This is a genomic window from Agrobacterium sp. CFBP 3001 (genome assembly GCF_027871605.1).
Lineage (GTDB): Bacteria > Pseudomonadota > Alphaproteobacteria > Rhizobiales > Rhizobiaceae > Agrobacterium > Agrobacterium leguminum.
In genome coordinates, this window is the sequence record NZ_JAQAHD010000008.1 from 1 (window position 1) to 57,671 (window position 57,671).

At 60.5% G+C, this 57,671-nt stretch carries 54 protein-coding genes and 1 tRNA gene (1 of these 55 running past the window's edge); 23 read left to right on the forward strand and 32 right to left on the reverse strand.

From position 1 onward, the window contains the following. Positions 1–271: 271 nt before the first annotated feature. The 3 genes from PH605_RS12060 to PH605_RS12070 form a co-directional block, all read right to left on the reverse strand. A complete protein-coding gene (locus tag PH605_RS12060; protein ID WP_142845161.1) occupies positions 272–922 on the reverse strand; it encodes a hypothetical protein in 651 nt (216 codons plus the stop codon). Positions 923–1,258: 336 nt separating this feature from the next. After that, positions 1,259–2,737 (reverse strand): trigger factor, encoded by a 1,479-nt coding sequence (tig, locus tag PH605_RS12065; protein WP_142845160.1) that lies wholly within the window; start codon positions 2,735–2,737, stop codon positions 1,259–1,261. Positions 2,738–2,975: 238 nt separating this feature from the next. Continuing rightward, positions 2,976–3,058, reverse strand: a tRNA-Leu gene (locus tag PH605_RS12070). Positions 3,059–3,720: 662 nt separating this feature from the next. Here PH605_RS12070 and PH605_RS12075 point away from each other — a divergent pair. From PH605_RS12075 to trmFO, 3 genes are all read left to right on the forward strand, one after another. Further along, positions 3,721–3,867, forward strand: coding sequence for a DUF1127 domain-containing protein (locus PH605_RS12075; protein ID WP_004433052.1), 147 nt, complete (start codon positions 3,721–3,723; stop codon positions 3,865–3,867). A 481-nt stretch (positions 3,868–4,348) separates the two neighbouring features. Further along, positions 4,349–4,492, forward strand: coding sequence for a DUF1127 domain-containing protein (locus tag PH605_RS12080; RefSeq protein WP_003495735.1), 144 nt, complete (start codon positions 4,349–4,351; stop codon positions 4,490–4,492). Between the two features lie 589 nt (positions 4,493–5,081). Then, a complete protein-coding gene (trmFO, locus tag PH605_RS12085; RefSeq protein ID WP_161987884.1) occupies positions 5,082–6,524 on the forward strand; it encodes a methylenetetrahydrofolate--tRNA-(uracil(54)-C(5))-methyltransferase (FADH(2)-oxidizing) TrmFO in 1,443 nt (480 codons plus the stop codon). 6 nt (positions 6,525–6,530) lie between these two features. Here trmFO and PH605_RS12090 read toward each other — a convergent pair whose 3' ends face one another. From PH605_RS12090 to PH605_RS12100, 3 genes are read right to left on the reverse strand one after another with little or no spacing between them, the layout of a single operon-like run. Further along, positions 6,531–7,133 (reverse strand): TadE/TadG family type IV pilus assembly protein, encoded by a 603-nt coding sequence (locus tag PH605_RS12090; protein ID WP_125146650.1) that lies wholly within the window; start codon positions 7,131–7,133, stop codon positions 6,531–6,533. Next, complete coding sequence (locus PH605_RS12095) at positions 7,130–7,696, reverse strand: TadE/TadG family type IV pilus assembly protein (RefSeq protein WP_078053059.1); 567 nt, start codon at positions 7,694–7,696, stop codon at positions 7,130–7,132. Before PH605_RS12095 ends, PH605_RS12090 begins: the two co-directional genes overlap by 4 nt. Position 7,697: 1 nt before the next feature. Beyond that, a complete protein-coding gene (locus PH605_RS12100; RefSeq protein ID WP_142845159.1) occupies positions 7,698–8,912 on the reverse strand; it encodes a TadE/TadG family type IV pilus assembly protein in 1,215 nt (404 codons plus the stop codon). Positions 8,913–9,340: 428 nt separating this feature from the next. Between PH605_RS12100 and PH605_RS12105 the strand changes: the two genes are divergently transcribed. The 5 genes from PH605_RS12105 (at position 9,341) to PH605_RS12125 (ending at position 14,654) form a co-directional block, all read left to right on the forward strand. Then, positions 9,341–10,468: an S-(hydroxymethyl)glutathione dehydrogenase/class III alcohol dehydrogenase gene (locus tag PH605_RS12105; RefSeq protein WP_003525152.1), complete on the forward strand. Its 1,128-nt coding sequence runs from the start codon at positions 9,341–9,343 to the stop codon at positions 10,466–10,468. A gap of 286 nt (positions 10,469–10,754) precedes the next feature. After that, complete coding sequence (locus PH605_RS12110; protein ID WP_161987883.1) at positions 10,755–11,495, forward strand: hypothetical protein; 741 nt, start codon at positions 10,755–10,757, stop codon at positions 11,493–11,495. Positions 11,496–11,600: 105 nt separating this feature from the next. Next, entirely contained in the window at positions 11,601–11,864 is a 264-nt protein-coding gene (locus PH605_RS12115) for an acyl carrier protein (protein ID WP_080856422.1), read from the forward strand. After that, on the forward strand, positions 11,861–13,393 hold the full coding sequence (locus PH605_RS12120) for an AMP-binding protein (protein WP_142845157.1): 1,533 nt from the start codon (positions 11,861–11,863) through the stop codon (positions 13,391–13,393). The genes PH605_RS12115 and PH605_RS12120 overlap by 4 nt, the downstream gene beginning before the upstream one ends. Continuing rightward, the gene (locus PH605_RS12125) at positions 13,377–14,654 is read left to right on the forward strand and encodes a type III PLP-dependent enzyme (RefSeq protein ID WP_161987882.1); all 1,278 of its coding nucleotides are present in this window, start codon (positions 13,377–13,379) and stop codon (positions 14,652–14,654) included. The genes PH605_RS12120 and PH605_RS12125 overlap by 17 nt, the downstream gene beginning before the upstream one ends. Positions 14,655–14,859: 205 nt before the next feature. On the opposite strand, the gene PH605_RS12130 is transcribed toward PH605_RS12125, so the two are convergent. The 6 genes from PH605_RS12130 to coaD all read right to left on the reverse strand — a co-directional run bounded on the left by PH605_RS12130 (position 14,860) and on the right by coaD (position 20,233). Continuing rightward, a complete protein-coding gene (locus tag PH605_RS12130; protein WP_142845156.1) occupies positions 14,860–16,017 on the reverse strand; it encodes an aminodeoxychorismate synthase component I in 1,158 nt (385 codons plus the stop codon). A 37-nt stretch (positions 16,018–16,054) separates the two neighbouring features. Beyond that, the gene (gene tgt, locus PH605_RS12135; RefSeq protein WP_142845155.1) at positions 16,055–17,185 is read right to left on the reverse strand and encodes a tRNA guanosine(34) transglycosylase Tgt; all 1,131 of its coding nucleotides are present in this window, start codon (positions 17,183–17,185) and stop codon (positions 16,055–16,057) included. Then, positions 17,185–18,267, reverse strand: coding sequence for a tRNA preQ1(34) S-adenosylmethionine ribosyltransferase-isomerase QueA (queA, locus tag PH605_RS12140; RefSeq protein ID WP_142845154.1), 1,083 nt, complete (start codon positions 18,265–18,267; stop codon positions 17,185–17,187). The genes tgt and queA overlap by 1 nt, the downstream gene beginning before the upstream one ends. Positions 18,268–18,592: 325 nt before the next feature. Next, complete coding sequence (locus PH605_RS12145; protein ID WP_020810245.1) at positions 18,593–19,102, reverse strand: peptidylprolyl isomerase; 510 nt, start codon at positions 19,100–19,102, stop codon at positions 18,593–18,595. 37 nt (positions 19,103–19,139) lie between these two features. After that, positions 19,140–19,709 carry a peptidylprolyl isomerase gene (locus PH605_RS12150; protein WP_142845153.1) on the reverse strand — a complete coding sequence of 190 codons (570 nt, stop codon included), beginning with the start codon at positions 19,707–19,709 and terminating at the stop codon, positions 19,140–19,142. A gap of 29 nt (positions 19,710–19,738) precedes the next feature. Then, entirely contained in the window at positions 19,739–20,233 is a 495-nt protein-coding gene (coaD, locus tag PH605_RS12155; protein WP_059760169.1) for a pantetheine-phosphate adenylyltransferase, read from the reverse strand. A 436-nt stretch (positions 20,234–20,669) separates the two neighbouring features. Between coaD and PH605_RS12160 the strand changes: the two genes are divergently transcribed. From PH605_RS12160 to PH605_RS12195, 8 genes are all read left to right on the forward strand, one after another. After that, a complete protein-coding gene (locus tag PH605_RS12160; RefSeq protein WP_004442101.1) occupies positions 20,670–20,849 on the forward strand; it encodes a hypothetical protein in 180 nt (59 codons plus the stop codon). A 40-nt stretch (positions 20,850–20,889) separates the two neighbouring features. After that, positions 20,890–21,024 (forward strand): hypothetical protein, encoded by a 135-nt coding sequence (locus PH605_RS12165; RefSeq protein WP_256387174.1) that lies wholly within the window; start codon positions 20,890–20,892, stop codon positions 21,022–21,024. Between the two features lie 269 nt (positions 21,025–21,293). After that, positions 21,294–23,186 (forward strand): peptidylprolyl isomerase, encoded by a 1,893-nt coding sequence (locus PH605_RS12170; protein WP_142845152.1) that lies wholly within the window; start codon positions 21,294–21,296, stop codon positions 23,184–23,186. Between the two features lie 16 nt (positions 23,187–23,202). Next, entirely contained in the window at positions 23,203–24,222 is a 1,020-nt protein-coding gene (gene trpD / locus PH605_RS12175; protein WP_142845151.1) for an anthranilate phosphoribosyltransferase, read from the forward strand. Positions 24,223–24,232: 10 nt separating this feature from the next. After that, positions 24,233–25,048: an indole-3-glycerol phosphate synthase TrpC gene (trpC, locus tag PH605_RS12180; RefSeq protein ID WP_142845150.1), complete on the forward strand. Its 816-nt coding sequence runs from the start codon at positions 24,233–24,235 to the stop codon at positions 25,046–25,048. A 7-nt stretch (positions 25,049–25,055) separates the two neighbouring features. Further along, positions 25,056–25,547: a cyclic pyranopterin monophosphate synthase MoaC gene (moaC, locus tag PH605_RS12185; RefSeq protein WP_142845149.1), complete on the forward strand. Its 492-nt coding sequence runs from the start codon at positions 25,056–25,058 to the stop codon at positions 25,545–25,547. Beyond that, entirely contained in the window at positions 25,548–26,765 is a 1,218-nt protein-coding gene (locus tag PH605_RS12190; protein ID WP_142845148.1) for a molybdopterin molybdotransferase MoeA, read from the forward strand. 507 nt (positions 26,766–27,272) lie between these two features. Then, complete coding sequence (locus tag PH605_RS12195) at positions 27,273–28,343, forward strand: GGDEF domain-containing protein (protein ID WP_078053072.1); 1,071 nt, start codon at positions 27,273–27,275, stop codon at positions 28,341–28,343. Between the two features lie 224 nt (positions 28,344–28,567). Here the strand turns inward: PH605_RS12195 and PH605_RS12200 are convergent, their stop codons facing one another. From PH605_RS12200 to PH605_RS12210, 3 genes are all read right to left on the reverse strand, one after another. Then, the gene (locus PH605_RS12200) at positions 28,568–29,176 is read right to left on the reverse strand and encodes a pyridoxamine 5'-phosphate oxidase family protein (protein ID WP_080816895.1); all 609 of its coding nucleotides are present in this window, start codon (positions 29,174–29,176) and stop codon (positions 28,568–28,570) included. Between the two features lie 54 nt (positions 29,177–29,230). Then, positions 29,231–31,042: a monovalent cation:proton antiporter-2 (CPA2) family protein gene (locus PH605_RS12205; RefSeq protein WP_078053073.1), complete on the reverse strand. Its 1,812-nt coding sequence runs from the start codon at positions 31,040–31,042 to the stop codon at positions 29,231–29,233. 277 nt (positions 31,043–31,319) lie between these two features. Continuing rightward, entirely contained in the window at positions 31,320–31,688 is a 369-nt protein-coding gene (locus PH605_RS12210; RefSeq protein WP_142845147.1) for a gamma-butyrobetaine hydroxylase-like domain-containing protein, read from the reverse strand. 132 nt (positions 31,689–31,820) lie between these two features. Here PH605_RS12210 and moaA point away from each other — a divergent pair, with 132 nt between their 5' ends. The 5 genes from moaA (at position 31,821) to mobB (ending at position 36,346) form a co-directional block, all read left to right on the forward strand. After that, complete coding sequence (gene moaA / locus PH605_RS12215; RefSeq protein WP_142845146.1) at positions 31,821–32,870, forward strand: GTP 3',8-cyclase MoaA; 1,050 nt, start codon at positions 31,821–31,823, stop codon at positions 32,868–32,870. Between the two features lie 171 nt (positions 32,871–33,041). Further along, positions 33,042–34,010 carry a DMT family transporter gene (locus PH605_RS12220; protein ID WP_142845145.1) on the forward strand — a complete coding sequence of 323 codons (969 nt, stop codon included), beginning with the start codon at positions 33,042–33,044 and terminating at the stop codon, positions 34,008–34,010. 1 nt (position 34,011) lies between these two features. After that, positions 34,012–35,211 (forward strand): multidrug effflux MFS transporter, encoded by a 1,200-nt coding sequence (locus PH605_RS12225; RefSeq protein WP_142845144.1) that lies wholly within the window; start codon positions 34,012–34,014, stop codon positions 35,209–35,211. Beyond that, entirely contained in the window at positions 35,208–35,834 is a 627-nt protein-coding gene (gene mobA / locus PH605_RS12230) for a molybdenum cofactor guanylyltransferase MobA (RefSeq protein ID WP_142845143.1), read from the forward strand. Before PH605_RS12225 ends, mobA begins: the two co-directional genes overlap by 4 nt. Continuing rightward, positions 35,831–36,346: a molybdopterin-guanine dinucleotide biosynthesis protein B gene (mobB, locus tag PH605_RS12235; RefSeq protein WP_003522733.1), complete on the forward strand. Its 516-nt coding sequence runs from the start codon at positions 35,831–35,833 to the stop codon at positions 36,344–36,346. The genes mobA and mobB overlap by 4 nt, the downstream gene beginning before the upstream one ends. A gap of 292 nt (positions 36,347–36,638) precedes the next feature. Here mobB and PH605_RS12240 read toward each other — a convergent pair whose 3' ends face one another. The 13 genes from PH605_RS12240 to PH605_RS12300 all read right to left on the reverse strand — a co-directional run bounded on the left by PH605_RS12240 (position 36,639) and on the right by PH605_RS12300 (position 52,659). Continuing rightward, positions 36,639–38,204 carry a LysM peptidoglycan-binding domain-containing M23 family metallopeptidase gene (locus PH605_RS12240; RefSeq protein WP_161987881.1) on the reverse strand — a complete coding sequence of 522 codons (1,566 nt, stop codon included), beginning with the start codon at positions 38,202–38,204 and terminating at the stop codon, positions 36,639–36,641. 345 nt (positions 38,205–38,549) lie between these two features. Beyond that, on the reverse strand, positions 38,550–39,203 hold the full coding sequence (locus tag PH605_RS12245) for a protein-L-isoaspartate(D-aspartate) O-methyltransferase (protein WP_003522731.1): 654 nt from the start codon (positions 39,201–39,203) through the stop codon (positions 38,550–38,552). Beyond that, a complete protein-coding gene (gene surE / locus PH605_RS12250; RefSeq protein WP_142845141.1) occupies positions 39,200–39,970 on the reverse strand; it encodes a 5'/3'-nucleotidase SurE in 771 nt (256 codons plus the stop codon). The genes PH605_RS12245 and surE overlap by 4 nt, the downstream gene beginning before the upstream one ends. A 206-nt stretch (positions 39,971–40,176) precedes the next feature. Next, a complete protein-coding gene (gene serS, locus PH605_RS12255) occupies positions 40,177–41,460 on the reverse strand; it encodes a serine--tRNA ligase (RefSeq protein WP_078053082.1) in 1,284 nt (427 codons plus the stop codon). Positions 41,461–41,561: 101 nt separating this feature from the next. Continuing rightward, positions 41,562–42,365 carry a twin-arginine translocase subunit TatC gene (gene tatC, locus PH605_RS12260; RefSeq protein ID WP_065655994.1) on the reverse strand — a complete coding sequence of 268 codons (804 nt, stop codon included), beginning with the start codon at positions 42,363–42,365 and terminating at the stop codon, positions 41,562–41,564. After that, a complete protein-coding gene (tatB, locus tag PH605_RS12265; protein ID WP_125146668.1) occupies positions 42,362–43,129 on the reverse strand; it encodes a Sec-independent protein translocase protein TatB in 768 nt (255 codons plus the stop codon). The genes tatC and tatB overlap by 4 nt, the downstream gene beginning before the upstream one ends. Before the next feature lie 157 nt (positions 43,130–43,286). After that, positions 43,287–43,493, reverse strand: a complete 207-nt coding sequence (locus PH605_RS12270) for a twin-arginine translocase TatA/TatE family subunit (RefSeq protein WP_003509722.1) — start codon at positions 43,491–43,493, stop codon at positions 43,287–43,289. 128 nt (positions 43,494–43,621) lie between these two features. Continuing rightward, positions 43,622–44,356: an SMC-Scp complex subunit ScpB gene (scpB, locus tag PH605_RS12275; protein WP_121490410.1), complete on the reverse strand. Its 735-nt coding sequence runs from the start codon at positions 44,354–44,356 to the stop codon at positions 43,622–43,624. Beyond that, complete coding sequence (locus tag PH605_RS12280; RefSeq protein WP_003522723.1) at positions 44,346–45,194, reverse strand: segregation and condensation protein A; 849 nt, start codon at positions 45,192–45,194, stop codon at positions 44,346–44,348. The genes scpB and PH605_RS12280 overlap by 11 nt, the downstream gene beginning before the upstream one ends. Before the next feature lie 58 nt (positions 45,195–45,252). Further along, positions 45,253–46,269 (reverse strand): beta-N-acetylhexosaminidase, encoded by a 1,017-nt coding sequence (gene nagZ / locus PH605_RS12285; protein ID WP_065655997.1) that lies wholly within the window; start codon positions 46,267–46,269, stop codon positions 45,253–45,255. A gap of 246 nt (positions 46,270–46,515) precedes the next feature. After that, positions 46,516–49,542 (reverse strand): SPOR domain-containing protein, encoded by a 3,027-nt coding sequence (locus PH605_RS12290; RefSeq protein WP_142845140.1) that lies wholly within the window; start codon positions 49,540–49,542, stop codon positions 46,516–46,518. A 66-nt stretch (positions 49,543–49,608) separates the two neighbouring features. Continuing rightward, positions 49,609–51,366: an arginine--tRNA ligase gene (gene argS / locus PH605_RS12295; RefSeq protein ID WP_065655999.1), complete on the reverse strand. Its 1,758-nt coding sequence runs from the start codon at positions 51,364–51,366 to the stop codon at positions 49,609–49,611. A 75-nt stretch (positions 51,367–51,441) separates the two neighbouring features. After that, positions 51,442–52,659, reverse strand: coding sequence for a deoxyguanosinetriphosphate triphosphohydrolase (locus tag PH605_RS12300; protein ID WP_078053126.1), 1,218 nt, complete (start codon positions 52,657–52,659; stop codon positions 51,442–51,444). A 215-nt stretch (positions 52,660–52,874) separates the two neighbouring features. Here PH605_RS12300 and erpA point away from each other — a divergent pair, with 215 nt between their 5' ends. Continuing rightward, the gene (erpA, locus tag PH605_RS12305; protein ID WP_065656001.1) at positions 52,875–53,207 is read left to right on the forward strand and encodes an iron-sulfur cluster insertion protein ErpA; all 333 of its coding nucleotides are present in this window, start codon (positions 52,875–52,877) and stop codon (positions 53,205–53,207) included. A gap of 219 nt (positions 53,208–53,426) precedes the next feature. After that, positions 53,427–54,224, forward strand: a complete 798-nt coding sequence (gene xth, locus PH605_RS12310; protein ID WP_104679411.1) for an exodeoxyribonuclease III — start codon at positions 53,427–53,429, stop codon at positions 54,222–54,224. A gap of 42 nt (positions 54,225–54,266) precedes the next feature. Here xth and exoR read toward each other — a convergent pair whose 3' ends face one another. The 4 genes from exoR to PH605_RS12330 all read right to left on the reverse strand — a co-directional run. Then, a complete protein-coding gene (gene exoR / locus PH605_RS12315; protein ID WP_142845139.1) occupies positions 54,267–55,061 on the reverse strand; it encodes an exopolysaccharide production regulator ExoR in 795 nt (264 codons plus the stop codon). After that, positions 55,055–55,357 (reverse strand): hypothetical protein, encoded by a 303-nt coding sequence (locus tag PH605_RS12320; protein ID WP_223215637.1) that lies wholly within the window; start codon positions 55,355–55,357, stop codon positions 55,055–55,057. Before PH605_RS12320 ends, exoR begins: the two co-directional genes overlap by 7 nt. Before the next feature lie 268 nt (positions 55,358–55,625). Further along, positions 55,626–56,915 carry an outer membrane protein transport protein gene (locus PH605_RS12325; protein ID WP_142845138.1) on the reverse strand — a complete coding sequence of 430 codons (1,290 nt, stop codon included), beginning with the start codon at positions 56,913–56,915 and terminating at the stop codon, positions 55,626–55,628. Between the two features lie 460 nt (positions 56,916–57,375). Beyond that, positions 57,376–57,671, reverse strand: partial view of a valine--tRNA ligase gene (locus PH605_RS12330; RefSeq protein WP_142845137.1) — the 3' portion only. The gene runs 2,548 nt beyond the window's last position; 296 of the gene's 2,844 nt are visible here — the last part of the coding sequence; its start codon lies off the right edge, out of view; the stop codon is at positions 57,376–57,378.

The following is a 57,671-nucleotide window of genomic DNA, read 5'->3' on the forward strand; positions in this document are numbered from 1 at the left end:
ACCCTTCAAACTAGCCATCGTCGCAACAATCCGGAAGCTCGTCACTATCCTCAACGCCATCGCAAGGACAGATCCAGCATTTGCTTGATCATCCACGGTTGCTTGATCCGGGGTCCAGCCAGCCCAAGTCCTTGGGCTGAAAAGACTCCCCTCACGGCGCAGACGCGCCGTGGCTGGATGCCGGATCAGGTCCGGCATGACGGAAGAGAGACATTCATCTGCAGCTTCCCATTTATCTAGAGACGACCCCGGCGCAGACAGCCCACCCCCCTCACCACCGAATACTGTACCGCGCACTCACCCCCGGCCGGAAATGATCCGCATAACCCTGATCGAGCGTCCCCCGCACAGTCAGGTGATCGCCCAGTTTCTGCTCCACCGCCACGCCGCTGCTGAACTCGTTGAAACTGTTACGGCTCGCCCCCGTCAGCACAAAGGCCGTGCCGGTCTCGGAGCGGGAAAGGCGCAGCGACTGCGACACATCCACCCCGTTCCATTGCTGCGCCGTGCCGTCATAACGCACGGTGAAATTGCGGTTCGCCTCGATATCCAGCTCCGGCGTAACGATGCGCTTCTGCTGCGAGGTCACGGAAACGCTGCTCGACCCCGTCAGCGCATTGAAGATGACGCCGACATCGCGAGCGAGCGAGACGCCTGGCAACTGTTCGGCCAGCAGCGTGACATTACCCCACACCCGCACCGGCGCATCCACCACCTGCCCCGTTTTGGAAGCGCTCATGCCCATCTCCAGCCCTGCTCGAATGGGCGTATCGACCGGCAGTTTCGCGCCGATACGCGCCGTATAGGAACGGTCGGAATTCTTCACCGGCTTCCAGATCAGCCCGGCCTCATCGGCATGGGCCGCGGTACCAGCGGCGGTGAAAAGAGACAATAGAAGGGTAAAACCCGTTCGTGGCGACATATCTTGTCCCCTTGCAAATTAAGGGCGCACCGGGAGAACCCGGCAGGCACGGTAAAAGCTTAAGGCCAATGGTTTGGCAGCGATAAGGCCGCGCAAGAGCGGCACACAATGCCCGAACGACCGCATGCAGCGGCCGGGGCAAATCATGCTGCGCAGGGTGCCAGATGAACGGGAGATGAACAAGAGCAGATGCAGCAAAAAATCATGCTGCACTGCATTGTGATCGAAACGAAGGTAGTGAAGCCCGCGCGACCGCCCAGAACCCGGACGCCCCAAAACAAAAAGGCCGCAGCTTTCGCTACGGCCCCTTGTTCAATCAGCTTGCACTGAAGAAGATTATTCGGCGTCGCCTTCAGCGGCCTTCTTCTTGGCCGGAGCCTTCTTCTTCGGAGCGGCTTCTTCGCCTTCAGCGGCGTCGTCAGCCTTGGCAGCGGCCTTTTTCTTGGCCGGGGCCTTCTTCTTGGTTTCCGTTGCTTCTTCGGCGTCGTCAGCCAGAAGCTCTTCCTTGGAAACGGTCTTGTCCGTTACCGAGATTTCGGAGAGCAGCTTGTCGATGACCTTTTCTTCGAAGATCGGAGCGCGCAGCGAAGCGGAAGCGCCGGGGGTGTTGCGGAAGAAATCGAGGATTTCCTTCTGCTGGCCCGGGAACTGCTGCAGCTGCTGGAACAGCGCACGCTGCATTTCTTCTTCGGTCACTTCAACGCCGGCCTTTTCGCCGATTTCGGAGAGAACGAGGCCGAGACGGACGCGGCGTTCAGCCAGCTTGCGATATTCTTCGCGGGCTTCTTCTTCGGTCGTGTCTTCGTCAGCGAAGGTCTTGCCTGACTGAGCGAGATCGGTGTTGATCTGGCGCCAGATGTTGTCGAACTCGGCGTCGACGAGGCCAGCCGGCGTGTCGAATTTGTACATTTCGTCCAGCTGGTCGAGGATCTGACGCTTGACCTTCTGGCGGGTAATGTTGCCGTACTGGCTTTCGATCTGGCCCTTGACGATTTCCTTCAGCTTTTCAGCCGATTCGAGACCGAGCTTGGTGGCCAGTTCGTCGTTGATTTCAACAGCAGCGGCAGCAGCAACTTCCTTGACGGTGATGTCGAAGTTGGCTTCCTTGCCGGCAAGGTTCGCAGCCGGGTAGTCGGCCGGGAAGGTCACGGTGATGGTCTTTTCATCGCCAGCCTTGACGCCGACCAGCTGGTCTTCGAAGCCGGGGATGAAGCGGCCGGAACCGAGAACCAGTTCGGCATCTTCAGCAGCGCCGCCGTCGAAGGCAACGCCGTCAACCTTGCCGAGATAGTTCATGGTGACGCGGTCGCCATCGGCGGCCTTGCCCTTCTTGGTCTCGTAGGTGCGGGCGCTTTCTGCGATCTTCAGAATCTGCTCGTTGATTTCGTCTTCGGAGACTTCAACGACTTCGCGGGTAACCTTGATGCCGTCATTGGCCTTCAGTTCGATGGCCGGAATGATTTCGTAGGCAACGGTGAATTCGAAATCGGATTCGGCCGACAGGATCTTTTCGGCTTCCTGCTCGTCTTCGGTCATGGAGATCGACGGCTGAGTCGCAGACTTCTCTCCACGGCTGGACAGGATTTCGGTCGGCTTTTCACGAACCAGCTCGTTGACGAGGTCGGCCATGATGGACTTGCCGTACATCTTCTTCAGGTGGCCGACCGGCACCTTGCCGGGACGGAAACCGTTGATGCGAACCTTGTCCTTGGCGTCAACCAGGCGCTCGTCCAGACGGGCCTTCATGTCGGCAGCCGGAATAACGACCTTGAGTTCACGCTTCAGCCCTTCAGCGAGCGTTTCGATAACCTGCATTTTCTCAAACCTTCACATCATGGCGGCGGTGCTCAGACAGCCGTTGGTTTACTTTCGAGCACTGCGCCGGAAACATCGTTCCCCGGCCGTGGCTTCTGTTATTTCGTTACACAAGCGCCTGCCGGACACCTTTGCGCCTGCGCCGGAGAGAAGACCAAAGGGGAATAATAAACCCCGAAGCTCCCGCATCCCTAAGGATGCACTCTGGCGCAAGCGTGGCGCAGCCATGCCTTGCTTGTGGTGCGGGTAGAGAGACTCGAACTCCCACGCCGAAGCGTTGGTACCTAAAACCAATGCGTCTACCAATTCCGCCATACCCGCACGTTGGGCGGCGGTATGTCACAATGTTCAGAAAGGGTCAAGCACGCCTTATCGCCGCCTTTCGTTTCCTCCGGACTTTTCTCATCCCCGCGCCGGTGGCAGGAGCCGGCCGCGCTCTCCGCTTATTCGCCACCCGCGCCGGGGAACAGGGCGCAACAGCCGGACAGAGGCGATTTGGCGCGGAAAACGGCAAGCCGCACCGCCTCCGCCTCTCATCGCCTTCCCGCCCCACCTCGCCCGGCGCATCGCATGCAGGCAGGCGGAGAAACAGGCAATATTTATGCGGCTACATTGACATTATATATAGCGCGCCCCGCAGCCCAGTTACCGGATTGCCGGCCCCTGCTCCAGACCAGCGATTGAGGGGCTTCCGCACCCTTGCCCCGCCCCTTATCCGGTCATCCCTCACACCTTCGCACAGCCGAACCCCAGACGATCACCAAAAGCACACAAATTGGTCACAAATTATGCATGAATCGCCGCAATCGGCCTGTTTTACCGGCTTGCATTGCAATCTGTGCATAGGTGACATCTTGCTTTGTCTGTTTTTGTTTTGATTAAACCGATTATATTCATGGTCATACAGAGATCGAGTTCAGCCCCGGACCAAAGCCTCCCAAGACTGGCCGCAGAGACTGAACAGCACGAAGAGGAAGATGAAAATGAACATTGCACGCTCGCTCACCAACTGGCGCAAGTATCGTCAGACCGTAACCGAACTCGGCCGCATGACCGACCGCGAACTGAGTGACCTCGGCATTGGCCGTCAGGACATCCGCCGCGTCGCCAAGACCGCCGTCGGCTTCTGATTATGAGCACCGCCGCTTCTTGCGGCGGATGCGAGACGACCTACCCAAAAAGGCCTGAGGCTCCCGCCTCCGGCCTTTTTTCGTTTTGGGCGGTTCTCCGGGTCGAAGCGGCATTGCCACAGCCGCTCGCGGGGTCGGCAGATGAAAAATGCATCGATGGCCGACCCTCTGCGCAGCGCCCGGATAGCATCAGAGCCCCCTCCCGACGCGCCTTTTTACACCGAAAAGCCCCTTTAGCGCCGCCAAAGGCTGCCAAACCCGTCAGAACCGCCTGAAACACAGGCATTTCCGCTCATATTTTGCTCAGACGATATTCAAAGCCGCAAATTTAGCCGACGTAGTGCACAAATGCATGGCAGTAGCCTAAATTCTGCACTGCACAACATGGCTCAATGTCTATATATAAACCTCAACAGCCGAGAGCACAGAGAAACGCTGAGCCGGCAGACGAAATCAACAGAGATAGATTGAGGAAACGACCATGAACCCCATCCGCATCGCAAAGAACTGGATCTCCTACCGCCGCACGATCAACGAACTTGGCAGCCTTTCCAACCAGGCTCTGAGCGACATCGGCCTGACCCGTTACGACATCCGTAACGTAGCAGCCCGTTCGTTCCGCTAAGGCGTAAACGATCGTCCCGCTGCCCGACCTCCAGGGCGCGACGATTGAGCGACAGGTAAAAAAAGCGGCGCCTCTGGCGCCGTTTTTGATTCTGGCAGGATCTACTGGAAATTCTCGCCAGTCGGCGATTGACGAACATCGGCCCGGCGAACCATGCCATGCGGCACCGCCCCCCTTTCTTGTCGGTGGCTGGTTCGCTACGCTCCTCTCCCGTCGTGCCGGACTTGATCCGGCATCCAGTCACGGCGCGTCTGCGCCGTGGGAAGAGTCCTTTCAGCCCAAAGACCTGGGCTGGCTGGATTCCGGCTCAAGGCCGGAATGACGGAGGAAGATGGTCCACTACCAAAATGCTGCCAACCATCACAGCAAATTACACATCCAGGACGGAAACGAGATCGCTCGTTACGTTCGGGCGGCTCGCGGGCATAAAGACCACATCCTCTCTCACATCCCCATCCTCAAAAACATTTGGCTGCCCCGGCCATGCATGCTAGTGCATCCGCAAACAATGCCGCGTCCTTCGGGACCCGCGCGGAATAATCACTCGAAAGACAGCCGCCGGACGGGAGCCTTTGCCCCGCGGAGGCACATGGACGCCAGCATGCAAGACAAGACCACTTCTCCCATTCACGTCGTGGGCGGCGGGCTGGCCGGCTCAGAAGCCGCATGGCAGATCGCGCAGAGCGGTGTACCCGTCATCCTGCATGAAATGCGCGGCGTGCGCGGCACGGATGCGCATAAGGGCGATACGCTGGCGGAACTGGTCTGTTCTAACTCCTTCCGCTCCGACGATGCGACGGCCAATGCGGTTGGTGTCATCCATGCCGAAATGCGGCTTGCCGGTTCTCTGATCATGGCCTGCGCCGACAGGCACCAGGTGCCGGCCGGCGGCGCGCTCGCCGTCGATCGCGACGGGTTCTCCGAGGCCGTAACGAAAGAGCTGGAAAGTCACCCACTGGTGACGATCGTGCGCGAAGAGGTGAACGGTCTGCCGCCGAAGGAATGGGGCAACTCGATCATCGCCACCGGCCCGCTGACCTCGCCGGATCTCGCAGCCGCCATCCAGGCCGAGACGGGTGAGGATGCGCTCGCCTTCTTCGACGCTATCGCCCCCATCGTCCACCGCGACAGCATCAATATGGATATCTGCTGGTACCAGTCGCGTTACGACAAGGTCGGCCCCGGCGGCACCGGCAAGGATTACATCAACTGCCCGCTGAACGAGGAGCAGTACAACGCCTTCATCGACGCGCTGATTGCCGGCGACACGGTAGGTTTCAAGGAATGGGAAGGCACGCCCTATTTCGACGGCTGCCTGCCTATCGAGATCATGGCCGAGCGCGGCCGCGAGACGCTGCGCCACGGCCCGATGAAGCCGATGGGACTGACCAACGCCCATAACCCCACGGTCAAGGCCTATGCCGTCGTGCAGCTGCGACAGGACAATGCGCTCGGCACGCTCTACAACATGGTCGGTTTCCAGACCAAGCTGAAATACGGCGTTCAGGCGGATGTATTCCGCATGATACCGGGCCTCGAAAATGCGGAATTCGCCCGCCTCGGCGGCCTGCACCGCAACACCTATATCGATTCCCCGATCCTGCTCGACCGCTCGCTGAAGCTGAAATCGCGGCCGGACCTGCGTTTCGCCGGCCAGATCACCGGCTGCGAAGGTTATGTGGAAAGTGCCTCCGTCGGCCTTCTCGCCGGACGCTTCGCCGCCGCCGAGCAAAAGGGTGAGAGCCCAAGCCTGCCGCCGGCCACCACCGCGCTCGGCTCGCTCCTCAACCACATCACCGGCGGCCACCTCTCTTCCGATGATGAGCCGGGCAAACGCTCCTTCCAGCCGATGAACATCAATTTCGGCCTGTTCCCGGAACTGGAGCCGGGCTCCATCGTCAAGCCGGAGGGCGTGAAGCGTTTTCGCGGCAAGGACAAGACGATCATGAAACGCCAGCTCATTGCAGCGCGGGCATTGCGGGATTGTGCGGCGTGGCTCGGCGAAAGCCAGGTCGCGACAGAGGCTGTCTGAGGCCGATCAGTTCGGTTTGAATGGCGAGCGCTTGAGGTTCCACTTTGCGAAATCCGATTTGCCGCTCTGGTAGGGATATCGTTGGGAAAAGAACGGGTTGACGGCCGCAACATATTCGAATTTGAGCGTGATATCGGCCACCGCAGCGATCAGAGGCCGATAGCTGTACCGCCCAGAGACAACAATGATAGCGTCCTGAGCGACGAAACCGTTGGCGATCACGGTTTTCTCCCAAGGCACATCTTCGGCAGATCCCAGAAAATTGTGGGCGGGAAATTGCAGCCGGGCGATCTTGTCCACCAGTTTGACGCTTCTCAGCGTCAGGTCGAGTTTGCCCGTCTGGAGAATGCCGCTGCCGGAAAGGACGACAAAACTCGGAACCCCCGTGCGCACCCGTTCCTCGAATTCGGGGAATCTTGCCGCCCAGCGCGCTGAATCGTCGACTATCGTCATGAACCGGTCATAGCTGAGCCAACCCCGCCCGACCTCAATGATCACTGCAAGCATAAGGACAAGCAGCGGCGCCAAAAGCCCCATTTCCAACGCCGCGGCGCCAGAACGGCAACGGCCGAAACCAGCAAGACGCAAAAACCATGTCGTTTTTTTCATTCCGTCACCCGCACGGCAGTGATCGCCAGGGAAATGTTGCGCAACTGATGAATGCCGCCCGTGTCCGGCACGAGGAAACGCGTCGTCGGCATCAAAAAATTCCAGTTGTAACCGATGGCCAGAATGTACTGCCCGGCGGTATCGGCGGGCGGGCGAAAATCGTTCACGATCGGTATGGGCACTTTGGCTTCGGCAATATCGTCGTCAGGAATCGGCAAAAGGGCGATCTTGAGAGTGGTTTCGTCAGTCCCTCCAATGAAATTGGAGGCGATTGCCTTGCGCAACGCAATCTCGGTCGCCGGTTTACCGTCCGACGCCGCCTTGCGGAGATATTCGATACCCGCATTCGATGCGAACGAGAGATAAAGATAATAGAGCATCAGCAGGCCGATTTCGAGCGTCCCGAAAATCAGAGCAAAAAACAGCGGCAACAGCAGAGCCGTCTCAACCGCCGTTGCTGCCTTTCGGTCGCCGAGCAGCCGATAACATTTGGCATGCGCGACCCGGCATCTGCGCGGGCCACCACGGCTTTTATCCCGACGCGGGGAAAGTAAGGACTTCATCTCAGCCCTCTTCCATTCGATCCACGTAGATGAGCTGGAAACCGGTGATGATGCCACCAAAGCTGTCGCTCAGGCCGGTTGCCTCAATCGTCACCCGATAGATCGAGTAGGCCTTGACCCTGAAACTGTAATCCCTCGGCGTCCAGGCAATACTGTTTTTATCCTGGGTCAACTCCCACACCCGCTGCTGGGGTTTCAGGTCAGGAAGGAGCTGTTGGAGCGAGATCTTGATTCCGTTTGTTTTCTCCACGTCCTCGACGGCCCGGCGCCCATTATACCAAACCATGATCTTATATATTCCGGGATGAAGCTCGACATCCTTGTAGATCGAGCTATTGGCTTCGATATTTTTTTTCTTGCCGGGCGCAGGCGGCCCCCAGTCACTATCGAGCTCCATGACATAACGGGTTGGCAATGAGAGCTCGGTGCCCGGATCCTTGTCGATTTCGATTTTGTCGGTGGTCTTTGCCTTATCGACCTCCTTCAAAGTACAGGCTTTGTCGTTGGCGGTAGGGGCCTCGTTGAGTTTCTTGCTCTGCATTCCCGCCGGATAGCCCTGCCAGTTGTGATTGCGGCGGCAGCAGGGGCTGCTCCAATCCTGCAACTCGACGCCGGGGCCGGTCCCGCCATCCCATCCGATCTCCGAATAGGGATAGACACCCCAGCAACCGCCGGGGGTTTCCTTGGTGACGCCGTTTTTCAGAACCCGCTCGACGCCGAGAGCGTTGCTCTCGAACATATTGTCAATGATGACCGCATCATCCTCGGGATAGGGCGGGATGCCCTCGCAAGAGTATGCAAGGCGATATTTCAGCTTCTCGAGATTGAACATCTCCGAGAAAATCAGCCCGTAACTGAACTCGGCATTGATTTTTGTCTCAGTCCATTTCACTTGCACGTCGCGCGAGAGGACCTTCTGCTTCGTGGATTGAATCATCGCATCGAAGGCCGCAGTCACATTGTCGCGCCGGACAGTGTCAAGCAACGTGTAGGTACGTGTCGGCTTGGTGGCTCTTTCGCATGCCATGGCCATGACCCGCTTTGACTGGTTGTAATAGGCCAGCGCCCTGCCGCCCTCAAAAAGCAGCCCCAGCAAAATGATAAAGACCGGCAGCAGCAGCGCCGTCATGATGGCGAAGGTACCGGCGCGGTCCCTGAGGAGCGATGAAAACAGGCTCCATTTCCATGCCGCTTTTTTAATCCGCCTGCTCGTCATCAAAACACCGTTTCATGTCGCTCATCGCCATGGGAAAGGCGCGCTGTGAAAAGCGACAGGCCTTGCTTTCTGCGACGCTAAAAAATGTCCGGCTCACGCCGGTCGCTCGAAAATTGCTCGTTGGTCGCCGGCGGCGCTGCTTTTCGAGCAACTTCGCCTGACCCCTGAAATACAGGGGTCAATTAACACGCAAACCGTAAATCAAAACTCAATCGGAACCTAAAAATATGAAGCAAATTCATATGCTTAGTTTATTTATTAGTAAATTAGGTCTCGACAATAAAATCGTATGACCGCGTAACGGCAGTGTGGGGCTTGCCTTCACGGTTTCTTCCGAAAACACAAACTTGGGCTCGCCCCTTGTCCCTCAAGCCAAGCTCGGGCAAAACAGCCCTGTTCAATCACAAGACAATGCCAGGAGATAAGATATGGACGTTCGCGCCGCAGTTGCCATTCAGGCCGGAAAGCCGCTTGAGGTCATGACCGTTCAACTCGAAGGCCCGCGCGCCGGCGAAGTGCTGGTTGAGGTCAAGGCGACCGGCATCTGCCATACAGACGATTTCACCCTGTCGGGCGCCGATCCGGAAGGCCTGTTCCCGGCCATTCTCGGCCATGAGGGCGCGGGCGTCGTCGTCGATGTCGGACCGGGCGTCACCTCGGTCAAGAAGGGCGACCATGTCATTCCGCTCTACACGCCGGAATGCCGCGAATGCTATTCCTGCACCTCGCGCAAGACCAATCTCTGCACCTCCATCCGCGCCACCCAGGGCCAAGGCGTGATGCCGGACGGCACGTCGCGCTTCTCCATCGGCAAGGACAAAATCCATCATTATATGGGCTGCTCGACCTTCTCGAACTATACGGTTCTGCCGGAGATCGCGCTTGCCAAGATCAATCCCGACGCGCCCTTCGACAAGGTCTGCTACATCGGCTGCGGCGTGACGACCGGCATCGGTGCGGTCATCAACACCGCCAAGGTCGAGATCGGCTCCACGGCGATTGTCTTCGGTCTCGGCGGCATCGGCCTCAACGTGCTGCAGGGCCTGCGCCTTGCTGGCGCGGACATGATCATCGGCGTGGACATCAACCCCGACCGCAAGGCCTGGGGCGAGAAGTTCGGCATGACCCACTTCGTCAACCCGAAGGAAGTCGGCGACGACATCGTGCCCTATCTCGTCAACATGACGAAGCGCAATGGCGACCTGATCGGCGGCGCCGATTACACATTCGATTGCACCGGCAATACCAAGGTCATGCGTCAGGCGCTGGAAGCCTCGCATCGCGGCTGGGGCAAGTCGGTCATCATCGGCGTTGCCGGCGCCGGCCAGGAAATCTCCACGCGTCCGTTCCAGCTCGTCACCGGCCGCAACTGGATGGGCACCGCCTTCGGTGGCGCACGCGGCCGCACGGATGTGCCGAAGATCGTCGACTGGTACATGGAAGGCAAGATCCAGATCGACCCGATGATCACCCACACCATGCCGCTCGAAGACATCAACAAGGGCTTCGACCTGATGCACAAGGGCGAGAGCATCCGCGGCGTCGTGGTTTATTGATTGAACAAGACGCAGGCGGACGCGCGTAACGCGCGCGCCCGCCATTCATAGAAATTTGATCACCTCCAACCCGCTGCAGCCATTGCGATTAACGGGACGGTAAATCTATCGTCGTAAGCCGATACTACGCGGCGGAGTTGAAAATCCCTCCCCGCCCAGAACGACGCCAGACCTGCGGAGAGCGACCCTGAAAATCGTACCGATCGACAACGGAAACCGCGTCGCCGCCGTCGCTCTTCTGGCGAAAGGCTTCCCGGAAAAAACCGAGGCCTTCTGGTCGCGCGGTTTGTCGCTCGTCAGCGAACATCACGAGCGGCGCGAACTCGGCGCGATCGGGCAATTGCTGATGAAGGGCGACGATGCCGCAGGTGTGCTGCTGACGATCAAAAGCCGTCTGCCGGAGACCGGCAGGATCGTCGTCAACCTGTCCAGCTGGTATGTGGAGCCTTCCTGCCGCTGGTTCGCCCCGCGCATGTTGCAGATGGCGTCCTCCAATGAGGACGAAATCTTTACCGATCTCACCCCCTCTCCCGAAGCCTGCAAGCTGAATGAGAGGCTGGGCTTTGCGACGGTGACCGATTGCACGCTTTTTTATCCGCTGCCCTTTGCAGCGCTTCGCCCGGCAAGCGCACGGCTGCGCCCGCCAGGCGAGATAAAACCGGAAATACTCTCCGCCGAAATGCGCGACCTGCTGGAAGACCACGCCCGTCTCGGCTGCATCGTGGCGGTTATGGAGGCGGAGAACCGCCATTACCCTCTGGTCTTCCTGAAAACCACGACCAAAAGATTGCCATCCGCCCGCCTCATCCATTGCGAAGACCGGCAGGTCGCGCAAAGGCACATATCCGCAATCGCCCGCCACCTTCTTGGCCATGGCCGGCTTGCGCTGACCATGGCGGCAATGGGCGCAGAGCGAAAGGCCGGCGGGCTTGCCGCACATAAATCTGCACCGATACAAGTAAAAGGCGCATGGAACCCACGATTTATTAACGAAGCATACTCAGAGTTGGTGTTATTGCCACCGTAGGTATTTTAGTGAGTCGTGCGCGACTTGACGGAATCTTGGCCTTTACAGAAAAAGCGCCGTTCCGGGCAGGTCATTAGGAAAGACGCGGGAAATCGGAGAACGAGCATGCTTGCAGCGAAAAAGAGTGAAATCGACGTTGCCGATACCATCTATTCCTACCTCTCCAACCGTTTTCCCGCCTATGCCCCCTTTTCCGCCGATACGCTGCTTCTCGAAGGCGGCGTAATCGATTCGCTTGGCTTTCTTGAGCTGATGATCTTCCTCGGCGAAAGTTTCGGCATCATTCTCGATGACGAACATTTCACGCCCGACAATCTCGGCACGCCGGCCGATCTCATCGCCTTCGTCCTCAGGGAACGGAGGATATGACACCCCATTTCCTGCTGCACCACCTGCTTGCCACCCGCGCCGCGACCGACGATCAGGCCCTCGTCCACAAGGACCGATCGCTGAATTATCGCGAATTTGCCGCAGCGGCGGCCCGTTGCGCGGCGGCATTGCAGGAAGCCGGAGCGCAACGCGGAGACCGCGTCGTCATCTATCTGCCGCGCGGCATCGAGGAATGCTGGTCGATCTTTGGCGTGAGCATGGCGTCCGGCGTCTTCGTGCCGGTGAACGCATTGCTGAAGGCGCAGCAGATCCGCCATATCGTTAAGGATTGCGGCGCAAAAATCGTCATCAGCGACGCCGCGATGATGGATGAGCTGAAAGCGGCACTGGAAGACCTTCCCGACGTCACGGTGCTGCTGGCGGAAGAGATAGAGGCCCGCGCCGACACACCCGCCCGGCCTTCAACGGCAATCGGCGAAGACCTGGCCGCCATTCTTTATACCTCCGGCTCCACCGGCTCGCCGAAGGGCGTGATGCTGTCTCACCGCAATCTTCTGGCCGGCGCGCGCATCGTGCGTACCTATCTTGAGATTACGGCCAAGGACCGCATTCTCTCCCTCCTGCCCTTCAGCTTCGATTATGGCCTTAACCAGCTGCTGACGGCGGTTGAACAGGGTGCGGCCACGATCATCTCCACCTTTCGGCTGGGCGATGAGATCGTCCGTGATCTGCGCGACCATGCCATCACGGGTCTCGCCGGCGTGCCGACGATCTGGGCGATCCTGACGAAAGCGGCCCCGTCGCTCACAAAGACGCCTCTGCCGCATCTGCGTTACATCACCAATTCCGGCGGACGCGTGCCGCAGGAAACCGTAAAAGCGCTGCGCGAGAAGCTGCCGGATACGAAAATCTATCTGATGTATGGCCTCACGGAAGCCTTCCGCTCCACCTTCCTGCCGCCCGATGAAATCGACCGCCGCCCGACCTCCATCGGCAAGGCCATTCCCGAATGCGAAATCTTCATCGTCACCGCCGAGGGACAAAGGGCAAAGCCGGGTGAACCCGGCATTCTCGTCCATCGCGGCCCGACCGTCTCGCTGGGTTACTGGAACCGGCCGGAGGATACGGCAAAGGTGCTGCGCCCGCACCCCTTCATTCCGGCGGCGCTGGGCGGCGAGACCGTGTGTTATTCCGGCGATCTGGCGGTGGAGGACGAGGATGGTTTCTTCAGCTTCGTCGCCCGCAACGATGCCATGATCAAATCGTCGGGCTATCGCATCAGCCCGACCGAGGTTGAGGAAAGCCTGATGTCGACAGGCCTTTTCCAGCAGGTCGCCGTCATCGGCCTGCCGGACCCCTTTGCGGGCGAAAAGGTCCATGCCGTGGCGACTGCCGCCAACCAGAATATCGATGTAACGGCGGCTCTGAAGAAGGCCGCCGAAATGCTCGCCCCCTTCATGATCCCGCGCGCCATAGAACTGGTGGAACGGCTGCCGGTCACGGCCAATGGCAAGGTGGATTACCGCGCGCTGGTGCGCGAACGGACGGACAATGGCGCCAACGGATAAGCCCCAGAGCCACGGCCCGGCTTTTGCAGCCGCGTTATTCGACACAAGCGAGAACGATCTGATGATCGGCGGACTTCCGGTGCGCGATATTGTCGCCGGGACCGGAACGCCTTGCTTCCTCTATGACGCCGCCGCCATGCGCCGCGCCTATCGCGATCTCGAAACCGCGCTCGGCGGTTTTGCCGATATCTATTATTCGGTGAAGGCCAACCCCCTGCCCGCCATCATCTCGCTTTTCCGGCAGGAAGGTGCGGGTGCGGAAATCGCGTCCGTCGGTGAATACCGCGCCGCGATCAAGGCCGGTGTCGCAACGCAAAACATCATCTTCGCCGGCCCCGGCAAAGGCATGGCCGAGCTGCGCGAAGTGATCGAGGGCGGCATCGGCGAAATCCACATCGAAAGCGCCGAGGAAATCACCCGCATCGAGGCAATCGGCAAGCCGGTTAGGGCTTCGATCCGCATCAATCCGGTGCCGGATGCACAGGCCGGCGCGATGCGCATGGGCGGCAAGGCCACGGCCTTCGGTTTCGATGAGGAAGAGCTGGAAAATGTCCTGCCGCTCTTCAAGGACGCCCGATATATCGATCTCGTCGGCGTTCATATTTACGGCGGCACGCAGATCCTCGATGCCGACATGCTTGTCTCCCAGTGGAGACACGGCATTTCCCTTGCCGCGCGCTTGGCCGAGATGCTCGGTAAGCCGCTCGAAACCATCGATCTCGGCGGCGGTCTCGGCATTCCCTATTTCGCAGGCGAAACGCCGCTCGATCTTGAAAAAGTCAGCGCCGCCATACCCGACCTCAAGGCGCTTCTGAAGGCGCATGAACTGATAACCGACGCCCATGTCATCGTCGAACCCGGCCGTTTCCTCGCCGGTCCCGGCGGCATCTATGTGGCGGAGGTGAATTCGGTAAAGACCTCGCGCGGCACTACCTTCGTGGTGACGGATGGCGGCATGCATCATCACCTCGCCGCCTCCGGCAATCTCGGCCAGATCGTCAAGCGCAACTATCCCATCGTCGCACCGGCCATGATGCTGGCGGCGCATGAGGAAACGGCAACCATCGTCGGCCCGCTCTGCACGCCGCTCGATACGCTCGCCCGTAATGCGGCGCTGCCGAAGCTCAAGGCCGGCGATCTCCTCGCCATCCTGCAATCGGGCGCCTATGGCGCCAGTGCCAGCCCAGCGGGCTTTCTGAGCCATGCGGCGGCAAAGGAAGTGCTGGTGGAGAATGGGGTGTTTGAGGTGATCGGGCGCTGAGGACGTTTGGTAGCGAAAACCGTAGCCGGCTTTCCTAAGGGCACACATTTGGCTGCCTACCTCGGAGCTTCCTCCAACCTCCCTCATTCCTGTGCTTGTCACAGGAATCCAGTCGACGCACGTCCGTGCGGCGGGAGGAGTCTTTTCAGCCCAAGGACTTGGGCGGGCTGGATTCCTGTGACAAGCACAGGAATGAGGGAGGCGACTAAGCTCGAAGCAACCTGTCCCCCACCGCGAATTTCGATTTCAGCAGACACTCGTCATACTCCGCTTCGGCAACGGAATCGAACACGATACCGCCGCCGACATTGAAGACGGCGCGGCCGTCATCAAACAGGCTGAGCGTGCGGATCGCCACGGAGAACCGCATCTCACCACTTGGAGACATGAAGCCGATTGCGCCGCAATAGGCGTCGCGCGGCGTCGCTTCCAACTCGCGCAGGATTTTCATCGCCCACATTTTCGGTGCGCCGGTAACGGAGCCACAGGGGAACAGGGCGGCGAAGATATCTTCCACCGTCACGTCAGGCAGAAGTTTCGCCCGCACATGGCTCACCATCTGGTGCACGGTCGGATAGGTCTCGATATCGAACAGCCGCGGCACATCAAGGCTGCCGACTTCTGTAATGCGGGAAATATCGTTGCGCAGCAGATCGACGATCATACGGTTTTCGGCGAGCGTCTTTTCGTCCGCCAGCATCGCCGCGATAATCGCCCGGTCTTCTGCCACATCGGCTCCGCGCGGCGTCGTTCCCTTCATCGGATGGGTTTCGATGAAACCTTGCCCGTCAACCGAGAAGAACAGTTCCGGTGAGCGTGACAGGATGACCGGGCCGCCGAGATCGACCAGCGCGCCATATTTCACCGGCTGCCGCTCGATCAGCGACCAGAAGGCCGGCAGCGGATCGCCGCTCCAGCGGGCATGAACGGGCATGGTCAGATTGCCCTGGTAACAGTCGCCGCGACGCAGATGCCCGTGCAGCCGCGCGAAACGCTGGCAATAGTCTTGAAGGCTCCATGCCGGCACGGGACCGGACAGAAACGCATCCGCATCCGGCAGATTTGCCGGGCGCGCGAACCGCCCCTCATCCGGCTGCGGACCGGAAAAGACGCCGAAATTGAGAAACGGCACGTTGCGAGGCTCGTCCGCAAAAGGCGCAAGCTTCGGCTCGAACAGGAAGCCCGCTTCATAGGACATATAGCCGGCGAGGTATTTCCCGGCCCGGCGCAGCTCTTCCATGCGCTTCAGCGCAGCAAAAAACGACGCCGGTTCATCCGCGACGATGATCTCTTCCGGCTCGGTGAAGGCTGTCACCGTGCCGGTCGTATCATCCCGGAAAAGAACGTAAGGCGCGTGTGCCAAGGAAAGCGTCCGAAACAGGAGAAAAATTCGGGAAGCGTCAGATGGGGTCTATATCGCCCCGCGCCCACATTTCGATGGTTTCCGCATAGAAATCGGCGAAACGGCCTTCCTCGATCGACTTGCGGATACCCTGCATCAGCTCCTGATAATAGGCAAGATTGTGCCAGGAGAGCAGCATGCCGCCCAACGCCTCGTTGGATCGGGTGAGATGATGCAGATAGGCGCGGGAATAATCGCGCGAGGCCGGGCAATTGGACTGCTCGTCGAGCGGGCGCATATCTTCCGCATGGCGGGCATTGCGGATATTGACGCGGCCACGACGGGTAAAGGCCAGCCCGTGGCGGCCAGAGCGGGTCGGCATCACGCAATCGAACATGTCGATGCCGCGCGCCACCGATTTCAGAATATCGTCAGGCGTACCGACACCCATCAGATAACGCGGCTTTTCGGTAGGCAGCACCGGCAGGGTAATATCGAGCATGCCCAGCATCACATCCTGCGGCTCGCCGACGGCAAGGCCGCCGACGGCATAACCCTTGAGATCGAGCTCTCTCAGCCCTTCGGCCGAACGAATGCGCAGGTCCGGCTGGTCGCCGCCCTGCACGATGCCGAACATGGCCTTGCCGGGCTGCTCGCCAAAGGCGACGCGGCAGCGCTCGGCCCAGCGCAGCGACATTTCCATGGCGCGCTCGATTTCCTTGCGTTCGGCCGGCAGCGCGATGCATTCATCGAGCTGCATCTGGATATCCGAATCGAGCATGCCCTGGATTTCGATGGAGCGTTCCGGCGACATATGATGCAGCGAACCGTCCACATGGCTCTTGAAGGTCACGCCCTGCTCGTCCAGCTTGCGCAGACCGGAAAGCGACATCACCTGAAAACCGCCGCTGTCGGTAAGGATCGGATGCGGCCAGCGGATCAACTCATGCAGGCCGCCAAGGCGGGCAACTCGCTCCGGACCCGGCCGCAGCATCAGGTGATAGGTATTGCCGAGAATGATATCGGCCCCAAGCTCCCGCACCTGATCGAGATACATGGCCTTGACGGTGCCGACGGTGCCGACCGGCATGAAGGCGGGCGTGCGGATGATACCGCGCGGCATGGCGACTTCGCCGAGGCGTGCGCCGCCGCTCGTGGCTTTCAGGGTGAAGGTGAATTTGTCGTGCATCAGTTTTTCCGGAACAACAGGCTGGAATCGCCATAGGAATAGAAGCGGTATCCGGTTTCGATGGCGTGCTTATAAGCGTCACGCATCGTTTCGAGACCGCAGAAAGCCGAAACGAGCATGAACAGCGTCGATTTCGGCAGGTGGAAATTGGTCATCAGAATATCGACCGCGCGGAAGCGATATCCCGGCGTGATGAAGATGCCGGTGGCGTCGGACCACGGGTGGATAACGCCATTCTCATCGGCCGCACTTTCGATCAGGCGCAGCGATGTCGTGCCGACACAGACGATGCGCCCGCCGCGCGCCTTTACCGCATTCAGCCGGTCGGCGGTTTCCTGCGACACATGGCCGATCTCGAAATGCATCTTGTGATCGTCGGTATCGTCGGACTTCACCGGAAGGAAAGTGCCTGCCCCAACGTGAAGCGTCACGAAATGCCGCTCGATGCCCACCTCATCAAGAGCTTCGAACAGGTCGGGCGTGAAATGCAGCCCGGCGGTGGGGGCGGCAACGGCTCCCTTTTCGCGGGCGTAGATGGTCTGGTAATCGGTCTGGTCCTGCGCATCTTCCGGCCGTTTGGCCGCGATATAGGGCGGCAGGGGAATATGGCCGACGGAGGCAATCGCCTCGTCCAGCACCGGGCCGGAGACGTCGAACAGCAGCGTGATCTCGCCCTCCTCGCCCTTCTCCTCGACGGTGGCTTCCAGATGGGCAAGGCCGCAGGCATTGTCGCGCTCGTAACCGAAACGGATGCGGTCGCCCTGCTTGATGCGCTTGCCGGGACGCGCGAAGGCCTTCCAGCGGGATTGATCTGCGCGCATGTGCAGCGTGGCCGAAACCGCCGTCTCCGGCGCGCCTTCGCGCAGTCGCACACCTTCCAGTTGGGCGGGAATGACGCGGGTGTCGTTGAACACCAGCGCATCGCCGGGCTTCAGGAAGGACGGCAGGTCGAAGACGCGGTGGTCTTCCATGCGGTTCTCATTCGGATCGACCACCAGCAGACGCGCGCTGTCGCGCGGGTTCGCCGGGCGCAGGGCGATATTCTCCTCGGGCAGATCGAAATCGAACAGGTCTACACGCATTGCAAGGGTCTTCCAGAAATCCAATTTGACACGGCACGGTGTTTTGCGGCCCGACGCATCCGCACCCCTCACCCCCCTCATTCCTGTGCTTGTCACAGGAATCCAGTCGACGCGCGTCTGCGCGGCGGGAGGAGTCCTTTCAGCCCAGGAACTTGGGCTGGCTGGATTCCTGTGACAAGCACAGGAATGAGGGAAGAAGAGAACGACGCGACGGATGGCAAGCGTCAAAACTGCCGCGTCCATCCTTAAAATCACATACCGTCAATAAACGTCAAAACCCGCCTCGCATAGACTGCGAGACGGGTCGAACTGCAATTTCCGAAAATCAGGCCGCAGAAGCGAGCTTGATGGAAACGATCGAATCCGGGTCCTTCACCGGCTCGCCGCGCTTGACCTTGTCGATGGCTTCCATGCCTTCGATGACCTGGCCCCAGACGGTGTACTGCTTGTTGAGCCACGGCGAATCCGTGAAGCAGATGAAGAACTGCGAGTTGGCGGAGTTCGGGTTCTGCGAACGGGCCATGGAGCAGGTGCCGCGCACATGCGGAATGGCGGAGAATTCGGCCTTCAGGTCCGGCTTGTCGGAGCCGCCCATGCCGGCGCGGGCCGGGTTGAAGCTTTCCGCACCCTTCTTGCCGAACTTCACGTCGCCCGTCTGGGCCATGAAGTCTTCGATGACGCGGTGGAAAACGACGCCATCGTAAGCGCCTTCCGATACGAGTTCCTTGATGCGGGCGACGTGGCCCGGAGCAACTTCCGGCAGCAGCTGGATCACGACCTTGCCGGTCGTCGTTTCCATGATGATGGTGTTTTCCGGATCCTTGATCTCGGCCATGACTATTCTCCTCTGTTCGGGCTCCATTGCCCTTACCTTACTTTTTGCCGACGGTGACCTTGATCATCCGGTCGGGGTTGGAAACTTCGCCGTTGCTGTCCTGCCCGCGCTTGATCTTGTCGACGGCTTCCATGCCCGACACGACCTTGCCGACCACGGTATATTGGCCGTTCAGGAACGGACCGTCGGCAAACATGATGAAGAACTGCGAATTGGCGGAATTCGGATCCTGTGAGCGGGCCATGCCGACCACCCCGCGCGTGAACGGAACCTTGGAGAATTCGGCCGGAATATCCGGCAGGTCGGAACCGCCCGTACCCGCACGCTGGGCGCTGAAACCCTTCTCCATATTGCCATACTGCACGTCGCCGGTCTGCGCCATGAAGCCATCGATGACGCGATGGAAGGCCACATTGTCATAAGCGCCCTTCTTGGCCAGCGCCTCGATCTGCGCCACGTGCTTGGGGGCGACATCCGGCATCAGTTCGATGACAACGGGGCCGTCCTTCAGCTGCACGGTCAGGAGTTCGGCGGCGGAAGCGAAGGTGCTGGCGGCGAGAGCGCCTGCAAACATGGCGCCGGCAAAGGCAAATCGAACGAGTTTCATCGGATTGGCTCCAGAATGTGAGGCTGAAGTTAGCGCTTCAGCTTGGCGTTGAGGGCTTCAAGCACGGCTTTCGGCACGAAGGCGTCGACATTGCCGCCCATGGCGGCGATCTGCCGGACCAATGTGGCTGTAATGGGTCGCGACGAGGTGCCGGCGGGCAGGAATACGGTCTGGATATCGGGCGCCATCTGGCGGTTCATCCCGGCCATCTGCATTTCATAATCGAGATCGGTGCCGTCGCGCAGGCCGCGCAGCAGAAGGCGCGCACCGTGCTGGCGGGCGGCATCGACGACCAGATTATCGAAAGAGACGACTTCCATGCGCGCCGCTTCGCCCGGCAGATGTTCGGCAAGCGCCCGCTTTATCAGCCCTGCCCGCTCCTCGAAGCTGAACAGCGGCGCTTTTCCGGGATGAATGCCGACCGCAACGATGACTTTCGACGCCACGTTCAGCGCCTGAATAAGCACATCCAGATGTCCGTTGGTCATCGGATCGAAGGATCCTGGATAAAAGGCAATCGTCATATCGCTCTCAGATGGTGGGCGCGTCTCGACGCTTCAGCATATGTGCCGCCTTTTGTCATGGAGAGGCACGCGGCGCAAGACTTTATAACCACCCCTCACAAGCGCGGCTGCGGCGTGAACCGCGGATGAATGGGCCGTTCAGTGCGGTTTCACAGCTATTTTGTTTAAATGCACGGCATCGGGAAACCGAAACGCCCCTCACTCGTTAAGCATCCGGAGAATTGAAAATGCTGGCCTTCATGATCGTCCTTTCGATCATCGCTTCATTCGCTGCCGAGTATATTTTTCTCGAATGACGGCCTTAGCCAGTTTCCTGAACGCCAGATGAACGAACCATTCAAGGAAGTTTCACAGGCGCGATGCTAATCGATTTTTACGGTTGACGCGGAACATGTTTGGACATGGCGCGTTAAGAAAGAACCAAAGGAACGGACAGATGTTTGTAAGAGAAAAACAGTCTACTTCGGCGAAAATCAGCGTCATCAGCACCGCCTGGACAGTACTGGTTATCGCAATGGTAGCAACGACGTTTAGCCTTTATGAACAGAAGCCTGAAAAACTGGGCCCGGACTATCCGCAGCTGACCGCCCGTTATCAATATATGAATTACTACTGATAACGGAGAGAATTTTCTCGAAACTCCCGGAGACGATATCATGTTCACATTTCTGACAATGCTTCTTGCCCTGATCAGCGTTATGTTCGTGACATCGATGATATCCGTGGTCGCCGAAATGCGACGTGAGGACGAGGAATTCAAGGCGATGATCCGGCGCGACCGCGCCTTCTGAGCGCGGCAAGCCGGGCAGACGGCCGCTTAAAAGTGATTCTTTTCAACCGCCTGGACCTTCCGGGCGGTTTTATTTTGCGCTTCGCGGGGGCACGGCGGCGAAGACGATGGCGGGAAATCCCGCCTCCAATCACACAAGCGTTTTCAAAACCCCGTTTTTCCAAGGCAAATTCCCTTCAATTTCCGTTTGGATTGATTTAAGGAACGCCGATACGTTGCGGGCCGGAGAGCCGGCGACCGCGACGACGTTCCTGTGAGGTTTGCATAACGATGCTCGATTCCCTGAGAAATGCTTCTCGAACCATGGCAGCCAAGCTGCTGCTTCTCCTGCTTGTTGTCTCTTTTGGCATCTGGGGCGTTTCCGCATCGCTTGTCACCGCCAATTCCCACGCCGTCATGACGGTGGGCGACCAGACGGTCAGCCCGGAGGAATTCCGCCTCGCCTATCAGCGCCAGATTTCCGATCTCAGCCGCCAGTTCGGCACAAGGCTGACGACCGAGCAGGCCAAGGCATTCGGCATCGACCGTCAGGTGTTCAGCCAGCTTGCGGCCGGTGCAGCGCTTGACGAGCTGGCCTCGAAGATGAATCTCGGCCTTTCGGAAAACCGCCTCGCCAATCTCATCGCCGAAGACCCGGCCTTCAAGGCGGTCAACGGCCAGTTCGACCGCAATCTCTTCAGCGAGCGCCTGCGCAATTCCGGTTTCCGCGAGGATGACTATATCAAGGAACGCAGTAAGGTCGCCGTCCGCAGCCAGATCGTCGAAGCCGTTTCCGACGGTTTTGCCGCGCCGCAGGTGCTGGTGGATGCGCTGAAGCAATATCGCAACGAGCAGCGCGCCGTGGATTACGTCATTCTTTCGAACGCCGTCATTCCGCCGGTCAAGGCGCCGGGCGACGACGTGCTTACCCCCTGGTTCGAAACCAACAAGACAAAATATCGCGCGCCCGAGTTCCGCAAGTTCACCTATGTAAAGCTTGAGCCGTCCGATATCGCCGATCAGGCCGCCGTCACCGACGCCCAGATCGCCGATTATTATAACAGCCACAAGGACAGCTTCCGCACCGCCGGCCGCCGCACGGTGGAGCAGCTGACCTTCCCCGAAAAGGAAATGGCAGAGGCCGCCGCCGAGCAGATCCGCCTCGGCAACACCACCTATGACCAGGTGGTGAAGGATCAGGGCAAGACCGCTTCCGACGTCACGCTCGGCGAATTCACCAGGGATACCATCCCCGACCAGTCGATTGCCGAGGCCGCTTTCGCCATCCAGAAGGACGGTGGCGTATCGCCGGTGGTCCAGGGTTCCTTCGGCCCGGTTCTCCTGCGCGTCACCGGCATCAAGCCGGAAACGACCCGCACGCTGGAAGAGGCGAAGGAAGATATCCGCAAGGACCTCGCCACCGCCGCCGCTGCGGAAGAAATCACCAATGTTCACGACCGTTACGAGGATCTGCGCGCCGGCGGTTCTTCGCTCGCCGATGCGGCAACGCAGCTGAACCTGAAACCCGTCACCATCGCCGCCATCGACGCTTCCGGCCTCGATGAAAAGGGCGATGCGGTTCAGGGTCTGCCCTCCCCGCAGCTCGCGCAGGAGGTCTTCAAGACCGAACCCGGCACGGAAGCGTTGCCGATCAATCTCGGCCGTGAAGGCTACATCTGGTTCGATGTCGACCAGATCATCGCCGCCCGCGACCGCACGCTTGCCGAAGTTCGCGACGATGTTGTGGCCGACTGGACGGCGGAGCAGCAGCGCAACGCGCTTGCCGCCAAGGCCGAGGAACTGAAGGCGCGCGTCGAAAAGGGCGACACGCTGGAAGCCGTGGCCGGTGAGCTGAGCCTTGCCGTCGAACAGAAATCCGGCCTGCGCCGCAACAGCGAAGACGCTATTTTCGGCCAGCAGACGATCGCGGCGGTCTTCTCCGGCGCGGAGGGCAAGGTGGGTACGGCGGCCGATGCCGACGGTTCCAGCCGTATCCTCTTCAAGGTCACCTCGGTCGACACCAACGCGCCTGCCGACGCGCTCGCCAATGACGACCAGCAGTTCGCCGCCATTGCCCGCGCGGCCGGCGACGACATGCTGGACCAGATGGTCAACCGCCTGCAGAATGACTATGGTGTCACCATCAATCAGGCCCTCGCCGATCAGGCGATGGTCGGCTTCTAACCCGGGGGGCGACAAGATGGCCGAACTGAAGCCGCTGATCGCCAAGGTCGCCAATGGAGAAAGCCTGAACCGCGAGGAATCGCGGGCGGCTTTCGACATTCTGATGTCGGGCGAAGCCACGCCGTCGCAGATCGGCGGTTTCCTGATGGCGCTGCGCGTGCGCGGCGAGACGGTGGACGAAATCGTCGGCGCCGTCTCCTCCATGCGTTCCCGCATGCTGCCGGTTTCGGCCCCCGCCAATGCCATCGATATCGTCGGCACCGGCGGTGACGGCATCGGCACCTATAATATCTCGACGCTCGCCTCGATCATCGTCGCCGGCACCGGCCTGCCGGTCGCAAAGCACGGCAACCGGGCGCTGAGCTCCAAATCCGGCACGGCGGATGCGCTCTCGGCGCTCGGCGTGAAGCTCGATATCGGTCCTGAACTCATCGCCCGCTGCATCAGCGAGGCGGGTCTCGGTTTCATGTTCGCGCAGCTTCACCATTCGGCCATGCGCCATGTCGGCCCAAGCCGCGTCGAACTCGGCACGCGCACCATCTTCAACCTGCTCGGCCCCCTCTCCAACCCGGCCGGCGCCAAACGGCAATTGCTCGGCGTCTTTTCGCCGCGCTGGCTGGTGCCGCTTGCCGAAGTGCTGCGCGATCTGGGTTCGGAAAGCATCTGGGTCGTGCATGGCGACGGCATGGACGAGGTGACGACCACGGGCGTTACCCATGTCGCGGCACTGGAAAATGGCAAGATTCGCACCTTCGACCTGACGCCGAAGGATTTCGGTGTCGAGCCCGCTTCCATGGAAGATCTGAAGGGCGGAGACGGCATTGCCAATGCGGCGGCGCTGCGCGAGGTTCTGTCCGGCAAACGCAACGCCTATCGTGACGTGTCGCTGTGCAATGCGGCCGCAGCGCTGGTTATCGCCGGCAAGGCGGAGACACTATCGCAGGCGATGGCGATCGTTAGCGAAGCGCTGGACAGCGGCAAGGCCGCAGCCGCGCTCGACCGTCTGGTTGCCGTGTCCAACGAGGGTCAGGAATGAGAGCGAGACCATGAGCGACATTCTGAAAAAGATCGAAATTTACAAGCGCGAGGAAATCGCCGCCGCCAAGGCGAAGGTCTCGCTGGCCGACCTGAAGGCCATGGCCGCAGGCCAGAGCGCGCCGCGCGGTTTCTACAGGGCGCTCCGGGCAAAGCAGGCCGAAGGCAAGTTCGGCCTGATCGCCGAAATCAAGAAGGCCAGCCCCTCCAAGGGCCTCATCCGCCCGGATTTCGATCCGCCGGCGCTGGCCGCCGCCTATGAAGCCGGTGGCGCCGCCTGTCTTTCGGTGCTGACGGATAGCCCAAGCTTTCAGGGCGCCCCGGAATTCCTGACCGCCGCCCGCAATGCCTGCGCCCTGCCGGCGCTGCGCAAGGATTTCATGTTCGAGACCTATCAGGTGCATGAGGCCCGCGCCTGGGGCGCGGACTGCATTCTCCTCATCATGGCCTCGCTTTCCGACGACGAGGCGAAACGCCTTGAAGACGAGGCTTTCGCGCTCGGCATGGATGTGCTGGTGGAAGTGCATGATGAGGAAGAAACGGAACGGGCGCTGAAGCTCGCCTCGCCGCTTCTCGGCATCAACAACCGCAACCTGCGCACCTTCGAGGTCAGTCTCGAAACCAGCGAGAAGCTCGCAGGCCTCGTGCCCGCGGAAAAGCTGCTGGTCGGCGAAAGCGGCATCTTCACCTTCGAGGATTGTAAGCGCCTCGAAAAAAGCGGCATCAGCACCTTCCTCGTCGGCGAAAGCCTGATGCGCAAGGACGATGTGACAGCGGCCACCAAAGCCCTTCTGACCGGCCAATCCGGCATTCTGGCAGCGGAATAATGCATCGATGAGCGAGGCGGGAAAGCTCACCCATATCGATGCCGGCGGCGAAGTGCATATGGTCGATGTCGGCGACAAGGCCGAGACCGTTCGTGTTGCCGTCGCCGAAGGCTTCGTGAAAATGAAGCCGGAAACGCTGGCGCTCATCCGCGAGGGCAACGCCAAGAAGGGCGATGTCATCGGCACTGCACGCCTCGCCGGCATCATGGCCGCCAAGCAGACGGCAAATCTCATCCCGCTCTGCCATCCGCTGATGCTGACAAAGGTGGCGGTGGATATTACCGAAGACGCCGCCCTGCCCGGCCTGCGGGTCGAAGCGCTGGTGAAACTGTCCGGCAAGACCGGCGTGGAGATGGAAGCGCTGACCGCCGTATCCATCGCCTGCCTGACGATCTATGACATGGCCAAGGCCGCCGACAAGGCGATGGAAATCGTCAATATCCGCCTTCTGGAAAAGAGCGGCGGCAAATCCGGCGATTTCCGGCGACAGGAGACGTGAATGAAACCGCTGCTGCCCGTGGATGAGGCCATAAGACGCCTTCTGGAGGCAGCGGTTCCGGTGACCGAAAGCGAAACCCTGCCGCTTACCGAATGCGATGGCCGGGTTCTTTCGGCCGATCTCAGTGCACGCCTCACCCAGCCCCCCTTCGATGCCTCGGCCATGGACGGTTATGCGCTGCGCAGCGCCGATGCGGCGGAGATCGGCTCGGTCCTCACCGTCATCGGTCAGGCCGCCGCCGGCCATGCTTTTACCGGCACGGTGGGTGAAGGCCAGGCCGTGCGCATTTTCACCGGCGCGCCCGTGCCGCAGGGTGCGGACACCGTTCTCATTCAGGAAGATGCCGAAGTGCTGGAGGGCGGAAAAATCCGCACCGCCTTCGACGTCACCGCCGGGCGACATATCCGCCCGCGCGGACAGGATTTTGCCGAAGGCGAAGCGGCCCTGAAGGCCGGGCGGGAACTCGGTTTCACCGACCTGACGCTCGCGGCGGCTATGAACCATGCCGCGCTCACCGTCTATCGCAGGCCGCGCATCGCCATCCTCGCCACCGGCGATGAGTTGCTGCCGCCGGGAAGCGCGCCGCAGCCCGCCCAGATCATCGCCTCCAACACCTTCGGCGTCGCAGCCCTTGCCCGGCAGGCAGGTGCCGAGGTTCTCGATCTCGGTATCATTGCCGATGATGACAGGCTGATCCGCGCCGCTATCGGCAAGGCGGTCGCGGCGAAGGTCGATGTGCTTGTGACGCTCGGCGGCGCCTCCGTCGGCGACCACGACCTCGTGCAGGCAGCCTTGAAGGCAGAAGGCATGCAGCTCGATTTCTGGCGCATCGCCATGCGTCCGGGGAAACCGCTGATGGTCGGGTCCATCGGCGCCATGCAGGTTCTGGGCCTGCCCGGAAACCCGGTTGCCAGCCTCGTCTGCGGCCTGCTGTTCCTCGAACCGCTGCTCCGCAGCATCGCCCGCCGCGCGCCGCTGCAACGCACGACGACCGCCCGCACCGCCACGCCGTTGAAAGCGAATGATCATCGGCAGGATTATCTGCGCGCCCGTTTCAGCACGGACGAAAACGGCCTGCTGGTGGCGGATGCCCATGCGAAGCAGGATTCATCGATGATGAAGATATTGGCCCATTCCGACGGCTTGATCGTGCGCCCGCCAAACGCGCCGGCGGCGGCGGCCGGGGCGGAATGCCCGGTTATCAGGCTGAGATTCTGACACGCAGGCGATACGGCCGGACCTGCGGCCGGCAGCATAACTGGCCTCTTCCTGAACCTTACCGAACGGTTGCCGCGCCGTCACAAAACGGCACCGCCGCGTGCCGCATGGCACGGGAACGGAAGATAAGACTGTAACATTCCTGTATCCCGACACGAATGATAAAAAAAAACCGCCTATAGGCGGGATTTCCACGAATTCAAAAACCACCATGGCTTTCCGCCGCGGAATTATTTCTACATATTGTTGTGCCAAAATAAATCACACGAATCCCGTTATTGGGATTGACAGAATAAATGCGATGCTGTCACCAAGGCGAGTAGTAGAGGGAAAAAATTCCGGAATTCTTCAGAATGAAAATTACTTATATTTATCAATTAAATAAGATAAAAAGTGACGAAAATGGAGTTTCCGGGCACAAAAATTAGTTTCCCATAAATTAAGCTTTCCAAAACGACCTTCATAATAATAATCATAGTCGATAAGCAGACTCACTGGAGTTTCTTGATGAACACGGCATCCACGCCCAAAACCACGGGGCCCGACATTGCCGGGCAGATTGCCTATGCCATGCGGAGCATGGGTGTTTCGCCGATCCCGCGTAACTACAGCCTCTTTTACGAAGCCTATATCGGTTCGAACCCTGCCCTGACGAAGGATCTGGCAGCGCTTGGAAACCGGGTCACGCAGGAGGATCTGGACGAGCTGTCCTCACGTTACGGGGAAGGCAATCCCGCCCGGTCCATCGACGATGCGCATGAGAAGCTCAGACGCGAACTGGAGGGCCTTCTGGGCACACTGAGGCGCGAACAATCCTCCATCGAAAACTACAACAGGATTCTCGGCGAAACGCGTCAGCGCATCGACGACAAGAATGCCGCCAGCAGCAATATTCTGAGGAATGCGATTTCGCTGCTGGCCGAGGCCACCGGCTCGAAGATCATCGACGGCGAAAAGACCTTCAACGATGTCAACCGCCATGCCGAGGAAATGCATCAGGTGCGTCTGGAGCTGGATGAGTACAAGCGCATCGCCAATACGGATTCGCTGACGCGCCTGTCCAATCGGCGCGCCTTCGACGACCGGCTGGCATCCATCTATGACAGCTCCATCGGCCTGCAATATACCACGCTCGTCCTGCTCGATATCGATCATTTCAAGCGGATCAACGACACTTTCGGCCATCCGGTCGGCGACAAGATTCTCGCCACCGTCGCCTCGGTCATCCGCGCCAATGTCCGCAAGGATGGTTTTGTCGCCAGAAGCGGCGGCGAGGAATTCGCCATCATTCTGGACGGCAATACGCCGGAAGAGGTGATGGTGATGTGCGAGCGCATCCGCCTGTCGCTGGAAAGCACGCCCTTCCGCAATTCGAGATCGGGCGCCGACTACGGCACGGTGACGATCTCCCTCGGTTTCGCTTCCGCCGCACAGGCCACCAACCCGAGCGAACTTTACGGCCATGCCGACACCGCGCTCTACCATGCCAAGGAAACCGGCCGGAACCGCTCCGTCTATTACGAGGACGGCATGCAGAAGAACTATACCGGCAAGAACTGGCTGATTTATCGGACGTGAGGATGGTGGTGTGTGCACCACTATCTCCTCCGTCATGCCGGACTTGATCCGGCATCCAGTCACGGCGCGTCTGCACCGTGAGAAAAGCCTCTTGCGATCAAGGACTTGATCGCGCTAGACCCCGGATCCAGTCCGGGGTGACGGAGTGAGACGCTCCGCTTTCGCCAATGACGTAAGCCTTGCGAGGATTGCCTCAGCGGCCCAAGGTCGGTCGTTACTGCACCTCACCACATGGTCTTCGCCGCCCGCGCCGCCCATTCCCGGTCATAGGTCTCCTGATCGAATTCCGCCTTGGCCGCCTTGAGCAGAAGACCGGGTGTCGGAAGCGAGGCCGGGTCGACGAAATTATCGGGGTTCCATAGTTCCGAGCGCATCAGCGCCCGGGCGCACTGGAAATAGACTTCATCGATTGTCACCACGATGACGGTGCGCGGATGTTTGCCGTCCATCTCGAAGCTTTCCAGCAGGTCGGGATCGACGGAGACCACAGCACGGCCGTTGATGCGCATCGTCGTATTCGAGCCGGGTATCAGGAACATCAACGCCACGCGCGGATCGCGCACGATGTTCAGAAGCGAATCCACACGGTTGTTGCCGCGCCAGTCTGGCAGAAGCACGGTCCTCTCATCGGCCACCCGGACCACGCCGCCCTTGTCGCCGCGCGGCGAACAGTCCATGCCTTCCGGCCCGACCGTCGCCAGCGCCAGGAACGGCGAAGTCTCGATCATCAGCCGGTATTCGGCCGTCAGCGTGGCTGTCACCTTGGCGATCGATGCCTCGCTCGTGCTGTCATAGATGGCCTTCAATTCCTCAACCGTGCGAATGATCGTCATGTCCGTTCCTATCCCTGCCAATTCCCTCTGTCGCCGCCGAAAGACCGGGGCGTGCTATTCCTCTGCCGCTTCCGCCTTTTCCCGCTCGGCCCGCTCGCGCGCGGTGCGGGCGGCAACAAGGTCGGCCGGCTGGGCATTGCCGCGGATCAGCGAACGGCCGGCATAGATGCCGCCGACGACTTCCATGGCGAAACGTTCCTCGTCGCGGTCGCGGAATTCTTCCACCAGACGCGCGGCATCTTCCCGCTCCTCGCCCATGGCGCCAAGCACTTCCTCGCTGAAATTCAGCGCCGATTCCAGCGTCTCACGAATCTGGTAATCCACACCGGCCTTCAGAAGATCGATCGCGTGGCCGCGGTCATAGGCGCGGGCGAGAACCGGAACCAGCGGGAATTCGTGCTTGACGATCTCCGCGATCCTGACGGCCGCCTCCTTGTCATCGACGCAGATAAGCACGGCACGCGCCGTGCTCGCCCCGGCAGCATGCAGGATTTCCGCCCGCGAACCGTCGCCATAATAGACCTTGAAACCGAATTCCGCCGCATCGCGCACGAAGTCCGCATCCTTGTCGATCAGCGACAGCGTATAGCCCCGCGCCAGAAGCGGCTGGCTGACGATCTGGCCGAAACGCCCGAAGCCGATGAGGAGAATGCTGCCCTCGACATTTTCAGGCAGGTCGAGATCGTCGGTATTGGGAACCGCCGCCGGCACCAGCCGGTCATGCAGGATGACCATTAGCGGCGTCAGCACCATGGAGATGATGATGGTCGCCGTCAGTATGGCGTTCGCCTCCCGGTCGAGAATGCCGGCGCTGACGGCGGCAGAATAGAGCACGAAGGCGAATTCGCCGCCCTGCGCCATCAGCACCGCCCGTTCTAGGCTTTCGCGCCGGGTGGTGCCGAGCGCCCGCGCCACGCCATAGATCAGGAAGGCCTTGAGCAGCATGTAGCCTGCGACGCTGATGACCACGAGCTGCCAGTTGGAGGCGATGACGGCAAGATCGATCGCCATGCCGACGCCCAGGAAAAACAGACCGAGCAGAATGCCGCGAAACGGCTCGATATCCGCCTCCAGCTGATGGCGGAAGGAGGATTCCGACAACAGCACGCCGGCGAGAAAGGCGCCCATGGCCATGGAAAGGCCGCTGACCTGCATCAGAAGCGCCGAACCCAGCACCACCAGCAGCGCCGCGGCCGTCATCACCTCCCGCGCGCCGGAAGCCGCTAGCAGGCGAAAGAACGGGTTGAGAAGATAACGCCCGGCAAGGATAAGCGCACCGACGGCGGCAAGCGCGATGCCGACGGAAGCCCAGCGTTCCGACGCCGTGACATGTTCGCCGCCCGAACCGAGGAAAGCGACAAGCGCCAGCAGCGGCACGATGGCCAGATCCTCGAACAGCAGGATGGCGATGATGCGCTGGCCTTTCAGGCTCGACATGCTGTTGCGCTCCTGCAGCATCTGCATGACGATCGCCGTCGATGTCAGCACGAAACCGGTACCGGCGACGAAGGACATGATCACGGGAAAGCCGAGACCGACACCGATCAATGTCAGGCCCGCCATGCAGACCAGCACCTGCAGCGCCCCCAGCCCGAAAATATCCTGCCGCATCGACCACAGCCGCGACGGCTGCATTTCAAGGCCGATGATGAACAGGAACATCACCACGCCGAGTTCCGCTATATGCAGAATGGCCTGCGAATCGGAGAAAAAACCGAGACCGTAAGGCCCGATCACCAGGCCGGCGGCCAGATAGCCGAGCACCGAACCGAGGCCGATGCGCTTGAAGATCGGCGCGGCGACAACGCCTGCCGCCAGCAACACGACCACCTGGGCCAGATCATTTCCGTTCGCTTCTACAGCCACACGCCACCCCGTTTAAATAGTGAGACAAGAGCTTTGCCCTCGTCCGATTATCGGCAACGCGCAAGAACATTTCCTCCGTCATGCCGGACTTGATCCGGCATCCAGCCACGGCGCGTCTGCGCCGTGAAAGGACTCTCCCGCGATCAAGGGCTTGATCGCGCTGGACCCCGGATCAAGTCCGGGGTGACGAAGCGCGGATGCAACAACGTTGCCAAACGCACCAGTTCTTCAACCCCTTGCCATCATTCTCACGAGGGCGTCTCCCTCGGTGTTTTCTCTACCGGTATCGCGGTTCCCTGCTCAAGCCCTTTTCGGCGAGCTGCCGCTCATAATCCGCAAACAGCGCGTCCCCGGTCTCACCCAGTTCCTTCAGATATTTCCAGGTGTAGATGCCGCTATCGTGGCCATCGTCGAAAACGATGCGAACCGCATAATTGCCGGTGGCGACCATGGAACGGATGGTAACATCGCGTTTGCCGGGCACTGTGACCTTTTGTCCCGGCCCATGGCCCTGCACCTCGGCCGAGGGCGAAAGCACGCGCAGCATCTCGGCCTGAAGGCGGTAAACGCTTCCATCATCGAAGGAAACGGTCAGTTCGCGCCGGTCTTTCGACACAAGCAGCTCGGTCGGCCAGGCATAGCTCATTTTTCACTTCCGCAAGCTCGTCATATGCGTCAGAATTACGGACTTGCCTCACGATAGGCAAGCCACTACATCAGCTAATAGAGCACACATTTGGCGTGTGTGCCCGGCGCAAGGCGCATTGAGGATGGAGACGTGAACGGTTTCTCCGGCTCGCTTGAAAAAGCGAAAACCCTGACGGAAAACAGCACACCGATGGTGGACCCTTTCGGCCGCGCCATCACCTATCTGCGCGTTTCCGTCACCGACCGCTGCGATTTCCGCTGCACCTATTGCATGTCCGAACACATGACCTTCCTGCCGAAGAAGGACCTTCTGACACTCGAAGAACTCGACCGGCTCTGTTCCGTCTTCATAACGCGCGGCGTGCGCAAGCTGAGGCTGACCGGCGGCGAGCCGCTGGTGCGCAAGAACATCATGTCGCTGGTGAGGAACCTCGGCCGCCACATTGAAACCGGTATGCTGGAAGAGCTGACGCTGACGACAAACGGCTCACAGCTGGCCAAATTCGCCGTCGAGCTTGCCGATTGCGGCGTGCGCCGCATCAACGTGTCGCTCGATACGCTCGACCGCGACAAATTCCGCCACATCACCCGCTGGGGCGATCTCGACCGTGTCATGGAGGGGCTCGACGCCGCCCAGGCCGCGGGCATCAAGGTCAAGCTCAACGCGGTGGCGCTGAAGGACTTCAACGACGCCGAGATTCCCGACCTCATGCGTTTCGCCCATGGTCGCGGCATGCACCTGACCGTGATCGAAACCATGCCGATGGGTGAGATCGAGGAAGACCGGACCGACCGCTACCTGCCGCTTTCGCAGTTGCGCGCCGATCTGGAAAAGAGCTTCACGCTCATCGACAGCGATTACCAGACCGGCGGCCCCGCCCGTTACGTCACGGTGAAGGAAACCGGAGGCCGGCTCGGCTTCATCACGCCGATGACGCATAATTTCTGCGAAAGCTGCAACCGCGTCCGCCTCACCTGCACCGGCACGCTTTATATGTGCCTGGGCCAGGATGACGCCGCCGATCTGCGCACCGCGCTGCGCGCCTCCGACAGCGACGCCTATCTTTCCAGCGCCATTGATGAAGCCCTTCTGCGCAAGCCGAAGGGGCATGATTTCATCATCGACCGCACCCACAACCGGCCTGCCGTCTCCCGCCATATGAGCGTGACCGGCGGCTGAGCGACGGCTGAAACTGTTTCTCGTCCACCCACCCATATAAACGGTTGAAATGCCGGCTGTGCCGTGCCACGTCTCTTTACATGGAGGAATGCGCGGTCACGCCGGAAAGGCGGCCCAAACCGCCCCGAAAGGGCGGCCGGGAAAACCGCGCATGGTCTGGGATATTTTGGAATGGCATTGACGGACAATACGCGCGGCGCCCTATTCATGGCGCTCGCCATGGCAAGCTTCACGGCCAATGACGCCCTGACGAAATCCGTCACCCCCTATATCAACACCGGCCAGATTATGTTCGTCCGCGGCATCATGACGGTGGTGCTGATCTATATCGCCGCCCGCCATTTCGGCGCGCTTCGGCCGCTGAAAACCCTCCTGCGCCCCATCATCATCCTGCGCTGTCTCTGCGAGGTGACTGCGGCCGTGCTCTATCTGACGGCGCTCGGCCTTATCGAATTTTCCAATGCCTCGGCCATATTGCAGTCCCTGCCCCTGGTGGTGACGCTGGGTGCGGCGCTGTTTCTGCGTGAGCCCGTGGGCTGGCGGCGCTGGGTGGCGATCATCGTCGGCTTTATCGGCGTGCTCGTTATCATCAGGCCCGGCCCGGAAGGCTTCACGCCGGGTGCGCTTCTGGTCGTCGCATCGCTCGCCGTCACCGCTGCGCGCGATCTGCTGACCCGGAAAATGTATGCCGATGTGCCCTCCCTCGCCATCACCGTCATCACCGCCTTCGTCAACATGGCGGTGGGCGGCCTGCTGATCGTGCCCTTCGGCGGCTGGCAACCGATGAACTTCATGATCGTATCGCATCTGGCGGCTTCGGCCATTCTGGTGCTGGTCGGCTATCAGGCGATCATACTGTCGATGCGATCAGGCGAAATCTCCTTCGTCGCGCCGTTCCGTTATACCGGTCTGCTCTGGGGTTTCATGATCGGCGTGTTCTTCTTCAACGAAAAGATCGACAATTACACCATCGTCGGCGCCATGATCGTCATCGGCTCCGGCCTTTATACCTTCTACCGCGAAAGCCTGCGCAAGCGCTCGCAGATGGCCAAGCGCGCAGCCGCCACACCCACCGCCGCAACCACGGTACGGCCGGCTTCCGTAACGAAAGCTGCCGTTACGGAAGAGGCGGGAGAATGACATGAACAGCGGCCGTTTTCTGGACAGGACCACCCCGCCCCACATCATCACGCTGGTCGTCATCGCCGGCGTCGCGGCGCTGTGCATGAATGTGTTCCTGCCCTCGCTTGCGGCCATGGCGGTTTATTTCGAGACCGACTACGCGGTGATGCAATTTGCCGTTTCGGGTTATCTTGCCGCCACCGCCTGCCTGCAACTCATCATCGGCCCGCTTTCCGATCTCTTCGGACGCCGCCCGGTCATGCTGGCCAGCATCGCCATCATGATCGTCGCAACGCTCGTCTGCATGCTCGCGCCCAATATCACCGTCTTCATGATCGGGCGCGTCGCGCAGGCGGCCGTCGTTTCCGGCTTCGTGCTGGCGCGCGCCATCGTGCGCGACATGGTGCCGATGGAACAGGCGGCCTCGATGATCGGTTACGTGACCATGGGCATGTCCGTGGTGCCGATGGTGGGGCCGACGGTTGGCGGCCTGCTTAACGACATTTCCGGCTGGCAATCGAGCTTCGCCCTCCTCTCCCTGCTCGGCGTTGGTATTCTGGTGCTCGCCTGGTTCGATCTCGGCGAAACCAACCACAATAAATCGGCGAGCTTTTCGCAGCAGTTTCACGCCTGGCCGGAACTGCTGTGCTCGCCGCTGTTCTGGGGTTACGCGCTGACCTCGACCTTCTCATCGGGCATGTTCTTCTCCTTCCTCGGCGGTGCGCCCTTTGTCGGCAGCGTGCTTTACGGGCTTGCGCCGGCCATGCTCGGCCTGCAATTCTTCTTCATGGCCAGCGGTTACATGCTCGGCAACTTCATCTCCGGCCGTTATGCGAGCGAAATCGGCATTACCCGCATGATGCTGTCGGGCAATGTCATCGCCATTGCGGGCATCGCCACGACCATGGTGCTCATCTCCGCCGGGGCGGAAAGCGCCTATGCGTTTTTCGTGCCGCTCGCCTTGATCGGTGTCGGTAACGGCGTGACACTGCCAAGCGCCAATGCCGGCATGGTCAGCGTCCAGCCGCATCTGGCCGGTTCCGCCTCCGGCCTCGGCGGCGCGATGACCATCGGCGGCGGCGCCGCCCTCTCGGTGCTCGCCTCCTCGGTCCTGTCCAGAGAGGACGGAACCTGGCCGCTTCTTCTGGTGATGCTGGCGACCGGCCTTGTCGCCCTCCTCACCACCTATGTCGTAAGGCTGCAGGAAAAGCGGGAATGACGGCCCCTTTCGAAATACCCGGTCTCGTGCTCGCCGGCGGGCTTTCGCGGCGCATGGGCAGCAACAAGGCGATGGTGCAATTGGGCAATGCGCCCCTCATCTCGCATGTCATCAGCCGCATCACGCCGCAGGTCTCAGATGTCACCATCAACGCAGCCAATGGCTGGGCGGAGAGTTTCGGCCTGCCGCTGCTGCCCGATACGCTGAACGGCCATGCCGGGCCGCTCGCGGGTATTCTGGCCGGCATGCGCCATTTCCAGCACCGCGGGGATGCGGCGAGCCACTTTTTGACGGCGCCCGCCGACAGCCCGTTTTTCCCGGACGATCTCGTGGCGCGGCTTTGCGAACACCTGTCGGACAATGCAATCGTCATCGCCGCCTCCAGCGGCCAGCTTCACCCGGTTTTTGCGCTGTGGCCGCTGGCGCTGGCCGACGATCTCGAGGCGTGGCTGAAGAACGATGCGAACCGGCGCATCCGCGCCTATCTCGCCCGCCATGTCACCCTCGGCGTGGCCTTCCCGCCGCTGGAAACGGCAAAGGGCAGCCTTGATCCGTTCTTCAACATCAACACGCCGGATGAACTGGCGCTGGCGCGCAGCTATCTGGAGAACCTGCAATCATGACAGCACAAAAGGTCTTCGGCATCGCCGGCTGGAAGAACTCGGGCAAGACCGGCCTTGCGGTCCGTATCGTCACCGAGCTGACGGCGCGCGGCTACCGCGTCTCCACCATCAAGCACGCCCATCATGATTTCGATATCGACAAGGTCGGCGCGGATAGCTGGCGTCACCGGCAGGCCGGCGCACATGAAGTTACCATCGTTTCCGGCACCCGCTTCGCCATCATGCATGAATTGCGCGGCGAACCGGAACCCTCCTTCGAGGATATTCTCGCCCGCCTCGCCCCCTGCGATCTGGTGCTGATCGAAGGCTACAAATACGAGCCCGTGCCGAAGATCGAAGCACGCCGGCTGGAGGCCGCCAAGACCGAACCGCTTGCGCCGCTCGATCCGCATATCGTCGCCATTGCCGCCGACCATGCGGTGACAGACACGGCGCTGCCGGTTTTCGATCTCGACGATACCGGCGCCATTGCCGATTTCATCGAGAGGACGGTGGGACTGGTGAGGGCATAAACAGGCGTCAGAACGGAGCGGCGTCGGCGCCCAGGCCGCCTCCCCACTTCCGTCATACCGGCCCTGAGCCGGTATCCAGCCAGCCCAAGTCCTTGGGCTGAAAGGAGTCCTTCTTTCCGCGCCGACGCGCGCTGGATGCCGGATCAGGTCCGGCATGACGGAGGAGATGTGCCATGAAGCCGAAACCCACAACGCCTGCCGCAACGACGACGCAATCTCCCGTGATCCCCCACCCCAAAAATGAAAAAGCCGGGCTCTTCACCCGGCTTCATCATTCCTTGAGACGCAATACCTATTCAAGGAAACTGGAGGGGTTCACCGGCGTCGCATCCTTGCGAACTTCGAAGTGAACCTGCGGACGCTTGGCGCTGCCGGTCATGCCCGATGTGGCGATGGTCTGGCCGCGCTGGACCTTCTGTCCGCGCTGCACGTCGAGATTGGCGGCGTTGCCGTAAACGGTGACCTTGCCGTCGTCATGGCGGACGAGAACCGTGTTGCCGAGCTGCTTCAGGCCGTTGCCCGCATAGATGACCACGCCGTTTTCAGCGGCCTTGATCGGCGTGCCTTCCGGAACGGAGATGTTGATGCCATCGTTGCGGCTGCCTTCGACATTATCGCCGAAATTGTTGATGACCGCGCCGCGAACCGGCCAGCGATATTTGCCGATGCCCGTGGATTCAGGTGCGACGGAGGCCATGTCGGCCTTTTTCTCGATGTCGCTGACACTGGCGGTGGCCGGTGTGGCAGGTGCAGTCGGAGCCGCGGCAGCAGCCGGTGCCTTGTAGGGCTCAGGCTTGGCGGATGCGGTTTCGACCGGCTTGGCCGCTTCCTTGGCGGGAACGGAAGCCGTCTTGATGGCATCCGTCGAAGCGCCAGGCATGTTGAGCGTCTGGCCGACGCGGATGCTTTCGTTGCTGAGACCGTTTGCCGCCTTGAGGGCAGAGACCGACACGCCGTTTTCGCGGGCAATCTTCGCCAGGCTATCGCCCGGCTGAACCTTGTAGCCGCCGGTGGGCGGCAGCGGCTTGCCGCCGGGAGGCGTCAGCTTGCCGGTTTCGGAGGAAACCTTGTCACGGGCGGCGGCCTGCGACGGCAGTACGGCCACATTCCCTTCGGGGCTACGCAGCGGTGTCGGCTGGTCGCCATTGCGGTTGAGAGCGATATCGCCGGCCGCGTCCTTGGCGGCATTGCGGACCTGACCGAACTTCGGAATGAGGATCGACTGGCCGGCCTGCGCGGCGGAAGCGGTCTTCAGACCGTTGACGCGCAGCAGTTCCTTTTCCGGAACGCCGTAGCGGTTGGAGAGGGTCGCGATGCTTTCGCCGGGACGCAGGGTCACGGAGGAAGCGCCATCGGTGTGCCAGCCGTTCTTGTCGGAACGAACGGTTGCGGTGGTCAGATTGTCGGTGACGGGAGCGGCAGCCTGCCGGGCGGGCGCAGCAAGCGACGGCGCGGCCTTGGGCTGAGCAGACGGGAAAGGCTGGGCCATGGCTTCGTTGCGGGTCGACGGATCGCGGCTTGCCACCGCCGTCGGCGCCGACAGCTCGGAACGCTGCACCGGAGAGGCCGAAGCCGAGCGGGCCGTGGAAGGCTGAACGCCGCCATAACCACCCGATTGCGGGTAGGAATTGCCCGCCATGTTCTGGTTGGCATAACCGCCCTGCGGTGCGGCAGAGGCGTAACCGCCATTCATGTCGCCCTGCGGAACCGGGGCCTGCCCGTAAGCACCGCCGCCCTGACGGGCGGGAATTGACGCCGTGGTCATCTGATCCGGTCCACTGGAAAAGAGGCCGCTGAACCGCGTTGCATCCGAGCTACAGCCCGTTGCGACGCTTGCCAGCAATGCCGCTGCGAACATTTTTGCGACTGATTTTCCGATTTTAGACGAATGTCTCATACGCATGACTCGATCTACACTGACGCCAACCCGCCGCATCGAGACCGATCCGGCACAAATTTCACTTCTTGCAAGGCCCATTTCCCGAGGTGGGGAAAACCATGCGTCGATGTTTATGATTAAAGCGCGTTAGTGTTACCACGCCGTTAAAACGTTAAGCCGTTCAGCGCTTTTTTGACACTTCGATAACCATGACGAAAACCGGATGCGTCATGTTGATACAATAATGATATTGAAAATCAGATAGTTGCGGCAATTCAGAACATTAGGAGACAAAAATAGAGTGTCTCCAAAATTTTCATTTTGTCACAAGTGACGCGCAATATGAGTGCTGAGCGGCAGGTAAGGCGCTTCGAACAGCTCTTCCTTCTCGAAGCGGCTGCCGGTCTTGGAGAAGCGCGTCATCACGCAACGCTCGTCTTCGAGAATGATCGGCGCGATCATCATGCCGCCCGAAACGATCTGCTCGGCAAAGAAGCGTGGCATGGTGGTGAAGGCGGCGGTGGAAACGATTCGGTCGAAGGTACCCTCGCCCACCAGACCGTTGCTGCCATCCGCCTGACGAATGACGACATTGCGGATGGAGAGATCGTCGAGACAGTTCTGCGCCTGCTGCACCAGCGTCTTGTAACGCTCCAGCGAAAAGACGCGCTCCACCCGGCGCGCGATGATCGCGGTCATGAAACCGCTGCCCGTGCCGATTTCCAGCACACGCTGGCCGGGTTTCAGTTGCAGCCGGGCAAGGATCTTCACCGCCATGTCGGCGCCTTCCATGAAGGCGCCGCAGTCGATCGGGATCGTGCGGCTGGAATAGGCGTCCGCCGCAAATTGCGGCGGCACGAATTTGGAGCGTGGCGTCTGCTCGACCGCCGTCAGAAGGTCAAGATCGGAAATCCCCTCGCCCCTTAAGCGGAGAACGAGAGCGGCAAAACCTTCCTTTTCGACCATTGCGGATTTCAATCGGCGACTCCGAATCCAAGTGCTTGCGCAACCCGATCCTTCACCGTGTAGTCCGTCAGGTCAAGCTTAAGCGGTGTGACGGAAATCTTGCCATGTTTCAAAGCGTGGATATCGGTGCCTTCGCGGAAGGTGCCGAGACGCTCGCCGAAGCGCAGCCAGTAATAGGGAAAACCACGGCCATCCTGACGCTCTTCCACCGTCAGGCCGAAATCGAGCTTGCCCTGTCCGGTCACGGAAACGCCCTGCACATCCTTGGGCGCGCAATTGGGGAAATTCAGATTGAGGAACGTGCCATCGGGCAGTTCCACATTCATCAGCTTGCGCAAAAGATCCGGCGCAAAGGTTTCGGCGACTTCCCAGGGCACGACGCGACCATCGGCATGGCTAAACGCCTGGCTGAGCGCAAAGGAGCGCACGCCCTGCAGCGTGCCTTCGATGGCGCCGGCAATGGTGCCGGAATAGGTCACGTCATCGGCCATGTTGGCGCCGGCATTGACGCCGGAGAGCACGAGATCCGGCTTTTCCGGCAGCACTTCGCGAATGCCCATGATGACGCAATCGGTCGGCGTGCCGCGCAGCGCGAAATGCTTGTCGGAAACTTTTCGCAGACGCAGCGGTTCGGACAGGGTCAGCGAGTGCGCGAGACCGCTCTGGTCGGTCTCCGGTGCGACGATCCAGACATCGTCGGACAGCGTGCGGGCGATACGCTCCAGCACGGCCAGACCTTCGGCGTGGATACCGTCGTCATTGGTCAGCAAAATCCGCATGTTTTCCTCCGCTGCTGTATCCCACTATGAGGACACAATGATTTCTCTCACAGAAGCACCCCCACGACCGTCATTCCGGCCTTGAGCCGGAATCCAGTCGACGCGCGTCTGCGCGGCGGGAAGAGTCTTTTTCAGCCCAAGGACTTGGGCTGGCTGGATTCCGGCTCAAGGCCGGAATGACGGCCGCGCCCTTAGCAGACGAACAATCAGGCCGCCTTCTCGATGCGCTTCAGACCGCCCATATAGGGCAGCAGCACGTCTGGAATTGTGACGGAACCGTCCTCGTTCAGATAATTCTCGAGAACCGCGATCAGGCAGCGGCCGACAGCCGTGCCGGAGCCGTTCAGCGTGTGCACGAACTTCGTCGCCTTGTCGTCCTTGCCGCGATAACGCGCATTCATGCGCCGCGCCTGGAAATCGCCGCAGACCGAGCAGGACGAAATTTCGCGATAGGTGTTCTGGCCGGGCAGCCACACTTCCAGATCGTAGGTCTTGCGGGCGCTGAAGCCCATGTCGCCGGTGCAGAGCGTCATGGTGCGGAAATGCAGGCCAAGACGCTTCAGCACTTCCTCGGCGCAGGCCGTCATGCGCTCATGTTCGGCAACGGCGCTTTCCGCATCGGTAATGGAGACGAGTTCGCACTTCCAGAACTGGTGCTGGCGCAGCATGCCGCGCGTGTCGCGGCCGGCCGAGCCCGCTTCCGAACGGAAGGACGGCGTCAGCGCGGTGAAGCGCAGCGGCAGCTTCTCCTGGTCGAGAATTTCGCCGGAGACGAGATTGGTCAGCGTCACTTCCGCCGTCGGGATCAGCCAGCGGCCATCCGTGGTCCTGAACAGGTCCTCGGTAAACTTCGGCAATTGGCCGGTGCCGAACATCGCCTCGTCGCGCACCATCAGCGGCGAGGACACTTCGGTATAACCGTGTTCGCCGGTGTGCAGGTCGATCATGAACTGGCCGAGCGCCCGTTCCAGACGCGCGAGCTGGCTGGTCAGCACGGTAAAACGTGCACCGGAAAGCTTGGCGGCGCGCTCGAAATCCATATAGCCGAGCGCTTCGCCGATATCGAAGTGTTCCCTGGCCTCGTGGTTCCAGCCGGGCTTCTGGCCGACCACACGGGCCACCACATTGTCATGCTCGTCATTGCCGTCGGGCACGTCGTCAAAGGGCATGTTGGGCAGACGCGACAGGGCATCGTTGAGCTCGGCGGTGACCTGACGGTCCTCCTCCTCCGCGCGCGGCATGTTTTCCTTGAGATCGGCGACTTCGGCTTTAAGCTTTTCTGCAAGCTCCATGTTCTTCTGCGCCATGGCGGCGCCGATTTCCTTGGAGGCGGCATTGCGGCGCGACTGCATATCCTGCAGGGACTGGATGACGGAACGGCGCTTTTCATCGAGCGCGATCAGGCCGCTGGCGGCGGGCTCAGCACCTCGGCGCGCAAGCGCCGCATCGAAAGCTTCGGGGTTTTCGCGTATCCATTTAATGTCGTGCATCGTCGTTCCAGACCGTTGTTGCATCGTCGCGTTTTACAGCAAAACGCCGGGCATAAGCCCGGCGCGAGGAAATGTCGTGAGCGGCGAGACCTTCAAGAATGTCAGGTCTCCTCCAGCTCCGTGCTTGCGGATTCTGCCGCACGTTTCCTCTCCACGAGTCGAGCCATGTAGATGGAAATCTCGTAGAGAATGATCGCAGGCAGCGCAAGACCGATCTGGGACATGGGATCCGGCGGCGTCAGCACGGCGGCGACCACGAAGGCGAGGACGATCGCGAACTTACGCTTTTCCCGCAGCCAGTCGCTGGTCAAAAGCCCAACGCGCGCCAGAAGCGTGGTCACGACAGGCAGCTGGAACACCAGACCGAAGGAGAGAACCAGCGTCATGATGAGGCTGAGATATTCCGATACCTTCGGCATCAGCGAAATCGCCACCTCGCCGTCCTCGGGCAATTGCTGCATGGCGAGGAAGAACCACATGACCATGGGCGTGAAGAAGAAATAGACGAGCGCCGCACCGATGAGGAAAAGGATCGGCGACGCGATGAGGAACGGCAGGAAAGCCGCCCGTTCGTTCTTATAGAGACCGGGCGCCACGAATTTATAGAGCTGCGAGGCGACCACCGGAAACGAGATCACCATCGCGCCGAACATGGCGACCTTGATCTGCGTGAAGAAGAATTCCTGCGGCGCGGTGTAGATCAGCGACGATTTCGTGACATCGAGGCCCGCCCACAGAACCGCCCATTTGTAAGGAATGACGAGCAGGTTGAACAGGTGCTTGGCAACGGCGAAACAGGCGATGAAGGCGACGAAGAACGCGCCGAGCGCCCAGATCAGCCGCGTGCGCAACTCCATGAGATGCTCGATAAGCGGCTGCGGCTTGTCCTCGATATCCCCGCTCATGCTTCATCCTTTTTGGGCTTTGCGGCCTTGGTTTTTGCCGTTTTCGCCGGCTTGGTCTCGGCCACAACCGCCTTGTCTGCGGCCGACTTCCTGACGGCCGCCTTTTTGGCGACGGCCTTCACGGTGGGATTGGAAACAGCGGGCTTCGAAACGGCAGGCTCACTGGCTTTCGCGGCGGTTTTCGTCGCCGGGGCGGTTTCGGGCGTTGCCGCTGCGGCCTTGCTGCGGGCGGCGCGTTTGGGCTTGGCGGCAACCGCTTCCGCCTCCACCGTCGCAATCGATTTCGCCCGTGCGCGCTTCGGCTTCTCCTCCGCAGCGACGGCTGCGGCGACCGGCGCGGCGGATGCGGCGACAACAGGCGGCACATCCGGCAGCTTCATCTCCGGCTCGGGCACGCTCACCAGCGGCGCAACCGGCTCGCTTGTGACGGGCGCAGGGGTGGAAGACAGACCGTCCGGCGGGGTGGTCGCCTTCTGCAGATCGGATTTGATCTCATTGCCAAGCTGGCGAAGCGGGTTCATCGCATCGCGCAGCGAGTTGGTGGGGTTGAGATTGCGGACATCGGAGATGGTCTGGCGCACATCGTCCATGTCGGCCTCTTTGAGGGCCTCGTCGAACTGGGTGCGGAAATCCCCCGCCATCTTGCGAAGGCCGGCCATCGTCTTGCCGAAAGCGCGGATCATGGGCGGCAAGTCCTTCGGCCCGACGACCACGATCAACACGACCGCAATCACCAGAAGCTCGCTCCAGCCGATATCTAACATCAATATGCTCCCGAGACCCTAGCGCATCGGCCCCAAAAATCGGAATCGATTTTCGACCGGAACGATGCGCAACATACAAGTGGTAGAGCGTCCTTTTGCGTCCGAAAGAACGCACGACGCTCTAGCGCCAGTCCCACACCAAGCGGCGACAGGCCGCTTACTTGATCTCGTCAGCCTTGTGGTCGACGGTCTTCGTGTTGGCATCGGCCGGCGGCGGCGTCTGGTCTTCGTCAGCCATGCCCTTCTTGAAGCTCTTGATGCCCTTTGCGACATCGCCCATCAATTCCGGGATCTTGCCGCGTCCGAAGAGGACGAGAACGATCACCAGCACGATGAGCCAATGCCACACACTAAAAGAACCCATAACTGAAACTCCTGAATTTCGCTTTCAGACGATGTAAGACGTTTGAAAGGCTTTTTCAAACGACAAATCGTCGCTTCAACAGCGAGTGCGCATAAAGTTTTCGTGGCCCTGCCAACAGGATGGCGATATCAGTCGTCGCCATCACCGCCGCCCGGCGCAAGCAGGCCCAGTTCCTCGAGATCGAGCTGCGTGATCGGGTCTTCGTCCTCACGCAATTCGTCGCTCATCATCGGCAGAGGAACGCCGAAATTGGAGGGAATGCGGCCCGAAAGCAGCCCTGCCCCCTTCAGCTCCTCGAGGCCCGGCAGATCGCGCAATTCCTCAAGGCCGAAATGGTCGAGAAACTCCACCGTGGTGCCGATCGTCACCGGCCTGCCGGGTGTGCGCCTGCGGCCACGGAACCTCACCCAGCCCGCCTCCATCAGCACGTCAAGCGTGCCGCGCGAGGTCTGAACGCCGCGAATTTCCTCGATTTCGGCGCGTGTCACCGGTTGATGATATGCGATAATCGCCAGAACTTCCAGCGCCGCGCGCGACAGCTTCTTCGGCTCCTTTTCCTCGGCGCGGATGACGAAGGAAAGATCGCCGGCTGTGCGAAAAGCCCACTGCCCACCCACCTGCACGAGATTGACGCCCCGCTCCGCATAAAGAACCTTGAGATGCTGCAGAATGGCGACGACATCCATGCCGCGCGGCAGGCGCTCGGCGATGAAGGCCACGGAAACCGGCTCGGACGAGGCAAAGACCAAGGCCTCGGCGATCCGCTCGGCCTCCTTCAACTGGCGCTCGGAAAATACCGTGGGTTCGGGCTCGGCCCCGTCAGCCGCGATGGTGGCCTCGGCGGTCTCATCGTCATTCATCATTGTCAGTCCTTTCGGCATTCACCGCACGGTCGTCTCGTCCACCCTTACGCATATAAATGGGCTGGAAAGCGCCCTCCTGCCGGATTTGCAGCGAGCCCTCGCGCACCAGCTCCAGCGAAGCGGCAAAGGCGCTGGCTATCGCCGTCACCCGCATGGCGGGATCAGGCACATATTGCAGCAGATATTGATCGAGCACGGTCCATTCTCCGACATCGCCGAGGAGATGGGTCAGAAGCTCACGCGCCTCGACAAGCGACCAGACCTGCCGCTTTTCAATCGTGACCTGGGTAATCGCCTGCCGCTGCCGCAGATTGGCATAGGCGCTCAGGAGATCGTAGAGGTTCGCCTCATAGGCCGAGCGGTTGATATGGGGAATATGCTCCGGCGCGCCACGGGCAAAAACATCGCGGCCGAGCTGGGCGCGGTTGACGAGGCGTTCCGCCGCCTCGCGCATCGCCTCCAGGCGTTTCAGCCGGAACGCCAGCGTCGCGGCCATTTCCTCGCCCGAGGGACCGTCATCCTTCGATTGCTGCGGAATGAGGAGCTTGGATTTGAGGAAGGCGAGCCACGCCGCCATCACGAGATAATCGGCCGCAAGCTCGATACGCACGCGGCGCGCGCTTTCCACGAATTGCAGATATTGTTCGGCAAGCGCCAGCACCGAAATGCGCGAAAGATCGACCTTCTGCGTGCGGGCAAGATGCAGCAGCAAATCGAGCGGGCCTTCGAAACCCGCGACATCGATGACCAGCCCGGCCTCGCCCGTCAACCGCTCCGGCGTCACATCCTGCCAGAGCTTGTCCATCGGTGTCGAATTGCGAGACTTGTCTGCGGCCATTGTTCCATCCGCCGGGCGTCCGGCCTGTCGTCCCGAGTAACGGGCCGCCGCCCGACTGTCAGGAAACGGCCCACATGGCGTTGAATTCGGCTCTCAGCTCCGCTTCATCGGAAGGGTCCGCAACGGGGAAACCCGCTTCCACGGCCTGCACCCGTTCCAGCGAACGGCCGGAAAGAACGGGAACCTCCTTCACGACCTGAAGCATTTCACCCATCACACCGTTGCAATGCAAGACTATATCGCAGCCGCCCGCAACAATATTCGCAGCTCTTTCACCGAGCGTGCCCTTCAGCGCATTCATGGAACTGTCGTCGGACATCAGCAGGCCGTCAAATCCGATCCGGCCGCGAATGATTTCCTCGATCACCTTCGGCGAGGTCGTCGCCGGCCGTTCGCGGTCGACGGCGTTGAATACCAGATGCGCGCTCATCGCCATCAATTCGCGGTTCAGCGCCCGGAACGGTACGAAATCATGGGCGTCCAGCTCATCGAGCGGCACATCGACGACCGGCAGTTCATGGTGCGAATCCACCATGCCGCGGCCATGGCCCGGCATATGTTTCATGACAGGCAGCATGCCGCCCGCCTTCAGCCCATCGGCCGCCGCCTGCCCCATCTCGGCCACCATTGTCGGCGTATAGCCATAGGCGCGATTACCGATGACGTTACTGGCGCCCTCCACCGGCACATCGAGCACCGGCAGGCAATCGACATTGATGCCGAATTTCATGAGGTCGAAAGCATGCAGGCGCGACATCAGCCAGGCGGCGCGCAGACCCGCCCCCCGGTCGCGCTCATAGATTTCACCGAGAATACGGGCGTTCGGATAGGCCTGCAGGATCGGCGGCTTGATACGCTGCACGCGCCCGCCCTCCTGATCGATCAGCACCGGCGCATCTGGCCGCCCGACGGCATCACGCATGGCGGCGACGAGATCGGTGATCTGCTGCGGCTCGCCAATATTGCGCCCGAACAGGATGAAGCCCCAGGGCTGCTCATCGCGGTAAAGGGCAATCTCGTCGGCAGTCAGCGAAAGCCCGCTGCATCCGAGGATCATAGCTTTGCAATCGGTCATGGTGTCACGCTCGCAGGAAATGGAATGGGAAATGGCCTTGTACCGAAAGGCGTGGGGAGGAGTGTCAAACTCTCCGCCGTCATGCTCGGGCCTGTCCCGAGCATCTGCAACCGACCGGCTGGCGAAACGTTGCAGATCCTCGGCACAAGGCCGAGGATGACGTCGCGTGTGGGGAAAACCCTTCCCCACCCAAAGAAGGGTTGCCTTAGACGGCAACCCCAATCTTACAAGCCCTATTGGCCTCTATCACCGCGCCACGAGGCAGCTACCGCCGGCCGAGCGGAACTTTTCGCACAGCGCCACGGCTTCGTTCTTGTCGCCCGCCGGGATGCGGACGCGGTAGAACGTGCCCTTGCCGGCGATTTCGGCGGCCTTGATGTCGACGCCGCGTCCACCGATGACCGAGCCGAACTTGGCCGACATGTTCTGGTAGGACTTCTGGGCTTCCGCCTGGCTCGGCAGCGAGGCGATCTGGATGTAGTAACCACCGGCGGAAGGCGTGCTGGTGGCCGCAGGCGTTGCGGCTGCCGTCTGCTGCTGCGCGGCCTGCTGCTGCGCAGGAGCAGTTGCCGCCGGGCGGACATTGCCCTGGTTGGTCACCGTTGCCACCACATTGGCGGGCTGCGAGGACGGACGCGCCGCAGGAAGCGGTGCTGCCGACTGCGCTGCCGGCTTGGCGGCGGCGGCAGGCGTATTTGCCTGGGGCTGAGCCTGTTCCGGCGCAACCGGAACCCGCGATGCGGCGATGACGGCGGGAGCGCCCTCACCCGGCTTTGCGGTCTGCGGTGCTGCAAGCTCCTCGACCTTGTCGGCCTTCGGCGGCTGGGCTGCCGGCACCTCGACTTCCTGGGCAACCAGCGTGCCGTCAGGCTTGACGATCATGGTGCGGACCTTGCGCGGCGAAACGCCGGTTGCAGCCGAACCTTCGGTCTGTGCGGCCTTTTCTTCCGGCGAAAGCAGGCGCGGATCTTCCGTTTCGCCAACCGGCGTGCTGGCGGCTTCCACATCCGCGTCGTTTTCGCCTTCCAGCGGCAACTGTTCGGGGATCAGCGTGCGCTGAACCACATCCACCGGCTGCTCGTTGCTGGAAATCAGCGCCGGCTGCTTCGGATCGGCGGCGCTGCCGCCGGCCACGCGGTCATAAACCGCCTTGTCCTGGTTCGGCACAACGCGACCGCCCGGATTTTCCGGAACGACCTTCATCGGATCGTTATCGGCGGAGATGATGACCGGCGCGCCATTGGAACCCGTGCTGGACGAACCGCCGGAGACCAGCGCGTAAACGCCGCCACCGATCAGCACCAGACCGATTGCAGCGGCAACCGGCATGATCCAGCGGCGACCGCCGCGTTCATCTTCCTCACGATAGGCCGCCTGATGGTCGACATAGGTGTTTTCGGCATCGCGCTGGGCGCTGCCACGGGAAGCCGCAGCCTCCTGCATGGAGCGGCGGAAATCCTCTTCCAGCGCCCGTTCGAATTCATCGGCCTCTTCCGGAGCCTGCGCGGGACGCACCTGGGCGGCGCCACGGTTTTCCGCGTGCTTATGACGGTCGAGACCGCCGGCAACCGCAGGCGCAAACAGCGTCGCAAGCTCGGTATCGATATCGAGATCTTCCTCGTGGCGGCGCGCGGTCGGCTTGGGTTCGAAAACCCCGACCGGCAGTTCCGGCACGTCCATCTCGATGATGTTTTCCGGATGCTCTTCCGTCTCGCCGATCTGCGAAGGATCGAAAGGCAGGCTTTCCAGCGTCTGCGGCGCGGCCGGCTGCGGTGCTGCGGCGGCCGGACGCGGCTGAACCGCAGCAGCGGCCACGGGTGCGACAACGGCAACGGGAGCCGGGCGCGGCTGAGGTGCTGGCTGTTCCCTCACCGGCTGCGGCGCAACGGCAGCAGCGGCAACCGGAGCGGCTGGCGGCTGACGAACGGGCTGCGGTGCGGGCGCAGGCGCAACTTCCGCCTCGGCAATTTCAGACAGGTCCAGATCAAGATCGAGATCGTCGAGCGCAAGCTCGAAATCATCATCGTTGAAGCCGGCGAAATCCGTGAAATCAAGTTCTTCAGCGGGTGCTGCGGGCGCGGCAGCGACAATCGGCGCTGCCTTCACCGGCGCGGCGGCAACCACGGGCGGCTCCACCTTCGCGGCCTGCGCAGCGGGAACGTCCTGCACCAGCGGTGTTTCGCCGCGACCGGGAATGGAATATTTCGCGACGTCGTAAATCAGCTCGTCCATCGGCGAGAGATGTTTCGCTACCGGCTTCCCGGCAGCCTCGAACGCCAGAGGCTCTGCGGCAGGCGCAAAGGTCTCGGCGACCGGAGGCATAAAGGACGGCGCGGTCTCTTCCGCCTGCACAACGGCAGGCGCGGCTTCGACCTGCGGCTCGATACGGGCTGCGGCAGGCTGCTGCTCGGAACGCGATTCGACCCGCTTCGGATCGGCGGCCGAAACATCCCGGCGCGCGCCGAAGTTGGCGAGCGGCAGCCGCAGGCTGGAAAATTCCAGCGAAGAACGGCCGCCATGCGATGGCGGACGCACGGAAACCGGTGCGGGCGCCTCCTCGGCGACAGCTATTTCCACCTCATCGGCGAGATCGAAAGCCTGCGGCTCCGGCGCATAGGAATGAACATCGGCGTGAATGTTGCTCGAAACATCGGCCGGAAGCTCCGGCATCGTGTGCCATTCCGGCTCTGCGGGTTCTGCGGCCTGCGGTTCTTCCCATGCCACCTGCTGGGCGACGGGCTGGTAAACCATCGGCTCGGCGGGACGCGACTGGCGCGAATGCACATCGAAAACTTCCGCCACCGCGGAGGCATCGTCGCGGAAATCCGCACGAATGTCCTGCGTGGTCGTTTCGACGTAGTTGTGAATATAGGCCTGATCGACTTCCGGAAGCGGCTCTTCCCTCACCTCCGGTGTGGATGCGGCCACCGGCGCGGGTTCATCCGCCGGCGCAAGCTCGGGCTCGCGGCGGGCGAAAACCGATTCGACACGCTGCATGAAATCTTTGGGGTGGATGCCCGCACGGACATCGTTTGCCGGATCAAGAACGACCGGATCGGCGTGCGGTGCGTCGTAAACCTCGAATTCCCTCAGAAGCTCATCTTCGAGATTGAATTCGGGTTCGCGGCGGGTCCCCGATGGCTGAGCCTCGGAACCCGCATGCGAAGGACGATCTTCGAAGCCGACGATACGGGCCAGTTCTGCCAGAGGATCGTTGTCAGCGAACCCTTCGGACCGGGCGTCCCGGTTATACGCGACATTTTTTTCGACCATTACGTGTTCCACCATCTACGCATTGCAGCTCTTGCCAGCGTATTGTGAGCAAATAATGGTGATATGTTATCGCATTTCAGCAGGTGCGTCCGCTCCTAAAAGCGTAAGGCCGGACCTCAAAACATTTGCGACAGCATTCACCAGCCCAAGTCTGGCAATGCTCAATTCTCGGTTTTTATCGTTAATAAAACGTAATTCCGGCTGGTCTTTACCCTTGTTCCAGTGTCCATGGAAGGAACTGGCGAGATCGTAGAGGTAAAAAGCAAGCCGGTGCGGCTCATGCGAAAGGGCCGCCGATTCGATCAGCCGCGGATATTCCGCAAGCTTTGCAACCAGCTGCAACTCATTGATATCGCTAATCAAAGCAACAGAAGCCGCCATCTCCTCAGCCGAAGGAGAAAGCCCCGGAAACGCTTCCTGCGCCTGCCGGAAGATCGACATGGAACGGGCATGCGCGTATTGCACGTAAAAAACCGGATTATCCTTAGATTGTTCGGTCACTTTCGCGAAATCGAAGTCCAGCGGCTCGGAATTCTTCCGATAAAGCATCATGAATCGCACCGGATCGCGACCCACTTCGTCGACAACATCGCGCAGCGTGACGAAGTCGCCGGAGCGCTTCGACATCTTCACCGGCTCGCCGTCACGGAACAGCTTGACGAGCTGGCACAGAAGCACCGTCAGTTTCGACTTGCCTTCGGAGACGGCGCGCGCAACCGCTTCCAGCCGCTTCACGTAACCGCCATGGTCGGCGCCGAGCACATAGATCATCTCGGAGAAACCACGGTCGAACTTGTTCTTGAAATAAGCGACGTCGGCGGCGAAATAGGTGTAGGAACCGTCCGACTTCATCAGCGCACGGTCCATGTCGTCGCCCACCTCGGTGGAGCGGAACAGCGTCTGTTCGCGGTCTTCCCAGTCTTCCGGCAATTCGCCCTTCGGCGGCGGCAGGGTGCCCTTGTAGACATGGCCCTTGAAGGTGAGATCGTTGATGGCCGAGAGGATCGGACCGCCATTGCCCTCATGCAGCGTGCGCTCCGAGAAGAACACGTCGTGCCGGACGTTGAGCAGCGCCAGATCCTCGCGGATCATCGCCATCATCGCGTCGATCGCCTTGTCCTTGACGATCGGCATCCACTTTTCCTCGGGCATGGCGCGCAGCTTGATGCCATATTCATCCGCCAGCGCCTGGCCGACGGGAACGAGATAGTCGCCGGGGTAAAGGCCGGACGGAATGGTGCCAATATCTTCCCCGAGCGCCTCGCGGTAACGCAGGAATACCGAACGGGCCAGCACATCGATCTGCGAGCCGGCATCGTTGATGTAATATTCCTTGGTAACGCCATAACCGGCAAAAGCAAGCAGGTTCGCCAGCGTGTCGCCGACGACGGCGCCACGGCAATGGCCGACATGCATTGGGCCTGTCGGATTGGCGGAAACATATTCGACGTTGATCTTCTGGCCCGCACCGATGGTCGAGCGGCCGAAATCGACGCCCTGCGCGATCATGTCGGCGAGAAGACGCTGCCAGTAACCGACCGAAACCTTGAGATTGATGAAGCCGGGACCCGCGACATTGACGCTGTCCACATCGCCATCGGCCTGAAGAGCCGGCACGATGAGTTCGGCAAGCGCGCGCGGATTGGTGCCGAGCGGCTTCGCCAGCACCATGGCGGCATTGGTTGCGACATCGCCGTGGCTCAGATCGCGCGGGGATTCGACGGTAATTCGACTGAAATCGACCTTTTCGCGGTTCTCTTTCACGAGATCGAGGGTCTCGAGCGCGTTTTTGATCCTGGTATCGAAATCAGCAAAAATGTTCATCGTTCCAACCTGCGCGAAGGGCTTCTGTTTATATCCGGCCTTTTAACCGGGTCGGCTTCGCGATCGCCCGCTGCCCTATCTCAAATCGGGGGTGTGGTCAAACAGCCGCTGGTGGGCGCGCAGTGCATAACTGTCGGTCATGCCGGCCAGATAGTCGCCTACATGCCGGGCTTTTGCGGCCACGCTCATGCCGGAAATGCTGTCCACCCAGTAGTGGCTCTGCATTTCCGCCGGCGTTTCCATATAACGGTGGAAAAGATCGGTGACGATCTGTGTCGCGCCGGCGCGGATGCGCATGATTTCCGGATGCCGGTAGATATGGCCGAACAGCAGTTTCTTGATCTGCCGGTCGGTCTCGGCCATTTCCGGCGAGAAGGTCGCGACGGTGAAATCGGCAGCGCGGATATCCGCCGCACTCTTCGGCTTCAGACGGGCGAGATTCTGCTGCGCAACGCCGATCACGTCTTCCACCATATGGGTGATCTGCCGACGCATGATCTCATTGGCGAAACGCTCCTTGTCGAGCACGGGATATTTCGCCCGCACCTCGGCCATCAGGCCGCCGAGGAACGGCACCTCCTCCAGCATCTCGAAGGTGAGATAACCGGCGCGCAACCCGTCATCGATGTCGTGGGTATTATAGGCGATGTCATCGGCAATCGCCGCCACCTGCGCCTCGAGGCTGGCATAGCTGCCGATTTCCAGATCCTGCAGCTCGCAATATTCGAGAATGGGCAGCGGAACCGGCCCCTTTATCCCCTCGCCCCTGGCATTCACCAGCGGTCCATTGTGCTTGACCAGCCCTTCGAGCGTTTCCCAGGTCAGGTTGATGCCGTCATATTCGGCGTAACGCCGCTCAAGCTTGGTGACGATACGCAGCGACTGGGCGTTATGATCAAAGCCGCCATAGGGCAGCAGCACCGCATCCAGCGCATCCTCGCCGGTATGCCCGAAAGGCGTGTGGCCGAAATCATGCACCAGCGCGACGCCTTCGGCCAGATCCTCGTCCAGCTTCAGCGCGCGGGCGAGCGCCCGGGCAATCTGCGCCACCTCGATGGTGTGGGTAAGCCGCGTGCGATAATGGTCGCCATCAGGGCTGATGAACACCTGCGTCTTGTGCTTCAGGCGGCGAAAGGCTGTCGTGTGGACGATGCGGTCGCGGTCGCGCTGGAACTCCGAGCGCGTCAGGCTTCCGGTTTCGGGAAAAAGACGCCCGCGCGTGGTCCATGGATCCGAGGCGAAAACCGCCCTCTCGCCGCTTCCGAAACCCAATGCGCGCTGGTCTATGATCATGCATCCACCTGTTGTCTTCTCCAGCCGGGACTTCCTTTTGGTCTCGGCCATTGACCTTTTCATTCACCCTTCATACCTATCGCAGAGGTCGGCGCAAAGCATCATCGCCGCGCAGACCGCCTTCACACAGGCTATAGACCGTTAATTTGACCGGTTTATAATGGTGACAACGAGATTATTGCTCTCCGGTTCTTGACCCCGGCAGGAGAAACGACATGGAAAACAGCGACATTACCCTTTCTGAAGCTGCGGCAAAGCGAATCGCCCAGATCGTCGCGGCCGAAACCGGCAAACAGGCGCTGCGCGTCTCGGTGGAAGGCGGCGGCTGCTCGGGCTTCTCCTACAAGTTCGATCTGGCCGAAGACAAAGCCGATGACGACATCGTGATCGCCCGCGGCGACGCCAAGGTGCTGATCGACAGCCTGTCGGTCGTCTATATGGCCGGCTCGGAAATCGACTTCGTCGATAATCTGCTTGGGCAGTCGTTCCAGATCAAGAACCCGAATGCCGTGGCAAGCTGTGGCTGTGGTACGAGCTTTTCTATTTGAGTGGGAAATACCGGCGCGCAATCCGCACGCCAGCCACCAAACTTTGAAGTAACTCGCATCTCTCTCCTCATTCCTGTGCTTGTCATAGGAATGAGGGAGGAGAAACGCAGCGACCCCGCCCGCCGGCGTCTTTCCACGACATCCTCACCACCAATTTCCAAAAACGGTAGCAATCGCTTTTGCATCGGGTAAAAGTACCCCCGCAAAAGGGAAACTCCGATGAAGATTGCCACCTGGAACATCAACGGCGTCAAGGCGCGTATCGAAAACCTCTGCCAGTGGCTGAAGGATTCGTCGCCCGATATCGTCTGCCTTCAGGAAATCAAATCCGTCGACGAGGGTTTCCCCCGGCTGGAGCTGGAGGCGCTCGGCTATCACGTCGAGACCCATGGCCAGAAGGGCTTCAACGGCGTCGCGCTGCTCTCGAAGGTCAAGCCCGACGAGGTCAATCGCGGCCTGCCCGGTGACGATGCCGATGAACAGGCGCGTTTCATCGAAGGCGTGTTTTCCGTCGATGGCGGCGCGATCCGCGTCTGCTCGCTTTACCTGCCGAACGGCAATCCGCCGGACGATCCGGTGAAATATCCCTATAAGCTTGCCTGGATGGAACGGCTGCGGCATTTTGCCGAAGATCGCCTTGCGCTCGAGGAGCCGCTGATCCTCGCGGGCGACTACAACGTCATTCCCGAGCCCTTCGATTGCCACGACCCACGCGTGTGGGAAGGCGACGCATTGTTCCTGCCGAAAACACGTGCGGCCTTCCGCAAGCTGGAGAATCTGGGTTTCACCGATGCCGCGCGTGCGACGACGGATGAAGCAGGACTTTATTCCTTCTGGGATTATCAGGCCGGGGCATGGCCGAAAAACAATGGCATCCGCATCGATCATCTGATGCTGTCAGCGGAAGCGGCCGACAGGCTGCAATCCGTCAGCATCGAAAAACATGTGCGAGCCTGGGAAAAACCGTCCGACCATGTGCCGGTCTGCGGTTATTTCGATTTCAGTCCGATCGGCTGAGCCACTCCTGGCGGGTGGATAAAACCACCCCTATCAGCACCCTCAATCCGGATCGTTGAACTGCATGTTCTGCGCCAGGGCGATAGCGGCGCGGCGATCGTTCTCACCGGCGAGCGAAAAAGCCTGCTCCTGCAGGTTCTGTATCCAGGTGCAGTCCGCTGCCGTGCACTTGTCGAGCGCCGCCGTCATGAATGCCAGCCCCTGCGTCGTCTGGCCTTCCTGGAAGATCAGGTTGCCGAAAATCGACATGGCGCCGGCATGGCCGTGCTTGCGGGCCTGGTTGAGCCACTTCTTGGCCTGCTGCACATCGGCGCGGCCGCCCTCGCCGGCGAGAATCATCTCAGCCAGACGGAACTGCGCCTCAGCGACGCCAAAGGTGGAAGCAACCTGGAAATAAAGCTGGCGGGCCTGCGACAGGTCCATCTTCACCGGGCTGCCGGGAATGCCGTGACGGTAATAATCCGCAAGGGAAAGCAGCGCGTTGACGAAAAAGCCGGTATCTTCCGAACCCGGCTCCACGCCCTGGCTGGCGATTTCGCTGTAGATCTTGAAAGCTTCGAAGTCGTTCTTGGCGACGCCATCGCCATAGGCATACATATTGGCAAGCGCCCAGCGCGAGCCGGTATGGCCCTTTTCAGCCGCGTAGCGATAGGCCTCGACGGCTTCGCCCTTGTTGCCGTTCTTGTAGGCCTTGAAGCCGAACTTGAACAGGTCGAAGGGGCCGGATTCCTTGGTCACGCCCGCATTGATGTCAAAAGCCGCAGCAGGCATTGCGAGCGACGCAAGCAACATGCCCATAAGGAGCGGCTTTAAAACGTTGGCTTCACATTTCAGCATTTCAGCGAACTTCTCTCAACTCTTCCCGGCATATAGCCAATACTTGCGGAATACTGCAAAGCCGAACCCCGCCGGGTCGCGATTTTTCGAACACACTGCGTCTTTCCGGCAGCACTTTCCAGCGCACCACCGGTGGTCTTTTGCGGCAATTGCCCTAATTTTCCAGTGAGACAGATATAGGCATAATTTCCGGCAACATAACGGCATTCCGTCATCCGCCGGTCAGCGCCAGACAAGAAAGCCGGGCGAAATTCCCGTATTACTTGCTTAAACGCTGAATCCAAACCCGTTTTCACTTTCTGCAACTCCGCAGGCCCACATCAAACGCCTGCATGTTCTTTCATTCCCGCGCCTTTAAACATAAGCCAAGCACCCTGTTTGTGGCGGGAAATGGACAGATATGCTCACATTCCAACGCGCCCACACGCTTGCAGAAAAGTGTTGCCAAATCGTCACAAAACTTTCGGGCTAGAAAATTTTATCGAGCAGGAATCATAGTCGCGCATGAAAAAAGGCCCGGTTGGTAAACCGGACCTTTATTTTAGCATCTACGGAAGGATGATGTCAGAACTTGACCTTCACACCGGTCGAGATGGCTGCGACGAGGTCGTTGCCGAAGTCGTAGCCCGCCTCGTTGCCGCAGGTGAAGCCTGCACCGCACGGTCCGCCATTGATGGACGAGCTACCGGAGGTCAGGAGGCCGAGAGCGCCGGCAATCTTGAACTCGATGTTCTTGTTCGGGGAGTAGACGATCTGCGTGCCCAGTGTCCAGGTGTCGGTCTGGGTGCCGATGACAGTCGACGTACCGCGATCCCAGGTCAGGCTCACAGCACCGCTCCACTGTTCGTTGAACTTGTGACCGACGCCACCCGAAATCGTCCAGCCGTCGCGATAAAACAGGTCAAGCGTGTTGAGCGTGTCAGCTCCGCTCGGAACGCACGGCGACGTGCCGACCGCGCAGAAAGGAATGACCTGAATCTGGCTCCAGTCCGTCCACTTCACCGAACCGAAAGCAAGCCAGTCCGGCGCGATACCGGATTGCACCTTGAGTTCGATACTGTCAGGCATGGAAACAGAGCCATAGATTGGCACGAGCTTGCCACCGTATTTCGCAAGCGTCGGAGAAATGGAGGGCGGCGTCTGCGGGATCGCCCTGACGTCGGCGAAACCGGTCAGGTCGTGATCGACGGCGCTGTTGTAAACGAGGCTCGCACGGAAGGCGATCTCGGGAATCTCATAGGCCATGCCGACGCGCCAGCCCCAGCCGTCACCTTCCATCTCAAGTTTGCCAACGCCGCTGAAGCTGGACCAGGCCGGATTGAGGCCCAGAACGGCCGGCCCGAGAACCTGACGGTATTTATAACCGCTGAGTTCCTGATAGAAACCACCGCCTATAATCGAGAAGTCGCCTTTGCCAAGATCGAACTTCACCCGGCAGGTAGTAGCGTAATTGTGCGACTTGACCTTGGTTTCGATATTGTAGCTCGATCCCTGCCAGATACCGGGATTGAGATGCGCGCCCCAGGGCTGCGAATAGTCGAACATGCAGTCGCCGAAATCACCGATTGCCGCTTTGGCGCCGATCCGGGTCGACCAGAAGTTTTCAGAGTCATCTGCGCTCCTTGACCAGGCCGCAGGCAGCGGGCCGCTCTTCAGCGGATTGTCCCGCGCATTTTCCACCTTGCGCTGCGGCGCGACGAAGGTTGCAGAACTGTCGAGAACATAATCGGACGGATCGAACAGCAGGTCGATATTGTAACCGCCGCGCTCAAGGCCGCCAGCCAATGAGGGCGTTACCGCCGCGATGCTGACTGCGAAACATACCGCGCCGCGAAAAATTGCAGTTTTTGCCATCTCTCTCCCCAATCAAGGCAATGTGATCATCAAAAGAGTGAAGCGCTTCGCAGCAAATGACAATCTGCCGCACTCTGGCACAGTTCTGCGACACTTCTCCATTTTTTACGTAAGAATTTCATGTCGATCCCCTTGCATAATCATTTTAGGTTATTTTTCTAATCCCATTGAAGCAATCAGACATAAAATGAAACAAATTCCCACTTGAGGCAGGAATTGTCGCCAAATAACCACACTCACGGGTTTCCCGAGGAAACGCGCTTATCAGGCCGTTTTTGTTGGATTTTTTGGCTGTTTCAGAGGTTTTTGGCCGGGCATGGCGTGAAATAATCGCTCTTTCGGGTGCCCATGATTCGCCGTTGCGGTGCAGCAATCAATCGAGACGAATTGTTACATAGAAACAAAAACGCCCCGTTTCGAACGGGGCGTTTTGTTTTCAGAAAAGAGCCGGGGGCAGCTATTAACCCGCTTCGCTGACCCGCGTGAGCGCCGTTCTCAGGCTTGCAAGCTGCACTTCCAGCTCTGCCTTGCGCTCGCGCTCGGCGGCGACCACTTCCGGATCGGCATTGGCCACGAATTTTTCGTTCGACAGCTTCTTGTCGATGCGTTCCATTTCCGCATCGACCTTGCCGATCGCCTTTTCGAGACGGGCTTCCTCGGCCGCCAGATCGATGAGCTTGCCGAGCGGCAGGCAAACCGTGGCCTCGCCGACGATGATCTGCGCGGAGCCCTTGGGCGCGACATCGGCGGCGCGGA

Coding starts and splice junctions, on each gene's coding strand:
- PH605_RS12060 (WP_142845161.1), bottom strand. CDS start 922: ATGTCGCCACGAACGGGTTTTACCCTTCTATTGTCTCTTTTCACCGCC.
- tig (WP_142845160.1), bottom strand. CDS start 2,737: ATGCAGGTTATCGAAACGCTCGCTGAAGGGCTGAAGCGTGAACTCAAG.
- PH605_RS12075 (WP_004433052.1), top strand. CDS start 3,721: ATGAACATTGCACGCTCGCTCACCAACTGGCGCAAGTATCGTCAGACC.
- PH605_RS12080 (WP_003495735.1), top strand. CDS start 4,349: ATGAACCCCATCCGCATCGCAAAGAACTGGATCTCCTACCGCCGCACG.
- trmFO (WP_161987884.1), top strand. CDS start 5,082: ATGGACGCCAGCATGCAAGACAAGACCACTTCTCCCATTCACGTCGTG.
- PH605_RS12090 (WP_125146650.1), bottom strand. CDS start 7,133: ATGAAAAAAACGACATGGTTTTTGCGTCTTGCTGGTTTCGGCCGTTGC.
- PH605_RS12095 (WP_078053059.1), bottom strand. CDS start 7,696: ATGAAGTCCTTACTTTCCCCGCGTCGGGATAAAAGCCGTGGTGGCCCG.
- PH605_RS12100 (WP_142845159.1), bottom strand. CDS start 8,912: ATGACGAGCAGGCGGATTAAAAAAGCGGCATGGAAATGGAGCCTGTTT.
- PH605_RS12105 (WP_003525152.1), top strand. CDS start 9,341: ATGGACGTTCGCGCCGCAGTTGCCATTCAGGCCGGAAAGCCGCTTGAG.
- PH605_RS12115 (WP_080856422.1), top strand. CDS start 11,601: ATGCTTGCAGCGAAAAAGAGTGAAATCGACGTTGCCGATACCATCTAT.
- PH605_RS12120 (WP_142845157.1), top strand. CDS start 11,861: ATGACACCCCATTTCCTGCTGCACCACCTGCTTGCCACCCGCGCCGCG.
- PH605_RS12125 (WP_161987882.1), top strand. CDS start 13,377: ATGGCGCCAACGGATAAGCCCCAGAGCCACGGCCCGGCTTTTGCAGCC.
- tgt (WP_142845155.1), bottom strand. CDS start 17,185: ATGCACGACAAATTCACCTTCACCCTGAAAGCCACGAGCGGCGGCGCA.
- queA (WP_142845154.1), bottom strand. CDS start 18,267: ATGCGTGTAGACCTGTTCGATTTCGATCTGCCCGAGGAGAATATCGCC.
- PH605_RS12145 (WP_020810245.1), bottom strand. CDS start 19,102: ATGGCCGAGATCAAGGATCCGGAAAACACCATCATCATGGAAACGACG.
- PH605_RS12150 (WP_142845153.1), bottom strand. CDS start 19,709: ATGAAACTCGTTCGATTTGCCTTTGCCGGCGCCATGTTTGCAGGCGCT.
- coaD (WP_059760169.1), bottom strand. CDS start 20,233: ATGACGATTGCCTTTTATCCAGGATCCTTCGATCCGATGACCAACGGA.
- PH605_RS12160 (WP_004442101.1), top strand. CDS start 20,670: ATGTTTGTAAGAGAAAAACAGTCTACTTCGGCGAAAATCAGCGTCATC.
- PH605_RS12165 (WP_256387174.1), top strand. CDS start 20,890: ATGTTCACATTTCTGACAATGCTTCTTGCCCTGATCAGCGTTATGTTC.
- PH605_RS12170 (WP_142845152.1), top strand. CDS start 21,294: ATGCTCGATTCCCTGAGAAATGCTTCTCGAACCATGGCAGCCAAGCTG.
- trpD (WP_142845151.1), top strand. CDS start 23,203: ATGGCCGAACTGAAGCCGCTGATCGCCAAGGTCGCCAATGGAGAAAGC.
- trpC (WP_142845150.1), top strand. CDS start 24,233: ATGAGCGACATTCTGAAAAAGATCGAAATTTACAAGCGCGAGGAAATC.
- moaC (WP_142845149.1), top strand. CDS start 25,056: ATGAGCGAGGCGGGAAAGCTCACCCATATCGATGCCGGCGGCGAAGTG.
- PH605_RS12190 (WP_142845148.1), top strand. CDS start 25,548: ATGAAACCGCTGCTGCCCGTGGATGAGGCCATAAGACGCCTTCTGGAG.
- PH605_RS12195 (WP_078053072.1), top strand. CDS start 27,273: ATGAACACGGCATCCACGCCCAAAACCACGGGGCCCGACATTGCCGGG.
- PH605_RS12200 (WP_080816895.1), bottom strand. CDS start 29,176: ATGACGATCATTCGCACGGTTGAGGAATTGAAGGCCATCTATGACAGC.
- PH605_RS12210 (WP_142845147.1), bottom strand. CDS start 31,688: ATGAGCTATGCCTGGCCGACCGAGCTGCTTGTGTCGAAAGACCGGCGC.
- PH605_RS12220 (WP_142845145.1), top strand. CDS start 33,042: ATGGCATTGACGGACAATACGCGCGGCGCCCTATTCATGGCGCTCGCC.
- PH605_RS12225 (WP_142845144.1), top strand. CDS start 34,012: ATGAACAGCGGCCGTTTTCTGGACAGGACCACCCCGCCCCACATCATC.
- mobA (WP_142845143.1), top strand. CDS start 35,208: ATGACGGCCCCTTTCGAAATACCCGGTCTCGTGCTCGCCGGCGGGCTT.
- mobB (WP_003522733.1), top strand. CDS start 35,831: ATGACAGCACAAAAGGTCTTCGGCATCGCCGGCTGGAAGAACTCGGGC.
- PH605_RS12240 (WP_161987881.1), bottom strand. CDS start 38,204: ATGTTCGCAGCGGCATTGCTGGCAAGCGTCGCAACGGGCTGTAGCTCG.
- surE (WP_142845141.1), bottom strand. CDS start 39,970: ATGCGGATTTTGCTGACCAATGACGACGGTATCCACGCCGAAGGTCTG.
- serS (WP_078053082.1), bottom strand. CDS start 41,460: ATGCACGACATTAAATGGATACGCGAAAACCCCGAAGCTTTCGATGCG.
- tatC (WP_065655994.1), bottom strand. CDS start 42,365: ATGAGCGGGGATATCGAGGACAAGCCGCAGCCGCTTATCGAGCATCTC.
- tatB (WP_125146668.1), bottom strand. CDS start 43,129: ATGTTAGATATCGGCTGGAGCGAGCTTCTGGTGATTGCGGTCGTGTTG.
- PH605_RS12270 (WP_003509722.1), bottom strand. CDS start 43,493: ATGGGTTCTTTTAGTGTGTGGCATTGGCTCATCGTGCTGGTGATCGTT.
- scpB (WP_121490410.1), bottom strand. CDS start 44,356: ATGATGAATGACGATGAGACCGCCGAGGCCACCATCGCGGCTGACGGG.
- PH605_RS12280 (WP_003522723.1), bottom strand. CDS start 45,194: ATGGCCGCAGACAAGTCTCGCAATTCGACACCGATGGACAAGCTCTGG.
- nagZ (WP_065655997.1), bottom strand. CDS start 46,269: ATGACCGATTGCAAAGCTATGATCCTCGGATGCAGCGGGCTTTCGCTG.
- PH605_RS12290 (WP_142845140.1), bottom strand. CDS start 49,542: ATGGTCGAAAAAAATGTCGCGTATAACCGGGACGCCCGGTCCGAAGGG.
- argS (WP_065655999.1), bottom strand. CDS start 51,366: ATGAACATTTTTGCTGATTTCGATACCAGGATCAAAAACGCGCTCGAG.
- PH605_RS12300 (WP_078053126.1), bottom strand. CDS start 52,659: ATGATCATAGACCAGCGCGCATTGGGTTTCGGAAGCGGCGAGAGGGCG.
- erpA (WP_065656001.1), top strand. CDS start 52,875: ATGGAAAACAGCGACATTACCCTTTCTGAAGCTGCGGCAAAGCGAATC.
- xth (WP_104679411.1), top strand. CDS start 53,427: ATGAAGATTGCCACCTGGAACATCAACGGCGTCAAGGCGCGTATCGAA.
- exoR (WP_142845139.1), bottom strand. CDS start 55,061: ATGCTGAAATGTGAAGCCAACGTTTTAAAGCCGCTCCTTATGGGCATG.
- PH605_RS12325 (WP_142845138.1), bottom strand. CDS start 56,915: ATGGCAAAAACTGCAATTTTTCGCGGCGCGGTATGTTTCGCAGTCAGC.